The sequence below is a fragment of the Ruegeria sp. N10 genome, from assembly GCF_056531545.1.
In genome coordinates this window covers 170565-226444 of the sequence record NZ_JBQFLY010000004.1, presented here as the reverse complement: position 1 = coordinate 226444, position 55880 = coordinate 170565, and the positions used below count along the sequence as shown (strand labels likewise).

The following is a 55880-nucleotide window of genomic DNA, read 5'->3' as shown; positions in this document are numbered from 1 at the left end:
CTGATCTCTTCAGCCTCATTATGGCTCAACCCATCAACACAGGGGCACATGACCATGGCGGTCGGGGCCACACGGTTGATCCAGCAGGCATCATGCCCCGCGCCCGAGATGATGTTGGTATGCGAATAGCCCAACCTTTCAGCCGCATCGCGCACGGCGGACACGCAATCGTCGTCGAATTTAACCGGATCAAAACCGCCGACTTTCTCGAATTCGATCTGCAGGCCCATTTCTTCGACAATATCTTCCGCCGCCACCCGCAGACGGTTTTCCATGTCGGTGATCACCTCCAGCTCAGGCGAGCGGAAATCGACCGTGAAAACGACTTTTCCGGGGATCACGTTTCGCGAGTTCGGGAAAACGTCAATATGACCCGCCGCACCAACCGCATGCGGCGCATGAGACCAGGCGATTTCGTCCACTTTCTCAAGAATGCGCGCCATCGCCAGCCCGGCATTCTTGCGCATCGGCATCGGGGTCGAACCGGTATGGGCATCCTTTCCGGTCACCGTGATCTGTGTCCAGCTCAGACCCTGACCGTGGGTAACGACGCCGATATCCTTGCCTTCGGCTTCAAGGATCGGGCCCTGTTCGATATGCAACTCAAAGAAAGCGCGCATCTTGCGCGCGCCGACTTCTTCTTCGCCGCGCCAACCGATCCGGTTCAGTTCATCCCCGAATTTCTTACCCTCGGCATCTTCACGGTCATACGCCCAGTCCTGCGTGTGCATTCCTGCAAAGACACCGGACGACAGCATGGCAGGCGCATATCGCGTCCCTTCCTCGTTGGTCCAGTTGGTCGCCACGATGGGATGTCTTGTCTTGATCCCGAGATCGTTGAGCGTTCGGATAATTTCCAACCCGCCCAGAACGCCCAGCACACCGTCATATTTTCCACCGGTCGGCTGCGTATCCAGATGCGATCCCACATAGACCGGCAAAGCGTCCGGATCGGTGCCCTCACGATGCGCAAACATGTTGCCCATCTGGTCCAGACCCATGGTGCATCCAGCCTCTTCACACCACTTCTGGAACAAGGCGCGGCCTTCGGCATCTTCGTCAGTCAGAGTTTGCCGGTTATTCCCCCCCGCAACACCGGGACCGATCTTAGCCATCTCCATCAGGCTGTCCCACAACCTGTCGCCATTGATCCTGAGATTCTGCGCCGGAGCTGCCATTGTCTTATTCCCTGTTTGCTTGCGATTTTGCTCGCTATTGGTGTCTTGATTTGACCAACTGGTCAAACTCACGCTATCACGGGTTCGGTATCAGTCAAGAAATTGCGCGGCAAAGCCTGAAATTTCAGTGTAATCCGTGCCTATCCGACGAAAAAAGAGACACACTGAAATCATGCCGAAAGACCGCGCACCGACTCGTATCCAGAAGAAGAACCGAGCCGCGATTCTCGAGGCTGCCCTGAATGTGTTTTCCGCACACGGGTTTCGTGGGGCGACCGTCGATCAGATTGCCGCCGAGGCGGGGTTGAGCAAACCCAATCTCCTCTACTATTTCGCGTCCAAAGAGGCGATCCACACCGAATTGCTTTCGGGCTTGCTGGAAACCTGGCTGGCGCCCTTGCACGATCTGGATGAGACCGGTGATCCGATGGAGGAAATGCTGGCCTATATTCGCCGGAAACTGCAGATGAGTCAGGAGCTACCACGGGAAAGCCGCCTTTTTGCCAATGAGCTTGTGCAAGGCGCGCCCCGCATTCACGATGCTTTGTCCAATGATCTCAAACAACTGGTTGACGAAAAGGTCACCATTCTCACTAACTGGATGGATCAGGGCAAAATCACGCGGCTGCACCCTTATCATCTGATGTTTTCGATCTGGGCGCTGACGCAGCATTATGCCGATTTCGACGTTCAGGTGCGGGCAATTCTGGGCGACGAAAACCCGTTTGAGGGTGCAGAACCCTTTGTTGATACGCTGTACCGAAAACTCCTGACACCATGAATTCAGGGGCCGCGTCAGCGGCCCCTGAGGGATATTCCCTGTCTCGATCATTCCGCTGCTTTGGCCATCGGATTGTTCGGGTGCGTGGTCCAGTTCGCGTAGGTCGGCTGAACCTCTTTCCCGGTGCGCGGATCGATTTCACCCGCCGCCATCGGCACCATCGAAATACAGCCTTCCACCGGGCAGACATCAACGCAGAGGTTACAGGCGACGCATTCGTCATCCTTTACCTCGAACACACGGTCATCCGACATTGAAATCGCTTGATGGCTGGTATCTTCACAGGCGGCATAGCACCGGCCGCATTTGATGCACTGGTCCTGATCGATCTTGGCTTTGGCGATGTAGTTCAGGTTCAGGTATTGCCAATCGGTGACATTGGGCACCGCGCGTCCGATCACCTCATCAATGCTGGTATACCCCTTTTCATCCATCCATTCCGACAGACCTGCCGTCAATTCATCAATGATCTTGAACCCATAGGTCATCGCAGCGGTACAGACCTGCACCGTACCACAACCCAGCGAAATAAACTCGGCCGCATCACGCCATGTGGTGACACCCCCGATGCCCGAAATCGGCATGCCATGCGTCGCCTCGGCACGTGCGATTTCGGACACCATCGACAGGGCGATCGGTTTCACGGCAGGGCCACAATACCCTCCGTGGCTGCCCCTGCCATCGATCGAGGGTTCCGGGCTGAACGTGTCCAGATTGACGCTGGTGATCGAATTGATCGTGTTGATCAGCGACACCGCGTCCGCGCCACCATTTCTGGCCGCCGCCGCGGGTTTCCGGATGTCGGTGATGTTCGGCGTCAGCTTCACGATGACCGGACGGTCATAGTATTGCTTGCACCAACGCGTGACCATCTCGATATATTCCGGCACCTGCCCCACGGCGGACCCCATGCCGCGCTCACTCATCCCGTGCGGGCAACCGAAGTTCAATTCGATTCCGTCCGCGCCGGTTTCGGCCACGCGCGGCAGAATGGCTTTCCAGGCTTCTTCCTCGCAGGGCACCATGATCGAAGCGATCAGGGCGCGATCCGGATAGTCGGACTTGACCCGCGCCATTTCCTCGAGGTTCACCTCAAGCGGGCGGTCGGTGATCAGTTCGATATTGTTCAGTCCCAGCAAACGGCGGTCGGCACCGTAGATCGCGCCATACCGCGGGCCGTTCACATTTACGACCGGCGGTCCCTCGGACCCCAGCGTCTTCCACACAACACCGCCCCATCCGGCCTCAAACGCGCGACGAACATTGTATTCCTTGTCCGTCGGCGGCGCAGAGGCCAGCCAGTAAGGGTTGGGGCTGGAAATGCCCAGAAAGTTAGTCGTCAGATCGGCCATGGCTTCTCCCTTCCCGGCTCAGCCGGATTTTTTGAATATCATTTCGGTCGGGCGTATGCGCCCGGCCTTGAGGTTTTTGACGTAGTTCTGGAACTTTTCGGGCGCCGTCTCGCCCATCATCAGATGAATGCCCAGTGGTGCCGGGCCGGATTCGGCAATCTTTGCAAAGACGTCCTCAAAGAACTGTATCGCGAATTCGGTGCGATCCGTTTCTGTCACCAATTCAAAACCCGCGGCGCTTGCCGCAGACTTATAAACATCCGGCGCATCCACGAACGAGGTCTCGGCAACAGTGGACCACGGCAGAGGGAAAGCCAGCGGCTCGTCCACGTCTCCGGCCATCACATCGAAAAGGGCAAAAGTACCGCCCTTGGCAAGCGCCCGCGACACTTCGGCGAACAGCCCGGCCTTGTCCTTTATGTTCATGCCGACATGCATCATGACGGCCAGGTCGAACCCAGCATCCGGCACCGGCATCTCCAAAGCGCTGCCCACATGAAAGCTGGTTTTCGAGGAATGCCCGACCATATCGCTGAGAACCCTGGCGGTTTCAACGAATTCCGGTGTCAGATCGACACCTGTTACTGTCGAATCATAGCGATCCACGACATAGCGAGAGGTTCCTCCGATACCGCATCCGACATCCAGAACACGGGTCGCATGGGTCGGCGACAACTGCGCAAACAGGTTGTTGGTCGCCAGAACGCCGCCCGTGTGGAACTCGTCCCCCGCTTTCAGGTCTGCGGCCGTGGCCGCATCCGGATCGATACCGCTGGCCTCAAGCGCCGCGCGAACGCGGTCGGCCAGTGCTCCGGTGGTGTAGTGTTGCGCTACGGCTTGTTCGATCTGGGACATGGGAATACCTCAGCAGCGAAAGAAATGGGGCGAATACCCCATCCTATCACGAAACCAGCGTCGCGTGGATGTCCATCGCAGCATCCCGGCCTTCAGCAACAGCCGTAACGGTGAGGTCTTCGCCGCCCGCCGCGCAATCTCCACCTGCCCAGACACCAGCCACGGAAGTGCGGCCTGCACCGCTGACAGCGATCTTGTTGCCGTCCAGCTTCAGCCCTTCCGGCGCACCTTCCAGCGTCTGACCGATGGCTTTGAGAACCTGATCTGCCCGCAGCCGGACCGTCTCTCCGGTTCCGGTAAGCTGACCGTTCTGGCTCGAGGTATATTCCAACTCAATCTCGGTAGCGGCTCCATTGCCGTGTACTGCCACCGGCTGCACGTTGGTCAAAATCTGAACCCCGTGCGAGGCTGCCAGATCCTGCTCGTACCGGCTGGCACCCATGGCGTCGCGTCTCCGGCGATAGGCAATGGTGACGTTCTCGGCACCTAACAACTTGGACTTTACCGCCGCGTCCACGGCAGTCATGCCTCCGCCAATAACGACGACGTTCCGCCCGACAGGAAGCTTTGCAAGATCACCAGCCTGCCGCACGTCCGCGATGAAATCGACGGCATCCCGCACGCCGTCCTTGTCAACACCATCCGCGCGCAGGGCATTGACCCCGGCAAGCCCGATGGACAGGAACACCGCGTCGTAGTTTTCGACCAGACCATCCAGTGAGATGCCTTCACCCAGAACCGACCCGGTTTCAATCGTGATACCACCGATTTTCAGCAGCCAGTCGACCTCGGCCTGCGCAAAGTTGTTGGTCGATTTATAGGCGGCAATCCCATATTCGTTCAGACCGCCCGGTTTGGGCTTGCCTTCGTGGATCACCACGTCATGGCCCAGCATGGCAAGACGATGCGCACAGGCCAGACCAGCAGGCCCTGCCCCCACGACAGCAACCGTTTTCCCGGTCGATGCCGCACGTTCAAACGGATGCGCGCCCGAAGACATAAGATCATCTGTCGCAAAGCGCTGTAGCCGTCCGATCTCGACCGGTTTTCCCTCGGCCGCCTCACGAACACAGGCCTCCTCGCACAGTGTTTCCGTCGGACAGACACGGGCGCACATTCCGCCCAGAATGTTTTGCTGAAAGATCGTTCGCCCGGCAGCCTGGGGCTGTCCGGCCTGAATCTGCCGGATGAATAGCGGAATATCGATGTCTGTCGGACACGCTGTCACGCAAGGTGCGTCATAGCAGAAATAACAACGGTCTGCTGCAACTGCGGCCTCATGCGGGGCCAATGGCGGATGCAGATCGGTGAAATTCGAGGTCAGCTCATCGCTTGAAAGCCGCCCCGCGACGATGCCGGGTGCCATCTGGCCCTGTGCCATCACTCTACTCCCTGTAGATATGTTTGTTATGACCTCAGCTTGCCACAAATAAATTTTTTATCAATTGGTAAAATTTGCCAAATGGTCAAAAAATCGAAAATCCGGGCCGTTAAACCCGGATTTATTGGCATTTTAGCTGATTTCAGGGCCGAAAAGCTTTCAGACCATTTCACCAAGGTGGCAGGACTTGATCCAGACTCGGGCCCCATCAGGCCCTGCAACAGCCCGTGAGTGCGTTCCGGGAGGCAGGCGCAACCAGTCCCATTTCGAAAATTCTTCCCCCGATTCAGAGAAACTGCCCCTTATGACAAACACTTCCATGCCGTCGCACGCGTCCAGTTCGACCACGCCCCCAGCAGCCCATGTCCGCACAAAAACGTCCTCATGATCATCTTTGAACAGCTGTACGTCAGAATCGCCATTTATCGAGCGGCGAACCTCGGTCCGGTCCTGCGGGTCAAACTGGTGCAACTTGACCAGAATGGTTGCGCCCTCGGCAGTGGACGGAGTGTGCGAGGAAGTTGGAGGGTTGCGAACATAGCTGCCGACGGGAAAATCTCCGGTCTCGTCCTGAAATACACCGTCCAGCACCAGATATTCCTCGCCGCCGTCATGGGTATGGGCGGAAAAGGTGCTGCCGGGCGCAAAGCGGACAATGGTTGTTGCACGGGCCACCTCATCACCAATCCGGTCCAGCATTTTGCGCTCGACCCCTGCTGCGGGAGAAGCGACCCATTCACTTTCGTCAAAGTGTACTGCGACCCGTTTGGTGAAATCCGCATTGATCCGCATGTGTATCCCTTTCTGAAGCGACCCCTGAAAGAAATGGGATCGCGTGATGAAATTTCAAATTATCCGCTTTTGACGCCTTGGGCCGCTTGCTGTAATCCGAACTTCAAGGTGCATGGTCAAACACCTGTCGGGAAACGGGCATAGATGCAGGCAACGTCACAGAAATTCAACGTCGCGGTCGTCGGTCAAAACAACCGCCTGCAATACGAGGCCCTGCTGTTTGCGGCTTCACTGCGCCATTCTTCACCGAAATTCGGGGGCAAACTGTTTGTCGCCACGCCCAATCCGGGGCCACGCTGGAAACAGGATCCCCGCATTCAGGACGAAGATGTTCTGAAAGCCCTGAAACAACTGGATGCTGAAATTCTGCCCTTCGACTCGCATGTATTCGGTGAAAGCTATCCCTACGGCAACAAGATCGAAGCGCTGATGGCCCTGCCAGAAGAAGAGCCCTTTGTGTTCTTTGACACCGACACGCTGATCACTGGCGAGATCACATCCGTCCCATTTGACTTCGACCGCCCCAGCGCGTCACTGAAAGTTGAAGGGACATGGCCCAAACCAACGCTGTATGGTCCCGGTTTTGACGGTATCTGGCGCGCACTTTACGCCCGGTTCGGGTTGGATTTCGAAAGCACGCTGGACACCGATCAACCCCGGGACCACTGGCGGCGATATCTGTATTTCAATGCAGGCTATTTCTTCTACAAATGCCCCCGGAAATTTGGTGAGCGTTTTCTAGACTACGCCAGAACAATCCGCGACGAAAACATTCCTGAGCTGACTGGCCAAAGCCTTGACCCCTGGCTGGATCAGGCCGCCCTGCCCCTTGTCATTCACTCGTTCGGCGGTGGTCGTGATGTTTTGCCCTCTGGTTTGCTGGATGGATCCGTCAGTTGCCACTATCGCCTGTTTCCCTTGCTGTACGCCCGTGAAAGCGATCATGTGATAGACGTTTTGGAAACCATCGTCGCTCCAAACAAGGTCAAGAAAGTTCTCAAGCAATATGAGCCGCTGAAAAAGATGGTTCTGCAGGGTAAAGGCGCAAAAGTCCGCGCCTTGTTTGACCGGGATCATCTGCCACGACGTGAACAGGCCATCCGCAACACGATCAAAAGCAAGGGCCTCTGGCTGCGCTGACAGGATCGTTGTGCGCAAGCGGGCAATGGCCTACAGATTTCGCAAGACAAATTCCAACAGGAGATTTTCAAGATGTCTGACGGCCCTATCTACGGTTTCGACACGTTGCAAATTCACGCGGGCGCCCGCCCCGACCCGGCGACCGGAGCGCGCCAGACACCCATTTATCAGACCACGGCCTATGTGTTTCGCGATGCAGACCACGCAGCGGCCCTGTTCAACCTGCAAGAGGTGGGCTTTATCTATTCGCGCCTGACCAACCCAACTGTGGCTGTTCTTCAGGAACGCGTGGCTACACTTGAGGGCGGTGTTGGCGCCGTTTGCTGTTCGTCCGGGCACGCGGCCCAGATCATGGCGCTGTTCCCGCTGATGGGTCCGGGTTGCAACGTGGTCGCCTCAACCCGTCTGTACGGCGGCACGGTCACCCAGTTCAGCCAGACAATCAAACGCTTTGGGTGGTCTGCCAAGTTTGTCGACACCGATGATCTGGACGCGGTGAAGGGCGCAATCGATGAAAATACCCGTGCGATTTTCTGCGAGTCCATCGCTAATCCCGGCGGCTATGTGACGGACATCCGTGCACTGGCAGATGTGGCCGATGCGGCGGGCATTCCGCTGATTGTCGACAACACCTCGGCAACACCATATCTGTGCCGCCCGATCGAACATGGAGCGACCCTGGTCGTGCATTCGACCACCAAGTACCTGACCGGCAACGGTACGGTCACTGGCGGTTGCATCGTGGATTCGGGCAAGTTCGACTGGTCGGCAAATGACAAGTTCCCCTCGCTCAGCCAACCCGAACCGGCCTATCATGGACTGAAGTTCCACGAAACGTTCGGACCTTTGGCCTTTACCTTCCACGGCATCGCCATCGGTCTGCGCGATCTGGGCATGACCATGAACCCGCAGGCGGCCCACTACACGCTGATGGGGATCGAAACCCTGTCGCTGCGGATGGAGCGTCATGTTGAAAACGCGCAAAAAATCGCGGCCTGGCTGGAAGCGGATGATCGCGTGGACTACGTCACCTATGCCGGGCTGCCTTCGTCGCCCTATCAGGATCGGGTCAAAGCTCAGTATCCACGCGGTGCCGGCGCCCTGTTCACATTCGCCGTGAAAGGTGGCTATGACGCCTGTATCAAACTGGTCAATGCGCTAGAGATTTTCAGCCACGTAGCCAATCTGGGCGACGCGCGTTCGCTGATCATTCATTCGGCTTCGACCACACATCGTCAGTTGACCCCGGAACAGCAGGAAGCCGCGGGCGCAGGTCCGAGCGTGGTGCGCGTATCCATCGGGATCGAGGACGTGAACGATCTGATTGCCGACCTTGATCAGGCTCTGGCCAAAGCAACCGCCTGACCATGACCCAGCACGATACAAACAACCTTGGCCAGCCCATCGGTTTACCGGTTTCGGGTGACTTTCCACGCCCGACACCACCCTATACGCCGATGGTGGGCCGGTATTGTTCTGTCGTGCCCCTTGATGTGAACAGGCACGCGCCCGGACTGTTCCGGGCGTTTGCCAAGGACACGGATGGCCACAACTGGACCTACCTGCCCTACGGCCCGTTTGACAGCGAACCTGAGTTCGAAGACTGGGCGCGCGCCAACTGCGTGGACGCGGACCCGATGTTCCATACCGTTCTGGACGGTGATGAGGTACCGTTGGGCATGGCTTCTTACCTCAGGATAGCTCCCGCCGCCGGAGCGATTGAGGTCGGGCATATCCACTTTTCACCCCTGCTTCAGCGCAAGCCGCAATCAACCGAAGCCATGTATCTGATGATGCGGCGCGTGTTCGATGAACTGGGTTACCGGCGATACGAGTGGAAATGCGACGCGCTGAATGGTCCGTCGCGCAGTGCGGCAGAGCGGCTTGGGTTCACCTTCGAAGGCGTGTTTCGCCAAGCAACCCACTACAAAGGGCGCAACCGCGACACGGCCTGGTATTCAATCATAAATACCGAATGGCCACGCATCCGTGATGCTTTCGAGGCCTGGTTGTCACCCGATAATTTCGACGCTTCGGGCCAACAACGAAAACCGCTGATGGCCCGCGCGAGGGGTTGAATTCATTCGGAAATCTCGAACACCATCGAGACGCTGACAGACACCGAAACCTCACCACCTGCCACAGGAACACCCCCTGCGTCAGCCATGCTCATCATACGCATCTCGGGCATCGGGCGCACGCCCCCCGTTTGTTCCGAAATCGTTAGCACCGCGCCAAGGGTTACACCCGCCGCCTGTGCCAGCTGCTCGGCCTTGGCCATAGCTTCGCCCACAGCTTGCGCGCGCGCTTGGGCTTCGATTGGTTTGGTATCCTGCACCCCAAAGCTCAATCCACCAAAATCGTTGGCGCCATCCTGAATGACCGCATCCATGATACTTCCTAGTTTGGACAGATCATGCACACGCACAAACACGCGGTTCGAGGCAGCGAACCCTGAGATCTCCGGTGTTTCCCCATTCTGCCCGTGCCGCCCGGACCAAACAGGGGAAAGCGACAGATCGCGGGTCTGGATATCGCGGTCTTCAATCCCCATCCCGGTCAGGTGCACAAGCATCTTCGCAACTGCGTCCGAGGTGGCCTGCATCGCCGCCGAAGCCTCGGCGTTTTCATTTGTCACACCCAATGTGATCGTCGCCATATCGGGGGCAACCTCTATGGTTCCAGTCGCGTCAACGGTGATGCGACGTTCTTCCGCATGGGCAAGTCCAGCGGTCGTTGCGGCCATCATCGCGGCCAGAAAAGCGAATGTCTTCAATGTTATCACTCCGATTTGCTTGGGTTAAAGATGGGTCGGCGATGCATTGCCATACAAGAGGAGAGTTTGCCTTTTTCTTTCCCTCGGCAAGTTCCTGCTTTAATGTCGGTCTGCGAACGCCAAGGTGTTTGCATTGACGTTGATAATTATGGTTCCTGCGGATTATGAAACCTGCCTTTGCGCTGTCTTTTTCTGCGACCGGAATATCATTGCATCATCACTCGGATGACGAATGGTTCGTTATCGGCTCGATTCCCTTGGATTCGCCGGACCTGTCTGGTCAGATGCAGGTTTTGCGGGAAAACGCTTTTGCGTTGGAAAACGACCTGAGCTGCAAGCTTGTTTTGCCTTCCGAACAGGTTCGATACCTTCAGGTTGCAACCGATGGCTTACCCCCCCAAGACACAGTGGAACGCATTGAGAGCGCACTTGCTGACGCAACGCCTTACGTTTTGTCCGAACTTAGCTACGACTATCAAACCGAAGGCGGCACCACCTATGTTGCGGCTGTTGCGCAAGAAACGCTGAGCGAGGCTCGGGCCTTTGCCTCGGACCATGGTTTCGTGCCGGTTTTATTTTGCGCCGAAGAAGACGCAGACGCATTCCCTCGAGAAGCATTGTTCGCAGAGCGTTCGGGCGCATCGGAAACCCGACCAGCAGAGCCACCGCTGTCGGCAAAAAACACAGACCAGCCCGAACCGGCAAAATCCGCCGGGAAACCAGCGCATCCCATTGCAGGCACAGCCGCACCAAACGTGTTTCTGACCCCCGAAACACCTGACAATAAGTTTGCGAATACGAAAGCGCAGGCACCGCGCATTGCGATCCCGGCATTTGCCGCGGCGGTTCTTCTTGGCGGCGTTTTCGGCGTTTGGCTGGCCTTGGACAGCGGTGGAGAAACAGATCAGGTCGCACTGAGCCCAACTCCAACCGAGATAGGTGTTTCCGAGCCGGATATCGACGCCCTGCCACCGATAGTGCCCGAAGTTGCGGCAATCACCCCCCCTGAAAATTTGCCGCCTGAGGCTCCACTGGACAGGGATGTGCCCCCCACGCCAGAACCTGCCGAGGCCGAAGCCGTAGAACAACCAGAGCTCACCCCTACCGACGCGGCAATCCTTGAGGCGCTCAAGGTGGCCCCTACTCTGGTTGACCCCATCGCTCAGGACCCCGAGGCAGACGAGGATATCAGCGCCGCCTCCGGTGTGAATGTAACGCCCCCGGCCGCTTTGGACGTGCCGGAAGCCCCGGAGCCGGACGAGTTGTATCTGACATCGATCGACAAATCCGACCTGTCCAGCGATGCGGTTGCCCTGCCCCCGGCTTCCAGTTTCGATACCGACGAACCCTTCGTTCGGGACGTGCAACATGGCATAGCAGGAGCGCGGTTCAATCTGGATGATCGCGGGCTTGTGGCACCTACACCGGAAGGAACGCTGAACCCGGATGGGATTGTCGTTTATCAAGGCCGACCGTCAAAGGTTCCGCCAGCAACGCCAGTGCGTTTCGAAGATGAACCCGTACTTGACGAGGTCGACGAAAGGCTGGCCGGTCTACGACCCAAACCTCGCCCTTCAGATCTGGTCGAGAGTTTCGAACGCGGGCAGTTGGGGGGGCGGTCGCTGGCAGAGCTTTCGGCCAAGCGCCCAAAAGCACGCCCGGACAGTCTGCAAGCGCGCACAGAAATCGACGAGACGCCAACCGCGTTGGCCGTTGTCCGTGTCCCGCGCCCCAGGGTGCGCCCGGCGGGTCTGGACACTGCAAAGGCACCCGCTTCTGGTAACTCCAATCTTGGATCAACGGCCGCGCTGGACCAGAGCTCTGACGAATCCGGATCGTTTCAGGCGAAATCTGTCGCCCCCAAGATTCCCACAACTGCGTCTGTTGCCCGGCAGGCCACGCTCGATAACGCGATCAATTTGCGTCGCCTGAATCTGATCGGTGTTTACGGCACACCCGCCAACCGGCGCGCCTTGGTCCGGCTTCCCAGTGGACGTTACAAGAAACTGAAAGTTGGGGACAGTATTGACGGCGGCAAGGTCATTGCCATCAGCGACAGCGAGCTGCGTTATCAGAAGAAGGGTCAAAACGTGACGCTGGCGATGCCGCGTGGCTGATTTCGGCACTCAAGGCCTTGACCCATTAACTGTAAACAGGCGCGTCGGAGGCGGCAGAACCGCCTCCGACATGTTGGTTTACTTTGATCAAGCTGCCGAAATCTCGCCGCTTTCGATCTGTTCACGCTCGATGGATTCAAACAGCGCCTGGAAGTTCCCTTCACCGAAACCATCATCACCCTTGCGTTGAATGAACTCGAAGAAGATCGGGCCAATCACCGTTTTCGAGAATATCTGCAACAGAATGCGCGTCTCGCCTCCGTCAACGACGCCTTCGCCGTCGATCAGGATGCCGTGTTTCATCATCCGGTCTAGCGGCTCTTCATGGCCGACCACGCGGGTCCTGGACTTCTCGTAATAAGCTTCGTTTGGACCCGGCATGAACTTCAGCCCGTTTTCAGCAATAGCATCGGTTGAAGCGTAGATGTCGTCGCTGCCAACAGCGATATGCTGAATGCCTTCGCCTTTGTATTTCTTCAGGTAAGACACGATCTGCCCGGTCTCGCCGCGGTCCTCGTTGATCGGAATACGGATACGGCCGCAGGGAGACGTCAGCGCTCGGCTGTAAAGGCCGGTAAACTTCCCCTGAATGTCAAAGAAACGGATTTCACGGAAGTTGAACAGGTCGCCATAAAACTTGAACCACTTGTCCATGTTGCCCTTGTAGACGTTGTGCGTCAGGTGATCGAGATAGAAGAACCCCTCGCCCCGAGGTTTTGATTCTTTGATCCAATAGAGTTCCTGATTATAGGGTGATGTGTCGTAGTACTGATCAATGAAATAAATCAGCGACCCGCCAATACCCTTGATCGCAGGCACATTCATTGTTCTGTCATCGTGGTCGTAAGGTTCCGCACCTTTTGACAGGGCATGCTCATACGCTTTTTGCGCGTCCACCACCCGCCAGCCCATCGATGGCGCGCAGGGCCCATGTTCGGCCACGAACTTAGCCGCGAAACTGTCCGGGTCAGCATTCAGGATGTATGTGACATCCCCTTGTTGCCAAAGCTCGACAGCAGGTTTTTCCTTGTGGCGGGCCACCAGATCAAACCCCATCTTTGCGAACAGATCACGCAGCTCCTGCGGTTCTGGATGGGCGAATTCGACGAATTCAAACCCATCTGTACCGGCAGGGTTTTCTTCGCTGATCACGGATTTCGGGGCATTGTGCGGGAAAGGACCCATGGCGCGTCTCCTACGAAAACAGGAATTTCTTTGCTGATTCAAAAATACGACTTTTCTGGCGCTGTTTCTGCGCATTGTTTTCGTATAAACTGCAAGATGACGCGTAAAACGCGCATATAAATTAATAAAATCAGGATTTTTCCGCACATGCTGGATGCAACCGACAAGCGACTGCTTTCCGCGCTGCAAAAAGATGCACATCTGACGGCGCATCAACTGGGTGAAATGCTGAACTTGTCGTCCAGTCAAGCGGGACGCCGCCGACAACGGCTTGAAGTCGAAGGGTACATCACCGGATACGCTGCCCGGCTGGACCCGCTGAAACTGGGCCTGCAGGTGCAGGGGTTTGTTCAGGTGCATCTGGGCACCCATGGCCCCGAGCAATCCGCAAGCTTTGCCCGCATGGTCGACACCCGCCCCGAAATTACCAGCGCATGGACGATGACGGGCGAGGCCGACTATCTGCTGCACATCTACTGTGACGACCTGTCCGCCCTCAACAGCTTGCTACATCACGTGATCCTGCCGCATCCTGCCGTTGCAAGAGTACAAAGCCAGATCGTAATGGATCAACTTAAACGCGACGCCCCCCTTCCCACCTGAAAAGGTTCCGAGGACACACATGGACGACTTTCTATATCAGGCTTCGATCTATCTGGCAGCGGCTGTCATTGCCGTTCCCCTGTCTGCCAGACTAGGGTTGGGGTCCGTGCTGGGCTATCTTGCCGCCGGGATCATTATCGGACCCGTACTGGGACTTGTCGGAGCGGAAACCGAAAATCTTCAGCATGTGGCCGAATTTGGCGTGGTGATGATGCTGTTTCTCATTGGCCTAGAACTGGAGCCACGCGCCCTATGGGACATGCGCGACAAGCTATTGGGTCTGGGCGGATTGCAGGTGTTGCTGTCAACAATCGCGATTGCTGCCGTGGCCATGTACGCCAACCATCCCTGGTCGGTTGCCCTGGCGGTAGGGTTGACCCTTTCGCTTTCATCGACCGCGATCGTTCTTCAAACCTTGTCAGAAAAAGGCCTGATGCAGACAAATGGCGGCCGTGCGACATTTTCGGTTCTGTTGACGCAGGACATTGCGGTGATCCCAATTCTGGCTTTGTTGCCACTGCTGGCCCTGCCCGCCATGCCGCGCTTCCAAGCCGATGGATCGATAGACAGGGGGGCCGGAGGTTCACATGGCGCGGGCGATCACAGCCTGTCACTGGTAGAGGGGTTGCCGGGCTGGGCCGTTACCCTGGTCACAATCGGCGCGGTGGTGTTTGTCATTCTGGCCGGTGTCTACCTGACAAGACCGTTGTTTCGCTTCATCCACGCAACCCGTCTGCGCGAGATGTACACCGCACTAGCACTGATGATCGTCGTGGGTATTTCGTTTCTGATGACACTGGTCGGCCTGTCACCTGCCTTGGGCGCGTTCCTGGCAGGTGTTGTTTTGGCCAGTTCTGAATTTAGACATGAAATGGAAAGTGACCTTGAACCGTTCAAAGGGTTGTTTCTGGGGCTGTTTTTCATCACGGTCGGGGCCGGAATAGACTTTGGTTATTTCTTCAACGACCCGCTGGACCTGATTGGACTGGCGCTGCTTGTGATACTTGCCAAGGGGATCATCCTTTATCTAGTGGGCAAGGCTTTCAAACTGCGGGGGCGTGATCACTGGTTGTTCACCCTTGGGTTAGCGCAGGCTGGTGAGTTCGGATTTGTCCTGCTGGCATTTTCGACGAAACAGAATGTTATTCCGCCCAACCTGTCGCAAAAGCTGCTGATGATCGTTGCTCTGACGATGTTGATCACACCTCTTCTTTTCATTGTCTACGACGCCTTGTCAAAGAAGATTGGCGATTCAGCGACCACCCCCGAACCGGACGTGATCGACGAAAAGGGCCCGGTCATCATCGCCGGCATTGGTCGCTTTGGTCAGATCGTCAACCGGCTGGTACGGGCCAGCGGTTTCAAGACAGTCGTTTTGGACCACAATATTGAAACCATTCAGCTGATGCGCCGATTTGGTGTCAAAGGCTTTCTGGGTGATCCCACTCGGCCGGAACTGTTGCGCGCGGCGGGATTGGACAAAGCATCCGTTCTTGTCGCCGTTATGGATGATCACAAGCAAGTCACGCGACTGGTCAGCTATGCCAGACGGCAGCGCCCTGACCTGCACATCATCGCCCGCGCCCGCGACCGGACCCATGTGTACGAGTTGTATCAGGCGGGTGCCAATGACATCGTGCGGGAAATGTTCGACAGCTCGCTGCGTGCAGGTCGCTATGTTCTGGAGAATATCGGGCTGAGTGAGTACGAAGCAGCCCAGGCCGAGCAGACGTTTTACCACCACGACCGGAAGTCATTGCGTGATCTGGCCGAGCTTTGGGTTCCCGGACTGCCAACCGCCGAAAACAAAAAATACATTGAGCGTTCGCAGGCGCTGGAAAAGGATCTGGAAACCGCGCTGCTGGAACTGGCCGAAGAGCACGCAAAAAAATCGGCCTGACCCAAGCCTTTGCCCGAGTCAGGCGCGGGTTTAGCCGTCAGAAACCCCAGCTTCGGCAAAGGTTGCCATGCCGGAATGACAGGCAACGGCACTTTTCAGAATGTTGATCGCCAATGCCCCGCCGGACCCTTCGCCCAACCGCAGGCCAAGGCTCAGCAATGGCTCTTTACCCAATTTCGCCAGCACGGCACCATGGGCCGCTTCGGCGCTTTGATGACCTGCCACAGCATGATCCAGCGCGCCATCGGACAGCTTACACAAACAGGCGGCGGCGGCCGAACAAATGAACCCGTCTAGGATCACCGGGATGCGCAACACCCGCGCAGCCGCAATTGCACCCGCCATTGCGGCAATCTCGCGTCCACCCAGACAGCGCAGGATGTCCAGACCATCATCTGACGCGTGTTTGGCGACACCCTCGGCCACGACACGGGTTTTGTTGACCAGACCTGCGTCATCCACACCAGTTCCGCGCCCTGTCCAATCGGACGCGTCGCCACCAAACAGAGCACAGGCAATAGCCGCAGCCGGGGTGGTGTTGCCAATCCCCATTTCGCCGACCACCAAAAGATCGGATTGCGGATCAACGGCCTGCCAGCCAGTGCGCAACGCGGCTAGCAATTCATCCTCTGTCATGGCTGGGGCTTGGGTGAAATCCGCAGTCGGCTTGTCCAGATCCAGCGCGTGTACATCCATCTTCGCGCCTGCGGCCCTGGCCAACTGATTTATCGCCGCCCCGCCATGTTCGAAATTCATCACCATCTGCACGGTCACTTCCGGCGGAAAGGCCGAAACACCCTGCGCGGTAACACCGTGATTTCCGGCAAAAACAATGACCTGAGGTGCGCTGATCTGTGGACGGGCGTCCCCCCGCCATCCTGCATACCAGACCGCAAGATCCTCAAGCCGACCAAGCGCGCCAGGGGGTTTGGTCAATTGTCCATTTCGCTCGGCCGCGCCCTGCACCGCAGCAGCATCCGGGCCCGGAGCCCCCGCCAGGACAGCACGGAACGTGTTCAAATCATTCAGTTCAGGCAGCATGAAAGCCTCATTGCATCAGAGTGGTCCTGCGTGTTTAACCGAAGGATCGAAACCAACAAGACCCCGAAAGGCACGGGTGTGCAAAAAAACGACACCAAACCGTTTTCCCTGTGGGATGTTCCGCTGGCTCTGGTGCTGTTGACCCGCCTGCCCCTGCCCCGTTTGCCTAAAGCCGTGTTTGCCCGGCAGGCACAATCGGCATGGGCGTTTCCACTGGTTGGGCTGGTCGTTGGCGGGCTGGCATGCCTGACCGGTTGGCTGGCGATGGGTCTACAACTGCCCCCGTTTGTCGCAGCCTCGTTGCTGGTCGCGGTACTGGTCTTGATGACGGGCGCTATGCACGAGGATGGTCTGGCCGACACGTTCGACGGGCTTTGGGGCGGTTTCACTCCTGAACGCCGGTTGGAGATCATGAAGGACAGCCAGATTGGAACGTACGGCGTGCTTGCCTTGATGATCTCGCAGATTTTACGAATCTCTGCGATTTCCACCATACTGGCCGTTGGTCCGATCTGGATGGTTGTTGCGGCTTGTGTATTTTCCCGCGCCCTGATGCCAGCACTAATGGTTCTTCTTCCAAACGCCAGAAAGTCGGGCCTGAGCCATTCTGTTGGCACCCCCGGCGCAGGATCAGCCTGTATCGCAGTGGGCATCGCGATTCTGGTCGCTTACAGCTTGTGCGGAAGTCTGGCGCTTACCGCGATACTCTGCGCGGCTTTGATCGTTGCTGTTTTGGGGCTCGTCGCGAAGACCAAGATCGGCGGTCAAACCGGAGACATTCTGGGCGCATCACAACAATTGGCGGAGATCACGTTTCTGCTTGCCATCAGCGCCCAGATCTAAGACGCGCCCCCGGTTTCAATTCGCAATGTATCGCCGCAATGTTTGCAGTGCACGGCGTCGGGGTCGTGCCGGTACAGCCCGCAGCTGGGGCATTTGTGACGGACCTTCTGTGGTGCGAAAATTGCCTGCGCCAGCCGGACGAACAAGGCCACGCCAACGACCATAATGAAGACGGAAAACAGCTTGCCGCCCGGTGTGACCAAAGTGATGTCGCCAAACCCGGTCGTGGTGAGCGTCGCCATGGTAAAATACAGCGCGTCTATGTAGGGCGTTTGCGCGTCCTCGGGGATAAAAAACACCAAAACGGCCGTCGAGGTGGCAAAGACAAAGACCAGCAGGTTGATCGCCGCAATAACTGCGTCCTCGTGCGTGCGGAAAAAACGGCTGTCGCGCCGCAGATCCCAGAGCAGATGATATGAATGGATCAGACGCAGGGCGCGTAAAATCCGCAGGAAAGCCAGGTTTCCTGTCAAAAACGGATCAAGCACCAGCGAGAGGACGACCACGATATCCGCCACTGTGTAGATCTGGCGCAAAAATCTCCAGCGGTCTTTTGAAATCCAAAGACGCGCAGAGAAATCCAGAAAGATCAGCACACCGACCAGTTGGCTTGCAACGGTCAAGCCCGGCCCGTGCGGGATGTGGGCCGTCGCGACAAAGAAAATGATTGTCGCCACGTCAAACAGGATCAGCGCATACCTAAACCAGACCGAAACAGGGTCGTGTCCGATGTACAGGTATTTCACAGTCTGCTTCATGTGCGTCCGGTAATCTGCTGCATACACAGTGAAATTAGCGCCACTTGAACAATTCACCAAGCCACGAAAAAGGCCGCCCCAAATTTGGAGCGGCCCGTTTTGTCAAAGTACCTTCGATCAGGCAGCGCGTGAGGTCAGAACCTCGTCAACCTGCTTGGCAGCTGACACCTCGCCAGCGCCCGAAACAGCCGCGACCTCACGGGTCAGACGCTCCAAGGCAGCTTCGTACAGCTGGCGCTCGGAATAGCTCTGCTCGCGCTGATCATCGGTGCGGTGCAGGTCACGGACCACTTCGGCGATCGAGATCAGATCACCCGAGTTGATCTTCTGCTCATATTCCTGCGCACGGCGGGACCACATAGCGCGTTTCACCTTGGCCTTGCCTTTCAGCGTTTTCATCGCCTGGCTGATCACATCGGGCGAGCTAAGCGACCGCAAACCGGATTCGGTTACCTTGTTGGTCGGCACGCGCAGCGTCATCTTGTCTTTCTCAAATGAGATGACGAACAGCTCAAGCGAGAATCCCGCGACATCCTGTTCCTCGATCGAGATAATCTGACCCACGCCATGGGCGGGGTAGACAACATAGTCGTTCGGGCGGAACTCGAGCTTTTTCGACTTTGTCATTCAGTTTTTTCCTTGCTAGCGGACGGGACACGGACAACAAAAGCACCACATGCGGGGACTGTCTCAGCCCCGTCAGGCGGCAATATTGTCACAAATTCAGAACTCCAAAGTGAGCATACTTACGGAGCGCATCCCAATCTCGGTCATCATGTAGATATAGTATATCACAAATTTACGACGCCCGAAAGTTTACCTTACGGGAATTTATCATATTCAACCTGCATTCAACAGGTTGTGCCGCGGTCTTTATGCCAAAACAGGCCGCTTGGAACGAATCACTCAGCCGCCTTCGCCGGGCGCTTCCGAGAAATACTTCTCCATCTTGCCCTCTTCACCGTCACGCTCCTCCGCATCTGGCAGTGGGTCTTTCTTGGTGACGATCACCGGCCATTGTTCGGAATACTTGCGATTGAACTCGACCCACTCCTCCATGCCCGGCTCGGTATCGGGGCGGATCGCGTCGGCGGGGCACTCGGGCTCGCACACGCCGCAGTCAATGCATTCGTCAGGATGGATGACCAGCGTATTTTCACCTTCGTAGAAACAGTCCACCGGGCACACTTCGACACAGTCGGTGTATTTGCAGGCGATACAGTTTTCGGTGACTACATAGGTCATGGTCGGATTCCTGTTTGCGGTTTGAGCGACTAGCTAATTCAGTCTGGCCCGCTCTTCAAGACAGGATCAGTGATCTTCCGGGCGAGAAAGATCAATAGCACGTCGATCTTTCTTGGTTGGCCGACCTTTTCCCTCGAAACCCGGATTTACAAGAGGCGCTTCCTGCTTTTCGGTCATATCAAAGTACAGCGTTTGCGCCTCGGGCGCCGGACCGCGGCGTTCCCCCAGTTTTTCCACACGTATGACGCGGACAATGCGGCCCTGCGAGAAGGTCAAAACATCACCGGGGGCCACGGCTTGGGCCGGTTTCAGCACCCGGTTTCCATTCAGCCGGACATGGCCGCCACTGACCTGTTTGGCGGCAAGGCTGCGGGTCTTGAAGAACCGCGCCTGCCACAACCATTTGTCAATTCGCAGTTTGGCCTCGGCCATCTTGCGTCAATTGCCGTCCTTCAGACCCATAAGCGCTGCGGCGAACGGGTTGTCGGGATCAATGGCCTTTTCCTTTTTCGGTGGCCGTGACGAGAAGGTCTTGGCACCCTGCGGCTTGCCGCCCTTCTTGCCGTGCGGTTTGCCACGGCCGTCCTGCGGTTTGCCCCGTGGTTTCCCCTTGCCCTGCCCCGGCTCGCGGCGCGGGCCACGGTTCGGCTGACGCTGACGGCCCCAGGTGAAGGTGTAAAACACTTCAACTTCGGGTTCATCCGACGCAGGTTCCGCAACCTGACCCTCTGCGACAGCCTCGGCTGCCGTCTCGGTGCTTTCGGTGGCCTCGGCTGCCTCCTCGGCGGTCGCGGCGACCTCTTCTGATGCCGCGTCAGGTGCTGGCGTCTCGTCGATAACGGCTTGTTCAGCCGCCTCTGTCACAGGCTGCTCAACCGGTGCCGGTTTGACCTTGCCACGCTCGCCGCGTTCGGCTTTGTAACCCAGCCCTTGCATCAGGTCAGCAAACTGTTCAAGCGTCATACCAGTGATCGACAGCATATCCGGCTTGGCTTCGAACCCGCCACGGCTGTCTTCCGCACGAAGCATATCGGCCAGACGTTCCAGCATGTCGATACGGATCGATCGGTCGCCCGCATCGCGGTAGCCGCACATGGTGTCGTAACCCTGCGGTGCATCCTTGGCGACCGGCACAGTCACCAACCCCGGAGGCGGTGCTTCGGGGAATTCCTGCAAACCGCCATACAGCGCCCACAGCACCAGACGCAGACGCGTCGGTGCGGGCTTCAGCAAGAGCGGCATGAAGATGGTGAACTGGCCAAAGCGGATGCCATGCTTGCGCAAGGCGCCACGCGCGTCCTGATCCAGATCCTTGACCTCTTGCGCGACGCCGGCGCGCGGCAGTACGCCCAGCGCCTCGAGCATGCGGAAGGCAAACCCTTTCGCCAGCCCGTTGAGCTCCTCGTCGCGCGACAGATTCAGCAGCGGCTCGAACAGTGCAGCGATCTTGCGGTCGATGAAATGCTGCAACCGGCGCCGCACCTTCTGTTCGACATCCGGACCTGCGGCCTCGTCCACAAAAACCTCGACCACGGGCTTGAGAGGTTCGGCCCCGGCAACCAGTTTGCCAACGGCATATTCGCCCCACATCAGGCCGCCCTGATCGGTGAAATCAATTTCGGTATCGGGCGCATTGTAGAAGCGATCGGCACGCAGATGGAATTGCGGCGCGAGTGCTTGCAAAGATGCCGATTTGAGCGCTTTCGCTTCGGTTCCTTGCGCGCTTTTGTCCGGGCTGAACCGGAACCCTTCCAAACGACCGACGAATTCGCCTTCGACGGTCACTTCACCCTTGTCATTTACTTCGGCCAAAAGGGCCTCCTTCTGTTTGAGCCGCCGCAACAAAACCGATGTACGCCGGTCCACAAATCTTTGAGTCAGTCGCTCATGTAGTGCGTCAGACAGCCTGTCTTCTACAGTGCGCGTTTCGTCACGCCAATGTGATTCGTCACGCACCCAACCGTTTCGTTGCGCAACATATGTCCAGGTGCGAATATATGCCAACCTTTTGGATAACGCATCGATATCCCCATGGGTTTGGTCAATCCGCCGTATCTGCCGGGCCATGAAATCGTCGGGAATACTGCCGCGTTCGTGCAGGTGGCCATAGATCACTTCCAGCAGACTGGCGTGCTCTGCATGGCTGATGCCGCGAAAATCAGGGATTCTGCACACATCCCACAGCAATCGGATGGATGGACCGTCACTTGCACGGGCGGCAATCTCGGCCTGTTGTGACAGCGATTTCAACACATTCAGGTCATCAGCAGGGCGGGCTTTGATCAGGTGTTCGTCACTCGGACTGACCTCAAGCGAGCTGATCAGCGCATCAATCGAACCAAACCGGAGAGCGGCATTCCGCCAGTTCAGCTTTTTCATCGGCGTAAACCGGCTGTCCATGATTGCCTGGGCGACACCTTCGTCCAGCGGCGGCGCCTCTCCGGTCACGCCAAAGGTGCCGTCCGACATGCCACGCCCGGCACGGCCTGCGATCTGGGCCAGTTCATTCGGGGCCAGCGGGCGCATCCGCCGCCCGTCGAATTTGGTCAGGGATGAAAATGCAACGTGGTTTACATCCAGGTTCAAGCCCATGCCGATGGCATCTGTGGCAACCAGATAATCAACCTCGCCATTTTGATAAAGTTCCACCTGGGCATTCCGCGTCCGTGGGCTCAGGGCCCCCATGACCACCGCCGCGCCACCTTTCAGGCGGCGCAGAAGCTCCGCGATGGCATACACATTCTCAACCGAAAACCCGACAATAGCGCTGCGGGCCGGCATCCGGCTGAGTTTCTTCGAACCGGAATAGACCAGCTGCGACATCCGCTCGCGTCGGACAAACTGCGCCTCGGGCACCAGCGCCGCAATCGGGCCGCGCATCGTGTCAGAGCCAAGAAAAAGCGTCTCGTTTGTTCCGCGCGACCGAAGCAGGCGATCTGTAAAGACATGGCCGCGCTCGGGATCGGCACACAACTGGATTTCATCAATCGCCACGATATCCGCACCCATACCTTCGGGCATCGCCTCGACAGTACAGACCCAATACTGGGTCCGGGGGGGTACGATCCGCTCTTCACCGGTGACAAGCGCAACAACCGACGGCCCGCGGATGGCGACGATCTTATCGTAGACCTCGCGCGCAAGCAGACGCAGCGGCAGACCGATGACACCTGTGCGGTATCCCAGCATCCGTTCGATTGCGTAATGGGTTTTACCTGTGTTCGTAGGGCCCAAAACGGCCACTATTCGGGATGACCCGCTCACCTTTGCCCCCTGCCCGGACCTTACAGCGCTGCGCCGTCAATCTGCGGCTTCAGTCGATTCACCGCATTGGTTACTTCTTCGTGGTGGGGATGTATAGCCAATGCCCGTGAATAGGCCTCGTAAGCTTTGTCAGGTTGTCCGATAATCTCAAAGATCAGGCCCAGACCGTAGATTGCCTCGTAATTGTTGGGGTTCAGGGTCAGGGCATGTTCCAGATCGGCAGCGGCCATGCCAAACCGTTCGATCCCGAAAAAGGCCGAAGCGCGCAGGTGCCAGCCTTCAGCAAAATCGGGCGCATGGTCCGTCAGGGCGGTCAGATGTTCCAGTGCCGCACTTACGTCTCCGTCATCCAACGCTTCGCGGCCACGTTCCAGCAGCAGATCGGCCGATGCTGAACCGGACTGGGCCCACAGAGCTTGCAACTGCCGATCCAGAGCAATGGCCTGATCGGGCGTCGATTGGGCAAGTTGTTGCAGCAATTCGCCCTCGTCCCGTGAATCCGCCTGTTGCGCAAGGCAAGTGGAGGAAATCGTGACTAGGACAAAAAGTGCCGCGACGATACCTTTGAGATTGTGGATTGCAATGCTCATAACAATAGTCAGTGTAGCGTTGCGACCGGGGATGTCCATTCACGGCGCACTAACAATATGAGGAAAAACATGAGCGAGACACTTGAAAAGGCAGCCGCCGCTTTGAATGAAAAACTGGAAGGCGGCGCGTTTGATGCCTCGGCCAAGTTTGATATCGCCGATCTGGGTGCCATTGTCCTGGATTCCAACGGCGCGCGGGTCAGCGACGATGATGCTGATGTCACCCTAAGCGCGGATGCCGACACGTTTGAACAGATCCTCAGCGGTGAATTGAACCCGACAGGTGCGTTCATGTCCGGCAAGCTGAGCATTGATGGCGACATGGGTGTTGCCATGAAACTTGCATCGGTACTGGCCTGATGGAGTTCTCGCCGGCCCCTTTGTTTGAAGACGTGGCCGGCGGCCCCGCCGGTGGAAAGGCCCACTGGTTGATAACGTCGGATCAAAAACGCATTCGCGTTGCTCACTGGCTTCCGGACGGAAAGGTACATGGCACTGTCATGATGTTTCCTGGACGCACGGAATACATTGAGAAATACGGCACTACTGCCAGCGAATTCGTAGAGCGTGGGTTCGCCATGCTGGCCGTCGACTGGCGCGGTCAGGGTCTTGCAGATCGATTGCTGGACGATGCTCGGGTCGGACATGTCGATCAGTTCACCGATTACCAGCAGGACGTTCAGGTCACTCTGAAACTTGCAAGCGCGCTGGATCTGCCAAAACCATGGTACGTGGTCGGGCATTCGATGGGCGGTGCAATCGGGTTGCGTGCCGTCATCGAGAAAGGATGTTTTGCCGCTTGCGCTTTCACGGGCCCAATGTGGGGAATTTTCTTCACTCCGGTCATGAAACCCCTAAGCCGCGTTACGGCCTATTGGGGCACAGCGCTTGGCCTGGGCGAACGAACGCCCCCCACCACAACACTCAAAAGCTATGTCCTGTCGCAACCTTTCGAGGGAAACATGCTGACCCGCGACCCGGACATGTACCGGATGATGCAGGATCAGTTGAATGCACACCCAGAACTCGCGCTTGGTGCCCCTTCAAATCTGTGGCTGCGCGAGTCGCTGGATGAATGTGCTTGGTTAATGGAGCAGACCGCCCCTCAGACACCCTGCCTGACATTTCTGGGCAGCCATGAGCAAATCGTTGACCGCAAGGAAATTCGTGCGCGCATGGCCAATTGGCCCAACGGAACGCTGATCGAAATTCCGGATGGTGAACACGAGGTACTAATGGAAGCACCCGAGGTTCGGGGGCCGGTGCTGGACAAGATTGCGGCGCATTTTCTGGCCAATCAGGCCAATGGCGCACCCGAGCTGGTTTCCTCGTAAACCCTTTCACCTTTGGGATTGGCCGCTTGTGATCCGGGCGCGCCAGCCCTAGATGTTTGCAAAAGCAGTCTACTAAAGGTGATCCATGCGCGACCTTCCCTTCCCTGTCCGTGACGCGAACGCAATCGGTGGCTCCGGCAATCTGGGCAATCTTCCGGAATGGGATCTGAGCGATCTCTACACCTCGGAAAACGCACCCGAATTAGCGCGCGATCTGGATTGGCTGGAAGGCGAATGTGCCGCATTTGCTGCTGATTACGAAGGCAAGCTGGCCGATCTGGAGGCCGCAGACCTGCTGACCTGTGTGCATCGCAACGAAAAGATCAACGCCATCGCCGGGCGTGTCATGTCCTTTGCAGGTCTGCGCTATTACCAACTGACCACAGACGCAGAGCGCGCCAAATTCCTGTCGGATATGCAGGAAAAGATCACGATCTTCACCACTCCGCTTGTGTTCTTCACGCTCGAGATCAACCGGATCGAAGACGATGTTCTGAAAGCGCATTTTGCGGCCAACACGGATCTAGCCCGCTACGAACCTGTGTTCCGTCGCATCCGTGCAATGAAGCCCTACCAACTGTCTGACGAGCTGGAAAAGTTCCTTCATGATCTGGGGGTTGTCGGCGACGCGTGGGAACGTCTGTTCGACGAAACGATTGCCGGACTGGCATTTCATGTCGACGGTGAAGAACTGAACATCGAAGGCACCCTGAATCTGCTGACGGAACAGGACCGCGCGAAACGTGAGGCCGCGGCGCGTGAACTGGCATCGGTTTTTCAGGACAACATCAAAACCTTCGCCCGCGTTCACAACACGCAGGCCAAAGAGAAAGAAATCGTTGATCGCTGGCGCAAGATGCCGACCGCTCAGACCGGGCGTCACCTGTCGAACGACGTCGAACCCGAAGTGGTCGAGGCCCTGCGCGAGGCGGTCGTGGCCGCCTACCCCAAGCTGAGCCATCGCTATTATGAGCTGAAGCGCAAGTGGCTTGGACTGGACGTCATGCAGGTCTGGGACCGCAACGCGCCCCTGCCCATGGAAGACACGCGTATCGTGAATTGGGAAGAGGCCCAAAAGACGGTGATGAACGCGTATGATGCCTTTGATCCCCGCATGGGCGAAATCGCGGCGCCTTTCTTCTCAAAAGGATGGATCGACGCGGCGGTGAAACCGGGCAAAGCGCCGGGGGCCTTCGCCCATCCGACAGTTACGGATGTCCACCCCTATGTGATGCTCAACTATCTGGGCAAACCGCGCGATGTGATGACGCTTGCTCATGAACTGGGACACGGCGTCCATCAGGTGCTGGCCGCAGGCCAGGGCGAGATGTTGTCATCCACCCCGCTGACGCTGGCGGAAACTGCCTCGGTCTTTGGTGAGATGCTGACCTTCCGCAAGATGCTGGAACAGGCGGAAACCCCGGAACAGCGCAAGGTTCTGCTGGCTGGCAAGGTCGAAGATATGATCAACACGGTGGTCCGACAGATCGCCTTCTACGACTTTGAATGCAAGCTGCACGCTGCCCGACGTGAGGGCGAGCTGACCCCGGATGACATCAACGCCCTTTGGATGAGTGTACAGGCCGAAAGCCTTGGCCCCGCATTTGAATTCATGGACGGGTACGAGACCTTCTGGGCATACATCCCACACTTCGTTCACTCGCCCTTTTACGTCTATGCCTATGCCTTCGGCGACGGCCTCGTGAATGCGCTTTATTCTGTTTACGAAAGCGGCGCGGATGGGTTTGAGGACAAGTATTTCGACATGCTGCGCGCTGGTGGTTCGATGCACCACAAGGAACTGCTGGCCCCGTTCGGTCTGGACGCCAGCGACCCCAAGTTCTGGGACAAGGGCCTGTCGATGATCTCAGGCTTTATCGACGAGTTGGAGGCGATGGAGGGCTGAGACGCCCTCGACAGAGGGCGGCGACATCTGCCTTGCGGAAAAAACCTGCCATGCCCGGCAATTTTGGATCAGGCTTTATGAAAAAGCTATATCTCAGTGAAGAAACGTAGCCTTGAATGCGGGATGGCCATTGAAACTTCTTACTCAATTTATAGTTGTCGCCTCAATTCTATTTGCACAATCAAGCTGTGCAGAAGGCACTCGGTTTGGTCGCCTTGAAGGGTCATACCTTATCGCCAACATGGAAAGAGAGGGAATCTGGTCAGCCGAGTTCAATGAGGCATTTATCAAGTACACCTGCTTAGAGTGCGCTTCTCCGGTCACAGCTCTCTTGGAAACCATCAAGCCTTACACGTCTGAACACTATGGAAGTTTGACCGAAAGGTATCTTTCAGAACGCAAGATTTATTGCGCGGAATTGGTAGGAAGCGGCGCCGGTCAATGCCTGAAAACACGTCCAGCACGTATGCGTGGAGGTTCTTTGTCAGGATTTGCCTCTGAGCAAGACATTGCAAGTCAGCGAGAAATCGAAATCGTGTTCTTTTACCATGAACGAGAGTTTGGCCCTGAACTAATCCGAACCAAGATTTTGCTCGAAGATGGTGCAATCTTACCAATTGATGCCCTGGGAATGTTTCGAGAGCATATGGCAAAGCTTACAATATTCTGGTGATCGAACAGTTTGCGTAGCTTATAAGTCAGGGCTCTTAGAAGCCAAACCCGAACTCACTTCAGCTGACTGTCCTTCGACCCCCGCCGATTGACGCCGCCGCGCGCTTTGAACGCGCCATCGCGTTCCTGCTGGCACTCAAGGCACAGCTTCACGCCCGGCAAAGCAACGCGGCGTTTTTCAGGGATCGGCTCTTCGCATTCGGCGCAATGAGTCAGGCTTTCACCTACAGGCCGCTTTTGCGCCTGCATCCGCGCCAGCTCATCCGAAATCGACGCTTCGATCTGTTCGTTTACTGCGCCGTCGCGCGCCCAGCCTCCGGCCATGGGTCATCTCCTGCTAAACGTACGCAAAAGGATAGCCGAGCCCGCGCGCAAAGGGCAAGTTACAGCGAAACTGCACCCGCGAACACACGATCAATCATCTCTTGCGTCCCCCGAGAAAACTCCAGCGGACAGGGATACTCCACCCCTTCCCGGACCGAGCGGCAGAAGGCCTCAACCTGAAGCTTGTAATGGTCTGCGCCGGGGAACCGGGTGACCAGCACCTCAAGCCCCGGGCGATGCAACTCGACCCGGGCTTCACCAAACACACGCGCATTAAACGGTGTTGTCAGGCGGATCAGGCCGTTTTCCCCGTGAAACACCATTTCCTGATGGGGATGCATCCGAATGGACACGTAGCTTGAGTAGGTAAAACCGGGGAACTGCGCGCGAATTTCGGTGAAGATGTCGATTTCATCCTGCCAACGGATGGCTGACTGTATCGCCACAGGTTCCTGCCCCGTAGCAAACCGGGCGCCGCCGATCACGTAAACACCGATGTCACGCAATCCGCCGCCGCCCGTTTCAGCACGGTTTCGAATATTCTGGGTATCTGCCCGATTGTCGAAGCTGAACGCCCCGGTTACATGCACCAGATTTCCGATTGCGCCATCCGCAATCAGTTTGCGTGCCAACTGCCATTGGGGGTGGTGCACGATCATATACGCCTCGGCAGCAAGCAGGCCGCTTTCGTCGCGCTTTTGGATCAATGCGTCAAACTCATCCGCCTTCATTGTCATCGGCTTTTCGCAGAGCACATGTTTGCCGGCATCCAGCGCTTTCAGGCTCCACTCCAAATGAAGGTGGTTCGGCAGTGGAATGTAGACCGCGTCGATACCGGGGTCTGCCAACAGCGCATCATAGCTGTCGAACATGTTCAGGTCGGGACAGAAAGACAAAAAAGGTTCAGCCTTTACCGCATCCGACGTCGCCAGCGCAGCCAATCGCGCCCCGTTGGAGGCATGTATCGCCGGTGCCATGTATTCCCGCGCGAATTTCGCGGCTCCCAACACGCCAAACTGAACCGGTTTTTGCATAACGCTCTCCATAGATGTTCGAACCCCAAAGGGTTCGTTCCCCTGCGAGGTCCGCAGGATCGACCTGTCACACCGTCATCGAAATGAAACGCGTCTTTGCCCTACCATAGCTTTGACCCTGCGGCCATTCTTTTGGCTTCACAGTCAGGATAGCGGCCTCAGACGATCAACTGGTAATGAGTCGTCGGGATGCGCCGGGCATGTGCGCGAAGAGGAGGTTTCTTCGCACAAATGCAAAAAACCAGCCCGCAGCTATTGCAGCAGGCTGGTATCGTGGTCAGCTGACACCCAGCATCCCTTTTTCACGCGCAAGATCCCGCATTTTCCTTTGCAGTTTCTCGAACGCGCGAACTTCGATCTGTCGGATCCGCTCGCGGCTGACATTATATTGGGCGCTGAGGTCCTCCAGCGTCACCGGCTGATCCAGCAACCTGCGCTGAGTCAGGATATCCTTTTCACGGTCGTTCAACACGTCAAGCGCCGCAGCCAGCAACTCGCGACGCGCTTCCAGCTCATCGCGCGCCTCATAATCTCCGGCCTGGTCGGCATCTTCATCCTCAAGCCAATCCTGCCATTGCATCGTGCCTTCGCCTTCGGACCCGACCGTGGCGTTCAGAGACGCGTCCCCGCCGGACATGCGGCGGTTCATGCTGATCACTTCCTCTTCGGTCACACCCAGATCATTGGCGATTTGCGCGACATTTTCCGGACGCAAGTCGCCCTCTTCCAGGGCGCCGATGCGCGCTTTGGCTTTGCGCAGGTTAAAGAACAGCTTTTTCTGCGCCGAGGTTGTGCCCAGTTTAACCAGCGACCACGACCGCAGGATATATTCCTGAATCGAGGCGCGAATCCACCACATGGCATATGTGGCCAGACGGAAGCCTTTTTCAGGGTCAAAACGTTTGACCGCCTGCATCAGGCCCACATTGGCTTCGGAAATCACTTCGGCTTGCGGCAAACCGTAGCCGCGATATCCCATGGCAATCTTGGCCGCCAGCCGCAGGTGCGATGTCACCATCTTATGCGCGGCTTCTGTGTCCTGCTCTTCGACCCAGCGCTTGGCCAGCATATATTCTTCTTCCGGCTCAAGCAGGGGAAACTTGCGAATCTCCTGCATATAGCGGTTCAGGCCGCCCTCGGGCGTCGGCGCGGGGAGGTTTGCGTAATTTGCCATTATGATGTCCCTCCGACAAATGTTTAAGTCTTTAACATAGGATATGGGTAAAGAACCCATCCTGTTCAAGAGGTGCTGCTAACAGTCTGAAATTAATCTTTCATGAAGGAAAGATAAGAAACTCTTACTCACAGGACTTTGCTTATTGTGTCAGCGGCGCGCGAAGCGCGGCAATCAGGTTCTCCATGTCTTGCGGCAGTTCGGCCTCAAACCGCAGGTGTTCGCCCGTCACCGGGTGCTCGAACCCCAATACGGCGGCGTGAAGCGCCTGCCGGGGAAAGTCGTACACGCATTCGGCAGCGGCGAGCGTAAACGCCCTGGTGGCCAGTTTCCGCTTGCCACCATAGATCGGATCCCCGACAAGCCCATGCCCGGCATGGGTCATATGAACACGGATCTGGTGCGTTCGCCCGGTCTCGAGCCAGCATTCGATCAGAGCAAGACCAGCAGGCGTGCCAAATGTTTCAACTACCCGCGTGCGTGTCACCGCGTGACGCCCGCCATGAAACAACACCGCCTGCCTTTGACGGTCGGTCTTGTGCCGCGCAAGCTGGGTGGTCACACGCATGATGTTTCCCGGCTCAAAGCTCACCCCTTTGACGCCTCGCAGACGGGGATCACTTGCATCCGGAACCCCGTAACACACAGCGCGGTAATAGCGTTCGACACTATGTGCTGCGAATTGTTCGGCCAGCCCGTGATGTGCGGCGTCTGATTTGGCGACCACCAGAAGACCGCTGGTTTCCTTGTCGATCCGGTGAACGATACCGGGGCGTTTCACCCCCCCAACACCTGACAAAGCCTCACCGCAATGGTGTAGCAAAGCGTTGACCAGCGTACCCCCGGGCGAGCCCGGCGCGGGGTGCACCACCATGCCTGCTGGCTTGTTGACGACGATCACGTCTGCGTCTTCGAAAACAACTTCAAGCGGGATGTCTTCTGCGCCGATGTGGCTGTCTTCAGCCTCGGCCACAGTTATGACGACCTGCGCCCCTTCGGACACTTTGGCCTTTGGGTCCTGCATCCGGGTTCCGTCGATCCAAACTGCGCCATCCTCGATCAGGCGCGCCAGCCGCGTGCGCGACAGGTTTTCACCGTCTGGCACATCCCGCGAAAGCGCCTTATCAAGGCGAGGCGGCGGATCGACCGCGATCTGAAACTCAATCTGGCGGGTGCCCATGACTGTCCCTTCCGAACCCCAAGAACCGCAGGAAACCCCGCAGCTGCGATTGCTGCGGCGGATGGTCATGCTGCTGACCGCGGTGATGATTGGCGGGGTTCTAGTGACATTCGCCCTGATTGTCATCCGCCTATCGGACCGCACACCCACCTTGCCGGATCAGATCGACTTACCCGATGGTGCGCGGGCACAGGCCCTGACCATCGGGTCCAACTGGTATGCGGTCGTGACCGACGACAACCGCGTCCTGATCTTTGACAAGACGACAGGAAAGCTGCGTCAGGAAATCGCCGTCGAGTAACCGGATCAGTTCGGGAACAGACGGGTACCGACCCAGGCCTCACCCATCTGCACATCCAGTTCGGGCGTACGCATCTTGCGTTTTCCGCCAAACGGGCAGAGCGTGATTTCGCCCAGATAAATCTTGTCGCCAATTACATAGAGGTCCACCCGCGCAAATTCGACACGTTGCCCGACGGCTTCGGCGATTGCGACCATATCGTCAAACACCTTTGGCTTGGGCTCGGTGTCATCGCTTGTCTGGAAATACAGCTCTTTCGGGATGAAGTTGAAATCCCGGTCGTGGATCATCTGCACATGTCCCCGAGAGCGGTCCCGGTCGACCTGAACAATCTGGACCTTTCCGGCGACAACCCAGAATTTCCAATCGATGATGTCCTGACCTTCAGCCGCCAGATCCTCTTCGAGGAAATAGCGCGTGTCGATCGTGGAATACCACCATTCTGCCGCCCAAAACCCGTGGGGAATGGGTTTATTGCTCCAGTTGGCAATCTTTTCCTGGGCCAGGTTGCGGTCTTCCGTGTTCATGGGCCAGGTGACCCTGTGGTTTTGCCCCTGCCCGTTATTGCATTTGAGCCAATAGCTGCCCGGCTCGAGATCGAGGTCTTCCGGCAACTCAGGCGACGATGAAACCCAATAGCGTTTCACCGGTGTAACAAGGTTCCTGGCTGGTTCTGGGATATAACTTTCCGCTGTCAACTTATCCGCCGCCGACACTTCAGGCATCTCGGCAAACAGCTTCATGACCAGCATCTTCTCAGTCACGGTCTTGGGGTTGCTCAAATCGGGTAAATAGCGCTGGTTGTTGGCAAATCTCGACAATGACATAGACATGGCATTCAACCGCAATGCGTCATTGGCATAGTGATCCCAACCTCGCTGATGACCCGATTGGGGTTTGTCATTCACCCCATAAAGCCCTTTGTCTTTTATCTTATCCAATTCAACCTGGGCCAATTTGAAGAACTGCTCAGAATTTGCGACCTGAGCTACGGACATCACGCCGTTAGTGGCTTCACTGATTTCCTCTTTGCTGATCCGCAAGTCCGGAAGCGAGTCGGGAAACTCGATGTTCTGCGGCGCGCCCCGCCCTCTGCGCGGCAAAGGTGCATTGGCAGGACTGATCCCCAAACCGCGCAGCCTTCGATCCAGAAATGAATGACGTTTTACACCCTTGGCAAGCCACCAACGCATCCGACGGCCCCAAAGATGGACGGCCTGCGTCTGATCCGTAAGGTACTTTTTTCGAAACTCCCGCGCTGGAATGTCGTTCGCCTGCCCCGTTTGCCGAAACGGCAAAGGATAAAACACCGGGGGTGGGCTAGCGTGTTCGATCTCGCCATGATGTCGCAGAAACCACGTCATGACACCGGGTCCGTAAACACTGTGAGCCTGATCCGAGGCATGAGGCAACTCACCGGCCTTTTTCTGGCGTTCCAGATTCTCGCGTTCTTCACCTTCTACCCAAGGACGGATTGGGAATGGATCAAGACTGTATTCCGTATACGCTTTCAGCGCGGGGCTGTCGGACGGCAACCGCATGATCGCATTGCAGATCGTATTGCGATTGAAGAAACCGAAAATATGATCCGCCTTCGGGATCGGCTTCAAAGAAATCACATCCGTATCGCACCAGAGAAAATCAGTTTTTTGCATCAGTTGCAGCCTGAAAATATCAGATTGCGGAACCGGTGTTTTGAACTGGTTGTTCATAATGAACCGCTGCGGTTCGTGAATTTCGTTCGCCGAAACCAGTTCGATACCTTCGGGTACATTCTCGACTTCGTCATAGTGGAACAGCACGACCCTGTGTCCGTTCGCGACAAAAGACAAAAGGCACATCTGTTCCAGAAAACTGAGAGGACCTTCCAACCAGAGCATTCCGATTGTGGGAAGAGTATTTTCCGCGGCCATATGCAGTTTCTCCGAGGGCGAGTTTGTCAGGATTCAGGCTGTTTTACGCTGGAAGACGGTTGCTTGTCTGACGAAAGACGCGCGTGCAATCCGCGGTCTTTTGCAACAAATTCTACAGCCGGCTTATTAACAAGCGTCTGGTAAAGCGCGTTGTATTCTGGCTGTTTGAGAAGGTCCTCGATCAACGCCTTGTGCCACAGGAATGCTTTTCGGTGCAGCCGTGCAAGCCGTTCGTCGGACTGAAATTCTGCCATCACCGCGTCAACGTCCTCCTTATACCTGAGGATTGTCTCATCCGTCGCGCCACCCCTGTTCCAGCGGTCCCAGTATTCCGTTCCCAGCGTCTGCGAGGAGTGGTTGGCCCGCCCACGGCTGCGCTTGGCCAAATAGGCTTGTGTGGAGCGGACCGCGTAATGATTGATCTGTGCAATCTCAAATCCAAAAGGCGGTGCAACATGGTTCCCAAAGGGTGCGGGTTCTTTCGCGTGCCCCCCGGGAACAGACCGGAATACACCTGCCTGAAACTCGGACTTGGGATGCGGGTTGTGCATACCATAGCGGAGATAGACTTCACCCTGCCGGAAAAGCGATTTGACGAACCGGCGCCCCGCCCCGCCCTGCTCATACTTCAACTCACCATCGAAAAACTGCTGCGTCACTGGCGCGTCGCGCAACACATGGCGACCGCTGTTCGAGAATATCTTCCATGGAATGGAAATGACATCCACGCCCGGTGTGGCCTCGATCAGGTCGTCCACCTTATGGTTTCCGACATGAATATTCAGAAACTCATCCGCATCGCAGACATAGACCCATTTGGCTTCTTTCACGACGGGCAAACGGCGGGCCTGCCTCAGAGCTGATCTGTGAATCCCGCCCGTTCCAACGCGGTTCCTGTGAAACTCAACATGACCCAGGGCCTCAAGACGGCGCAAAATTCTGTTCGTACCGTCCGTGCAATCGTTGGTGTAAACAATGATCCTGTCGAAACCCACAACTTTATGATGAGCCACCCATTCCAGAATGTACGGGCCCTCATTTTTCATCGCAGAGATGAGGATTTTTTCAGGCTTGTTCATCACTGCCATTCACCCCAGACGCTTAGTCGCCCTGTTTCTTGCTGTCATCTTGCGGGGTGATTTTTTCAATAGCGATCTGCGCACCAGCAATTGCCCGGATACGCAATTCACGGGGGTGTTTGCCCAGAAACTCGTTGACGGCCCGGATCACTCCGTCGCCCCACCACCCCCGGCGGTGGTAATCATCAAACGCCATGATCCCACCCGATTTGATCTTGGGAAACAACGCCTCCAGGTCCGCAGTTACTCCTTCGTAAGAATGGTCACCGTCGACATAGGCAAAAGAGATGCTCTCATCGTCAAAGAGCTTTAATGCCGGCACCGAGAAATCGCGAATGATGCCAACCTTGCCTTCCTCGATCTCTTTTTCGAAGGACGCGACGACCTTCTGGAAGATGGCTTCCATCTTTTCGTCTTCGGTCCTGCCAACAAACGCCGTTGTATGCGATTCCTCGCCAATATGTTTCCAGGGGTCGATCAGAAACAACTGACTGGGTTCAAGCAACTTCAGGATTGTCGGAGAAAACTCGCCCTGCCAGACACCGATCTCAACAGCCACCCCACCCTTGGGAAGGCGCGTCAGGAACGTACGTCGGATCGCATCTTTTGTATTCTTGCGTTTGGTTGCTTTGTCTGCGTTCGGTTTATTCTGGCTGCCGGGAAGAGCACCGATCACTCTGGGTTCGTTTGACATCTCGACCTCACTTGCAGACGGGTATTGATTTCTCGCGAAACCCGTTTTGTTTATTGGGCAATGGCTAACATGTCGTTGCTTCAAGAACCAGAAGCTATGTGTCGTTTTTGGAAAGTGGTGGCAACTTGTCGATACCAAGCCACGGAGGCTCGAGGCTTGTAACCCGATAGTCACTCGCTTTGCTCGCGAGAAAACGGTTAATCGCCGAAGACATACCGGAATAAGACCCTTTGCCCCGCCTGTAGGATGTAAAGGCGATGCTCCCGCCCGGAGCCAGAACCCTGTCGATCCGGTTCAACAGCTGCAACATGACACGCTCGGCCCGAACCCCGCGTATGATCACGACACCAACGCTTTGATCTTCAAACAGCTTCAGCATCAAAGGCGGCAGCGCCCGGTAGACCCTCAGACGCCCAGCGACGATCGGTTCTCGGAAGTACTCCAGCAATGCATAGAAGGTGCGATCCAGGGCCTGAAGTTTAGGATCTTGCGTTGTATCCTTGCAGGCGAACGTATCCCACGACAGCCCCCATGGCCCGATGATCGTCAATTGCGCAACTGCATCCAATGCAAGTATTTCTTCTACGATTTCGGTCTCGACATGCCCGATCAAAACCCAGTTCTTCTTGCCACTGATTGACCGCAAGAACCGCTGTCGCTGCTCTTTCGTTCTTTCAACCTCCGGAGACACTGGCGGCAGGAAAGATGAGTCCTTCGGATCGAACGGCAAGTCCACCTGTTTTGCATCAGTGATTAATGCATGCTGCGCCGCCGCTTCTTCGTACTCCATGGCCGTTCCCAGGGAATCCAGCCGGGTAAACCAGGGGTAGTTATTGGGTCTTGAGTTTTCAGACTTGGACATCTTGCCCAAACGCGTCCATTTCGCAACTTGCGCGAAAGAAACTTCGGGGTCTTTGTAGGTCTCCGCATCAAAGGAAAGATCGCCTTCTTCCATCACGCCCAGATCCAGCGCCTTTATATATCGCCCCCCGGCAAAATTCTTGTACCGAGTTATGAATCCCTGTGCGGCCTCTGTTTCACGTATCTCCGAGATACGGCGCTTGTGATAAGCAACAGCTTTTTCGTGCAAGTCTCCCAGAACACGATCCGCACGTAGTTCATCATACGATTTCCCAAGGCGGTCCAATTTGGAAAGGATCGATAATTCTTCAACTTTGTTGAAGCAATGCATGTGCCAATAGGCTTGTCCCGTTGCCTCCATCTTGGGATGAAACGCGGTTGTGTTTACATCCCCCCGCAGCCGCTTCATCAGATAACTCTCGATGGATCGGACGGCATAGTGGTTCATCCTGAAAAACTGCTGCCCAAAGGCCGCGCCAGTAGTGGAATGGGACCAACCATTTCGCCGCATTGCAGGTGGCAAGGGATCTCCGTCACCATCAATCCATGCAAAGCTTTCGGCCTTACCGGCGATTGGGCCACGCGGACGGTGTGTGTTGATTGCCCGATAAGACCCGTTGTTTCTGACAAGCGATTTGAAGGCACGCACATTCTGCGGCGTCACCACCCCCAACTCTGCTGCAGATGTGAATTGTTCGATCACAAACTTGTCTTCAAACTCGACAATCCCATTGTGTCCGAACATCTGCCATATCGCGGCAAAGCCATCTGCATGTGGAAAGGTGCGAAACAGATCGTCCAGCGTACCGTCCCCAACACGGATATCGAGAAATTCGTCGACATCACAAACCAGAATCCACTCGGCTTCAGCGTACCAGGGATGTTCCATAGCGTTCGCATAGGCCGACGCCTGCGGCCCATGCTTCCAGGGACCGGGGTTATCGATATGCGCCAGAAAACCCAGTTCCTCGCATCTTTTCAAAATCGCGTCAGTGCCGTCGGAGCAGTCATTCGAGTTAACGATGAAATGCGTAAACCCGATCGAAAGGTAATACGCGATCCATTCAAGGATGAACGGCCCCTCGTCTTTCATCGTTGATATGACAAGTCTCATCGCACCTACCCGCAACTACGGCCCGCAAATTCAGGACGAAGGGAAAAAACGCATCATTGCAGAGGCATGGCGCGCTTCCCGACACCTGGCTTAGTTACGGGCCACGGATATGCAATGCAAGAGAACAGACCAGAACGGCAAAGCCTGCTTCGCGTAAGCCAATTTGAATATCTCAAGATACGAGAAGATTTGGTGCGGTCGAGAAGACTCGAACTTCCACGGGAGTTACCCCACAGCGACCTCAACGCTGCGCGTCTACCAATTCCGCCACGACCGCACTGCCAGTGACTTGGTAGAGCGGCGTATAGACGTTGGCGCACGCGATGTGAAGAGGCAAAAACACACTGGTTTAAAAACCTTCGCAGCAGTCTTATCTAAGCCGATGAGCAACGCAGTTTCGATCTAGCAGGAGCCTCAGATGACCTCGACCGACACCCGCCCCATCATACAGATCGATATCGTGTCGGACGTTGTGTGCCCATGGTGTATAGTCGGGTTTCGCCAGCTTGATGTGGCATTGAAACAGCAGGGCATCCAGGCCCAAATTCGCTGGCACCCGTTCGAATTGAACCCGAACATGCCACCTGAAGGGCAGAACCTGCGGGAACACATCACTGAGAAATATGGCTCGACCCCCGAACAGAGCCAGCAGGCACGTGACAGGCTAACGGCGATCGGCGCAGAACTGGGGTTCACCTTCAACTTTCACGAAGACAGTCGGATCGTGAATACATTCAAGGCGCATCAGTTGCTGGATTGGGCCGAAAGTCAGGGCCAGCAACACCAATTGAAGCTTGCGCTTTTCGACGCATATTTCACACGGCAACAGAATGTGTCCGACGTTGAGGCTCTGCTGCAGGCCGTCACGTCTGCCGGGCTGAACCCTGATGCCGCACGTCAGGTGCTTGAGACCGGCGAACGCATCGCCTTGGTTCGAGAGAAACAGCAATTCTGGACCAGCAGGGGTATCTCAGGTGTGCCGTCCATGGTGTTTGGCGGAAAATACCTGCTGACCGGCGCGCAAGGGGCCGACACCTATTCTCGGGTGCTGCAACAGTGTTTGGCCGAAGCGGCCTGACCCCTCTTCCCCTGCCCGCTTTGGGCGGATATGAGGCCGCCATGGAATGGAAAATCACCGATGGTCTGACCAGTTATGACGAAGCGACCGCCTTTATGGAGGCGCGCGTCGCCGGGATTGCACGCGGCGACGCGGAGGAGTGCATCTGGTTACTGGAACACCCGCCGCTTTATACGGCAGGCACGTCGGCAAAGATCGAAGACCTGACCGATCCTGACCGCTTTCCGGTTTATGCAAGCAAACGCGGCGGCGAGTACACCTATCACGGGCCCGGTCAGCGTGTGGCCTATGTCATGCTGGACCTGAACAAGCGCGGGCGCGACGTGCGCCAATTCGTGAAGCAGTTGGAAAACTGGGTGATATCGGCGCTGGCTGAATTCAACGTACACGGCGAAATACGCGACGGGCGCGTTGGTGTCTGGGTGCGACGCGACGACAAACCGCTGACGGTGACCGGCAAACCGGCAGAGGACAAGATCGCGGCAATTGGCTTGCGTTTGCGAAAATGGGTCAGTTTTCACGGCATTTCAATCAATGTCGAACCGGATCTGGAGCATTTCTCGGGCATTGTTCCCTGCGGGATCAGCGAATATGGCGTGACTTCATTGGTGGATCTGGGGCTTCCGGTCACCATGAATGATCTCGATGCGGCCTTGAAGAAAACCTTCGAGGGCGTGTTTGGTGCCTCTGATTTCTGATTCTGCCTTGGCAGAGAATCAGCTTCCGCTGCGCTTGGATACAACAATATGCATGTGCGGAAGGCTCTGTTTCCGAAACACGTCGCAATTTACCAAGAACCATTCAGTTTTACGTTATTCTTTAGGCAAGTTTTAATTCTCTAGGATACACCGGTGTTGTTAACGAGTAATATGAAACTGCCAATCAAGAGTGAGTGGTATGTTAAACCGGTGATCAAGGGCTCGCCCTCGAAATCCGAGAAGTGTTTGGTTACGAGTCTGCCGTTCCGACCCCAAATCGGAACGGCAATTCATCCCCCCTTCACGCTGAAACCCGTGCTCAAGCCGCAATGGTCGGGGGCAGGCGATTTCTGCGTTGTCCAGCTATGGATCCACATGGCCTGTCCCAAGGAGGGGTTTCGGGTTTTCTTGTCTCCGGTCGCGGCGACATGCACGGGCGGATGCGGGTAATTGTCCAGATTGTCATCTCACAAAAAGACCTGAAGATATTGATTACAAAGAGATTTTTATCCTTTCCGCATGTTTGGCAATCAGGTCGAAATCACCCATTTTACCAGGTGGGCGCATCGACACCCCGTCATGACGCGGCAGGACGTGAAAATGCAGGTGGAAAACCTCCTGCCCGCCTGCGGTTTCGTTGAATTGTTGAATGGTTACACCGTCCGCGTTGAAGGCTTTCATCACTGCACGGGCCATCTTTTGAACGGTGTTCATGACCGCCGCCAGTTGGTCGGGCGTGGCATCCAGCACATTGCGGCAGGGCGTTTTGGGGATCACCAGCAAATGCCCATCGGCACGAGGCATGATGTCCATGAAGGCCAGTGTGTCGGCGTCTTCGTAAACTTTTGACGAAGGTATCTCGCCGCGCAGAATTTTGGCGAAGATGTTGTCGGGATCATAAACCATGGTTGCCATCCGTTCCTTGAGGGGCTTTTGCCCGAGTTGTGGTCCACCCGCCCCGCCGGGTCAAGCCGGGGGATTGAGCCCTGAAATGTACAAAATGTACCGGGTTTTCAGAGGGCGCTGTACGTTTTGTACACTTGGATTTGGCATGAGATCACATCATCAGAGACAGATGCGGCACGTTCCCGACAGGTGATGTCTGCCCGCGCAGCAGAGTACCGATTTCGCAACTCTTAATCGGACGTAAACTGGTTAAGTTTTTGAATACTTCATCAAGCTCAAGTCGAAGGTGCACTGTGCGGACAAATTGAGCTTTCGCTACAATTGCGCCAATGACAAATTTGCCGGCGAGTAGTTCATTTCAAGAACTGCCCAGCCGCCAACTGTTCTTCCAACTCTGGGAGCAAGTATACCTTTGCGTGTTGCTCCTCTCCTCGGCATGCACCGATCCATTCCCCACAGTATTTTGCGAGAGCTTCTTTCAGAAAAGCTATCGCGTCCTCTTGCTGCTCGATTGAGATAAAATGTTCGTCAAGAGCCACAGGCTCAAAGCGGTGGGATGGGTTATGGACGCGGCGTGACGTATGCGTTTTTGCCAATGTATCAAAATAGAGTGGCATACCAAGAGAGCCTATTACCCAAGTCGTTTCTCGCTTGGGCCCCTGATAAACGCTGGGCGGGAACGGTCTGCCTCCCTTTTGACCGATCTGAATACTCAGACCGTCCAATTTTAAAAACAAATACATTACCGCTTCCATTCCGCCAGTTCTGACAAAATTCAACGATACGTCAGGGTTTGACGTAGCGATCCGCCTGCTTTCGTGTTCATACCAGAACTCCAGACCTCCAGTTGTTCGGTAGTTCTGGGGGGTACATACGAGTTTCTTGGGTTGAGGTACGATGCGTCTATTTTGCTGAGCCATAACGCTGTTCCGATTCTCCCGTACACTGCAATTCCAGAGTTGCCTTCGAGCCCAAGTTGGCGCACTCGTTGCACCTCCGAACATATAGCGGACATTTAATCGTTATGCAGCATTCGGTAAATTGGCCTCAACACCCCCCTTCCCTGTCCTCGATCCTGCGGAGTGGGCCGACGGCAGGCGTTCACGCCTGCCGGGTCGGCTTAGGGAGGCGGTCCCATTGCGTGCGGCATGACGACAGGTACCAGATCCGCTGTATCACCAGCCCCCCCCGAACGCTCAGATCCCGGCTTCTCGAACACCCGTTTTCAAGGGGGGTGCGGCCATTTATCTTGATCCAGATCAAACTCGGCCATTGAAGGTCGCCCCTACGCATTCTAAAACCAGCAGGAATCCCGCGCGTTGGAGAGGTCCGGCTGCGCGGTGTAGTTGCAACAGGAGGCACCTATAATGGCAGACGCAGCCATTCATGGTCACGACCATGAAGACCAGCGCAGCTTTTTCCAGCGCTGGTTCATGTCGACCAACCACAAGGACATCGGGATTCTGTACCTGATCGTTTCGGCTCTGGCCGGTCTGATCTCGGTTCTGATGACCGTTTACATGCGGCTTGAACTGATGCACCCCGGTGTTCAGTACATGTGCCTGGAAGGCTTCATGGCCGACCCGTGTACGCCCAACGGGCATCTGTGGAACGTGATGATCACCTATCACGGTGTTCTGATGATGTTCTTTGTTGTCATCCCTGCCCTGTTCGGCGGATTTGGCAACTATTTCATGCCGTTGCAGATCGGCGCGCCGGATATGGCGTTCCCGCGGATGAACAACCTGTCCTTCTGGCTTTATGTTGCCGGTACCTCGCTGGGCGTCGCCTCGCTGCTGAGCCCGGGTGGTAACGATCAGATGGGTTCGGGCGTGGGCTGGGTTCTGTACCCGCCGCTGTCCACGACCGAGGGCGGCATGTCCATGGACCTTGCGATCTTTGCCGTGCACGTATCGGGCGCCTCCTCGATCCTCGGCGCGATCAACATGATCACCACCTTCCTGAACATGCGTGCCCCCGGCATGACCCTGTTCAAGGTGCCGCTGTTCAGCTGGTCGATCTTCGTCACCTCGTGGCTGATTCTGCTGTCGCTGCCGGTTCTGGCGGGCGCAATCACCATGTTGCTGATGGACCGCAACTTTGGCTTTACCTTCTTTGATCCGGCCGGTGGCGGTGACCCGATCCTGTATCAGCACATCCTGTGGTTCTTTGGCCACCCGGAAGTGTATATCGTGATCCTGCCCGGTTTCGGCATCATCAGCCATGTCATCGCGACCTTCTCGCGCAAGCCGATCTTTGGCTATCTGCCGATGGTCTGGGCGATTATCGCAATCGGTGTGCTGGGCTTTGTCGTGTGGGCGCACCACATGTACACCGTTGGCATGTCGCTGCGTCAGCAGGCCTATTTCATGCTGGCCACGATGGTCATCGCGGTTCCGACGGGCGTTAAGGTCTTCTCGTGGATCGCGACCATGTGGGGCGGTTCCATCGAGTTCAAGACACCCATGCTGTTTGCCTTCGGCTTCCTGTTCCTGTTCACCGTTGGCGGTGTGACCGGTGTGGTGCTGTCGCAGGCTGGCGTGGACCGTGCCTATCACGACACCTACTATGTGGTGGCACACTTCCACTATGTGATGAGCTTGGGTGCTGTCTTTGCGATCTTTGCGGGGATGTATTTCTACTTCGCAAAAATGACCGGTCGCCAGTATTCCGAGTTCTGGGGCAAGGTTCACTTCTGGATGTTCTTCATCGGCGCCAACCTGACCTTCTTCCCGCAGCACTTCCTGGGTCGTCAGGGCATGCCGCGCCGCTACATCGACTATCCCGAAGCGTTCGCGCAGTGGAACTATGTTTCGTCGATTGGTGCGTTCATCTCGTTCGCCTCGTTCCTGCTGTTCTTCGGCATCGTGATCTACGCCCTGCTGCGTGGCGCACGCGAGACCCGGCCCAACTACTGGAACGAGTATGCCGATACGCTGGAATGGACCCTGCCCACCCCGCCGCCCGAGCACACGTTCGAGCAACTGCCCAAGCAGGAAGACTGGGACAAGGGCCACGCGCACTGATCCCGATCTGAACCAAGAAAACCCCGCCCACGTGGCGGGGTTTTTCTTTGCCCTCACCCCGCGTTCGCCAACTGCCCCGAAATCGGCTATGATGTGCGGACGGAACAGTCGGAGGGTCGGCAATGCCCGAGATCGACTTTTGGTATTCCATTGGCAGCACGTACAGCTTCCTGACCGTGATGCGTCTGGACGAATGGTGTGCCCAGCACGACGCCACGGTGAACTGGCGCCCGTTCAATGTGCGCACGGTGATGTCGGCCCAGCAGAACATCCCTTTTGCCGGAAAGCCTGTGAAATCGGCTTACATGTGGCGCGATATCGAACGCCGCTGTGCCAAGTACCACATCCACGCCAACCTGCCCGCGCCCTATCCGATTTCCAATCTGGCATTGGCCAATCAGGTTGCGGTGCTTGGGATGAAGGATGGCTGGGGCGTGACGTTCACCCAAACGCTCTATCGCATCTGGTTCGAGGAAGGGGTGGAAGCCGGTCGCGAAAGTGCGCTGTCCGAGGCGCTTTTGCGGTGTCAGCAGGACCCCCGACTGACCCTGGCGCGCGCGCAAGGCGACGACATTGTCGCAGCCCTTGAGGCGGAAACCGAAACCGCCGTCAAACTGGGTGTTTTCGGCGCCCCCAGCTTTGTTGTCCGGCAGGAGGTGTTCTGGGGTGACGATCGTCTGGATGACGCCCTATCCTGGTCTCGGGTCGGCCACGTCGTCTGATCAAAACCCGTCGACATGAGGCCGCGCTGCGCTATGTTCGCGGTATGCCCTACACGTGGAATCAGACCTCGGAAACCGAACAGGAACTGCGGCTTTGGCCGCATAACTCGCTGCCTCCGCGAGGGGCGATGATCACGATATTGTCGGTGTTCCTGTTTGGCCTGATCCCATTGCTGGCCACGCTTGGTTCCGTGATCCTGTGGGGGCTGCTGCCGTTTCTGCTGATCACTGTGCTGGGGCTGTGGCTGGCCATCAAGACCAACTACCGCGCCCGCAGTGTTTTCGAGGTTCTGACCCTGTCGGGCACACATGCGCGGCTGGTGCACCACACCCCCGGCAAAGAGCAGCACGAATGGTCTTGCAACCGCTATTGGGCGCGACCGGCGATGCACGAGAAAGGCGGCCCGGTGCCGCATTATGTCACCCTTGTCGGAGACGGGCGCGAGGTCGAAATCGGGGCGTTTCTGTCCGAAGATGAACGGATCACGCTTTATGACGAGCTGGTCCTAAGACTGCGCGAGCCGGTCGCGCAGTAGCAATTCACAGGGCCTAGTGCCTCAGCAATCGCCGTTTGAGGCTGCGCACAGGTGATCCTTGACCATCGGGCCGACCTTGCCGAAATCCATCCGGCCGGTATAGCGCGTCTTCAACTCGCCCATCACCTTGCCCATATCGCGGATCGAACCCGCGCCGGTTGCCGTGATGGCGGTTTGAATGGCCCTGCTGACCTCATCGTCATCCAGCTGTTTGGGTAGAAATTCCTCGATCACCTCGACTTCGCGAATCTCGCGTTCGGCCAGATCCAGGCGACCGCCCTCTTCGTAGGCGCGTGCGCTTTCCTTGCGCTGCTTGGTCATTTTTCCAAGGATTTCAAGAACCTCTGCGTCGCTGCATCCCTTTGCTTCTTCATTGTCGGACGCACGTGCCGCGATGTCGCGGTCTTTGATGGCGGCGTTGATCAACCGCAGCGTTGACAGACGCTCGGCTGCTTTGTCTTTCATTGCTTGCTTCAGGGCTGCATTCACCCGTGATCGCATATCCATTTGGCTTGTCCATCCCCATGACAAAGGAACCCCGACCATATCGAAACAAAAAGCCTGACACAACCGCGGGTGAATACAGTTAACCCATTGAAAAACAACAATAGCCTAAAAATTGAACAGACTTGACCCAGACGCGCAACCCCCTTAGGTATGCGCCGATTTACCCTACAGGAGAGTCGCGCCATGGCCCCGAATGCCCCGTCCAAGCCCACCGCATGTCTGGCTTTGGCCGATGGAACCCTGTTTTACGGCGCAGGCTTCGGTGCGACCGGGCAAACTGTGGCCGAGCTGTGCTTTAACACGGCGATGACCGGATATCAGGAGATCATGACCGACCCGTCTTATGCCGGGCAGATCGTGACCTTTACATTCCCTCATATCGGCAATGTCGGTGTGAACCCCGAGGATGACGAAACCGGTGATCCGGTCGCGGCAGGCATGGTTGTGAAATGGGATCCGACCGAGCCATCAAACTGGCGCTCGACCGAGGAACTCAAGGGCTGGCTGGCGCGCCGGGGGCGCATCGCCATCGGTGGTGTCGATACCCGCCGCCTGACCCGTGCCATCCGGCAGCAGGGCGCCCCGCATGTGGCGCTGGCCCATGATCCCGAGGGAAACTTCGACATTGGGGCGCTGGTGGCTGCCGCGCGCGGCTTTGCCGGGCTGGAGGGCATGGACCTGGCCAAGGATGTCACCTGCGCACAAAGCTATCGCTGGGATGAGATGCGGTGGGCCTGGCCGGATGGGTACCAGCGTCAGAAGGCCCCCGCCCACAAGGTTGTTGCCATTGACTATGGCGCCAAGCGCAACATCCTGCGCTGCCTCGCATCTGCTGGATGTGACGTTACCGTTCTGCCCGCGACTGCGACCGCAGCCGACGTGCTGGCACATCAGCCTGACGGTGTGTTCCTGTCGAACGGTCCCGGCGATCCGGCAGCAACAGGCGAATACGCTGTTCCAATGATCAAAGAGATTCTGGAGACGACAGACCTGCCTGTGTTCGGCATCTGCCTTGGACACCAGATGCTGGCGCTGGCGCTGGGTGGTCAGACGGTCAAGATGAACCACGGCCACCATGGCGCGAACCACCCGGTCAAGGATCTGGACACCGGCAGGGTCGAGATCACCTCGATGAACCACGGTTTTGCCGTCGATGCGCAATCCCTGCCTGATGGCGTCGTGGAAACTCACCGGTCGCTGTTTGACGGCTCGAACTGCGGTATCCGCATGGCGGACCGGCCGGTCTATTCGGTGCAGTACCACCCCGAGGCATCGCCCGGACCGCAGGACAGTTTCTATCTGTTCGAGCGCTTCGCCGAGGCGATGGAAAAGAAGAAAATACAGGCATAACTGCCTGTCTGTGCAGCGTTAACCGGGCGTTAACCTTGATCGAACAACCCTGAGCGCAGGTAACTGCGCCAGGGTTTTGTTATGGCTGAGCTTGATCTTCTGGATTTCACGTCCGCCGCACCGATCCCCGCGCCCGGGTATCGGAAACCACTGGGCACCTGCCTGCTGGAAACCGGAGCCATCACCCGATCCCAGCTGGACCATGCGCTGAGCCAGCAAACCAGACAGAACGCACCGCTGGGAGAGATACTGGTCGGCGAAGGCTATGCCACCCGGAAGGACGTGTTGAGCGCGCTGTCCGCGCAATCCGGCTGGCAGATTGCAGATCTTGAACAAATCCCGCCGATGCCGGAACTGAGCGGGCTGATGCCGGTCGACTTCTGGCTGCAACACAATGTCATCCCCTGGATGCGGATTGGCCCCCTTGTTCTGGTGGCCACGGCCCGGCCCGACCGGTTCGCAACCGTGACCGCCGAAATGCGCGAATGCGATTATGCCGTGATCCCGGTGCTGGCGGCATCCGATCAGATCGACCGCACGATTGCACGGCAATTCTCGGGGTCTTTGGCCAGATCGGCGGAAACGCGGGTTGATCCCGCGCAAAGCTGCCGCAACTGGACCCTCAGGTCGCGCGTAGGGCCGTCGGTGGCCCTGTTGTGTGTGCTGGGGCTGTTTGCCTTGTTCCCGGCGTTTGGCCTGCTGGCGGTGCTGGGCATGGCTGTGGGAACTCTGGTGCTTTTTGCAGTCTTTCGGACGGCTGGCACGCTGGCTTATCTTTGGCATCGTCTGAGAACGCAGCCGGACCACACCGAAGCTGCCATCACATTGCGGCAGCCCTGCGTGTCGATCATGGTGCCATTGTACAAGGAGCGCGAGATTGCAAACGCTCTGGTGCACAGGCTACAGCGGCTGACCTATCCCAAAGCGTTGCTGGATGTCATCCTTGTGCTTGAGGAAAAGGATGACGTGACGCGCAATGCCCTTGCGCAGGTGAGCCTGCCCAGTTGGATGCGCATCGTCGAGGTGCCCGAGCTGAACGGGCTGACCACCAAGCCGCGCGCCATGAATTACGCGCTGGATTTCTGCCGGGGCGACTTCGTCGGCGTCTGGGACGCGGAAGACGCCCCACAACCGGATCAGATTGAGCGCGTGGTGGCGCATTTCACCCAGGCCGCGCCGGATGTTGTGTGCCTGCAAGGGGTTCTGGATTACTACAACCCGCGCAGCAACTGGCGGTCGCGCTGCTTTACCATCGAATACAACAGCTGGTTCCGCGTGATCCTGCCGGGGATCGCCCGCATGGGCCTGGTGGTGCCGCTTGGGGGCACCACGTTCTTTTTCCGTCGCGACAAGCTGTTGGAACTGGGCGGCTGGGATGCCCATAACGTCACCGAGGATGCTGATCTGGGCGTAAGGCTGTGCCGGGCCGGGTACCGGACCGAAATGGTGGATACCACAACATATGAGGAGGCGAATTTCCGGGCGTGGCCCTGGGTCAAACAGCGCTCGCGCTGGCTCAAGGGGTTCATGGTCACGTATCTGGTGCATATGCGCAGCCCGCGAAAACTGTGGCGTGACCTTGGTGCCGCTAAATTTCTGGGCCTTCAGGCGTTCTTTTTGGGCACGTTGGGGCAATTTCTGCTGGCGCCCGTTCTCTGGGTATTCTGGCTGTCAAGCCTGGGGCTGGCCAATCCGATGGATGATATCGTGCCGCATTCAACCTCTACCGCGCTGATCGTGCTGTTTTTGATGGCAGAGGGACTGAGTATCGGTGTTGGCCTGATCGCCGTATCCGCGCGCGAGCGGCGGTTTCTTTTGCCTTGGGTTCCGACGATGTTTCTGTATTTCCCGCTAGGCGTGATTGCCGGTTACAAGGCGTTGTGGGAATTGGCGACCAACCCGTTTTTCTGGGACAAGACCCAGCACGGACAGGCCAGCGAAGACGAGCCGCTGACCTGATAATCACTTGTCGCGGCGACTTGCGTCCTGTTTCAGGCGCGTCATGAACGCGATCGAGATATGATCCTTGAGCGCCCGCCCCGCCGCCTCTTCATCGCGCGCGGCAATGGCTTCGACGATGCCTTTATGTTCGCTCTGGGCAATCTCTCCGCGCCCCTGCACGGCCAGCGATGTGGTCGCCATCAAGGCCATAGTCCGGTGCACCAGATCAAGCTGCTGGACAAGGTAGCGGTTGTGCGAGGCCAGATGGATCTGTTCGTGAAAGCGCCGGTTGGCACGTGACAGCGCCATCGGATCGCCCACCAGCTTGTCATCTTCGAGGACCATGTCGTGAAGAACCCTGATCTCTTCCTCGGTGGCGTGTTTGGCGGCCAGCCGCGCGGCGAGCCCTTCCAGTTCGCGTCGCACGATATAAAGCTCGGCCATCTGGTTGTGGTCCAGCGACGCCACGATCAGCGACCGCCCGTCCCGTTCCAGTAGAGACTGGGTTTCCAGGCGTTGCAGCGCTTCGCGGATCGGGGTGCGCGACACCCCGAACCGTTCTGCCAGCTCGCTTTCCACCAGACGATCGCCGGGCTTGTAGACGCCGACATCAATGGCTTCGAGTATCAGGCTATAGGCATCCTTGGTGGGGGATCGGGTCTGGCTCATGGGGTATTCTGTCTCCTCGTTCGGACATGTCTATCCGTCTCTGGGGGCAGCAATCAAGTACGGCATTGAAATCACCCGGCCCGCGCCCTAAACCCAAGCCATGGTCAAACCGTCCTTCAGTCATGTCACGCAATGGGTGTTCGATCTGGACAACACCCTCTATCCGCCGCATATGCAGCTGTTCGATCAGATCGAAGTTTTGATGACGGATTACGTGGTGCAGGCCATCGGCGTCGACCGGGCCGAGGCCGACAGGCTGCGCGGGCAGTACTGGCGCCAATACGGCACCACGCTGGCCGGGTTGATGGCCGAACATGATCTGGACCCCGAGCCTTATCTGCACGCGGTGCATCAGGTGGATATGAGCCATATGGACCCGGATGCAGAGCTGGCCGATCACATTCGCGCCCTGCCCGGACGGCGCATCGTCTACACCAATGGCAGCGCGCCCTACGCCGAGCGGGTCTTGCAGGCGCGCGGGCTTTCGGGGCTGTTTGATGCAATCTATGGCGTCGAACATGCCGGGTATCGGCCAAAGCCCGAGAAAGCCGCCTTTGAAGCCATCTTTGCACAGGATGGCATTCAGGCTGACAAGGCCGCGATGTTCGAGGACGACCCGCGTAATCTGGCCGCCCCGCATGAGATGGGAATGCGCACGGTTCATGTCGCCCCGGACCCGCATGAGGCCGATCACATCCACCATCACACGGACGATCTGACCGCATTTCTGGCCCGCCTGCGGTAGCCTGTCACACTGCGACGATCCGTACGTTCTGCACCCGCATGCGCAGCCCTATATGCGCTGGAGCGACGAACAGAACGGAGAGCCCCATGAGCGCGATCGATATGCCCGGACGCCTGCCGGTTTGGCAGCGCCTTTTCTTTGCAATTCCGGTTTTCGGGTGGCTGGCCCGCGACGCGGCCAACGGCAAGGCGGAGGACCTGTATTACACCGTCGGCGCGGTCCTCAGCATGTGGGGCTGTTCCGCCATGGTGTTTGGCCTTCCTGGCCTTTACATCCCTGCCCTGATGATAGTGCCGGTGATGTTCCTGGTCCTGATCCTGATCTCACGCGGCTGAGATACGGGACAGGATGTCACTTGGCGCAGGGGGTGGAACCGAACTAGGGTCTGCCCGAGATGATGAGAGGCGCCATGACTGACAGTTGTGACATCCTGATTTCCGGCGGTGGAATCGCCGGTCTGACCGCAGCGGCGGCGTTTGGAACCGCCGGGTTTGACGTGGTGTGCGTAGATCCCGCGCCACCGATCACCGAACGGGATGTGGACGGGTCCGACCTGCGCACCACCGCCTTTCTGCAACCTGCGCGCGGCCTGCTGGAGCAATGCGGCCTGTGGGCGCGGCTGGATGCCCATGCGGCCCCCTTGCAGATCATGCGTATTGTCGATGCCGGGGGGGACGTGCCCGAACCCCGCGTCGTACGCGATTTCAACGCCGCTGACATTTCCGAGCAACCGTTTGGCTGGAACCTGCCCAACTGGCTGTTGCGCCGGGAAATGGTCGCGCGGCTGGCAGAGCTGCCGAATGTCGATTTCCGCCCCGGCACCGGCACCGTCAGCCTGTTCACCCGCACTGCCGAAGCCCGCGTTGGCCTGAGCGACGGCAGCCGCATCCGCTGCAAGCTGGTGCTGGCCGCAGATGGGCGCAACTCTCCCATGCGCGCGGCCGCCGGTATCAAAGTGCATACAACGCGGTATGGGCAGAAAGCGCTGGCGTTCGCGGTGACGCATCCCGTACCGCACGAGAATGTCTCGACCGAGATACACAGGTCTGGCGGGCCGTTCACATTGGTTCCGCTGCCCGATTGGCAGGGGCAGCCCTCGTCCGCCATTGTCTGGATGGAACGCGGGCCAAATGCCGTTGACCTTTTGACCCTTGATGCCGAAGCGTTTGAGACTGCGATGACAGAACGGTCCTGTGGCCTGTTTGGCCACTTGAAGCTGGCATCGCGCCGGACCATCTGGCCGATCATCAGCCAGTCCGCGGAACGGCTGGCGGGTGAGCGCATTGCCCTGATGGCCGAGGCCGCGCATGTGGTGCCGCCGATCGGCGCGCAGGGGCTGAACATGTCATTGGGCGATCTGCGCTGCCTGCTGGATCTGGCGCAATCCCAGCCCGAAGGTCTGGGCGACGCGCAGATGCTGGACGCATATCACAAGGCGCGCCACACCGAGATCGAGATGCGGGTCAAAGGGATCGACCTGCTGAACCGCGCCTCGATGATCGAGGCGCGCCCGCTGCGGGATGCGCGCGCAATGGGGCTGAGCGCGCTTTATTCTCTGCCCCCTGTGCGCAAGACGCTGATGCAGATGGGCCTTGGCGTTCGCTAAGGCCCGGCCTGTTTACAGAACCTGATCCAGCACGCGTTTCAGGCGCGCGATGGTGGCGTCTACATCATAAAGCTTGTCCAATCCGAACAGGCCCAGACGGAAGGTGCTGAAGCCTTCGGGTTCGTCACATTGCAGCGGCACCCCGGCGGCAATCTGCATCCCCAGAGCGGCAAATTTCTTGCCGTTCTGGATTTCGGGGTCCGAGGTGTAGCTGACCACAACGCCGGGTGCGCCGAAACCGTCAGCCGCCACCGAGACAATGCCATACTCCTTCAACATCGCCCGCACGCCGTCGCCCAATGCCCATTGCGCCTTGCGCAGCTTTTCGAACCCGTATCCCCTGGTTTCTGCCATGGTGTCGCGGAAAGCCAGCAGCGCATCGGTGGGCATCGTGGCGTGATAGGCGTGACCGCCATTTTCATAGGCCTGCATGATCTGGCGCCACTTTTTCAGGTCGATGGCGAAACTGTCCGAGCTTGTCTGTTCCAGACGCGCCTCGCCCCGTTCGGACAGCATGACCAGACCGGCACAAGGCGATGCGCTCCAGCCCTTTTGCGGGGCCGAGATCAGGACGTCGACGCCGGTGGCTTTCATATCCACCCAGGCACACCCGGATGCGATGCAATCCAGCACCATCAATGCACCCACTTCATGCGCCGCGCTGGCCAGGGCGGTCACATAGTCATCCGGCAGGATGACACCTGCCGCCGTTTCAACATGCGGTGCGAACACAACACCGGGTTTCTGTTCGCGAATCGTTGCGACGACCTCGTCAATCGGTGCGGGCGCAAAGGGGGACGGGCTGGTATTGCCGGTCTCGCGCGCCTTCATCACGGTGGTCGAGCTGGTCAGGGCGCCGCTTTCGATGATCTGGCTCCAGCGGTATGAAAACCAACCGTTCCGAACCACAAGGACATCCGCCCCGCGCGCGAATTGCCGGGCGACCGCTTCCATCGCATAGGTGCCACCGCCCGGAATGACGGCCACCCCGTCTGCCTTGTACACCTCTTTCAGCATGGCCGAGATGTCGCGCATTACCCCCTGAAACTTTTGGGACATGTGGTTCAGCGAGCGATCGGTGAATACGACCGAGAATTCTTCGAGCCCGTTCGGGTCAACGTTTTTCAGCAAGGCAGGCATATGGCGTCCTTTCAATATCGTCAGTGCAGTCTTGGTCTCTTTACCTTGGCCAGTAAAGCCATTTCGCGACAAAAAGTGACGCCACGGAATGCGGGTAAAATCGGCCTGTTTGGTGCTGTAGGACGCTGGGAACACAAGAAAATGACGCCAACCAGTGTCACTTCCCCTTTACACTTCTGCTTGCTTCTGAACAGATGCGCACACTTTTTACTTGAAGGGATATTTTTCCTGTGACGATTCATAAGCGTATTAACTTCCAGTCCGTTCGAGATGAAGTAAAACGACGTATTGAAAGCCGCGTGTGGCCTCAGGGATCTTTGCTGCCGACCGAAACGCAACTGGCGGAAGAATTCAATTGCGCCCGCGCGACGGTGAACCGCGCCCTCAGGGAACTGGCCGATCAGGGTTTTATCGAACGCAAGCGCAAAAGCGGTACGCGGGTCAAGAAAGAACCCAGCAAACACGCCAAGCTGGAATTCTCGCTGGCGCGACAGATGGTCGAAAGCCAGAATGCCGCCTATCGCTATGCGCTGGTGGAACGGACTGTCGAGGCCTGCCCCCGCTGGCTGTCCTCTCAGCTTGACGTCCCCGCCGAGACGCGGGTTCTGCATGTCGTCTGTATGCATTACGCAGACAACCGCCCGTTCCAGCTTGAAGAGCGCTGGATCAATATCGGAACCGTCCCCGATGTGGAAAAGGCCGACCTGACCCAGCAAGGACCGCATGAGTGGCTGTTGAATGCCGCTCCATTCAACGATGCCGAGGTTGCGTTCTGCGCGATTTCCGCTGATGCAAGGCTGGCGGAATTCATGGGAACCACGGCGGGCGCGCCGATGATCCAGATGGAGCGCACCACATGGAAAGAAGACAAACCGATTACGTTTGCCCGCCTGACCCATCATCCCGGATATTACATCCGCACCAGATACTAAGGCAGGTCACCCAATCGGTCCCGGCAGCCGTTCCTCGCTCAGCAGAACATTCGCTTCGACATCGCCTGCGCCGGGCAGCGTCATGATCCGGCGCCGCAACACGCGTTCAAAATCGGACAGGTCCCGCGCCACGACGCGCAAACGGTAGTCGTACAGACCCAGAACATGCTCGACAGTCTGAACTTCAGGGATGGCGCTGACGGCGCGTTCGAAATCCTCAAGGCTGATCTGGCCCTTGCGCGCCAGCTTGACCCCCAGAAACACGGTCACGCCAAAGCCGAGCGCCTCGGCGTTCAGGCGCAACCTTCGGCCCTTGATGATCCCGGCGTCCTCCAACCTGCGGATACGCCGCCAGGTGGCGGGTTGAGACAGATTGAACCTCCGACCCAGGGCACCTGCGCTTTGGGTGGCGTCCTGTTGCAACGCACGCAGCAGACGGCGGTCAATCTCGTCCAACTCGATCATACCGGCAACACCTCGTCCCGTTTGACCCGCGCGATATGCATCAGCGCTTCGATATCGGCGATATGCGGCAGGGTCAGGATCCGGTCTCGATAAAGCTGCTGATAGTGCTTCATATCCCGCGCTATGACCGACAGGCGGACATCCACCCGGCCCAGAAAGGTCTGGATTTCGATCACCTCGGCCACGTTGCGGGCCTCTTCCATGAACTCGTCAAAGGCGCGGGCCTGTGTCTTGTCCAAGGTGATCCGAAGCGAGACTTCGACAGCATAGCCCATCGCGGCCCAGTCGATCACCGCCTCCTGCCCTTCGATGATCCCGGCCGCCTGCATCTTTTCCAGCCTGCGCCAACAGACACCAGCGCTGATCCGGCACAGATCGGCAAGTTCCGCGGTGGTCAGGCTTGGGTTGGCCTGAAAATGGCGCAAAATGCGCCGGTCGATATCGTCAAGCATGATTTTTTCAGTTTTTTTCGCTTTCAAGAATTATTCTTCATCTTTTTCACAAATACTCAAGCCCAACCCTATCGCCAATCGGACGCCCGGCAGGTAGAACCGCCCCAACCAAACCAGAAAGGACCGGCAAAATGCGCGTCTATTACGATCGCGATTGCGACATCAACCTGATCAAAGACAAGAAAGTGGCTATCCTGGGCTATGGCAGCCAGGGTCACGCCCACGCGCTGAACCTGCGCGACTCGGGCGCCAAGAACCTGGTCATCGCCCTGCGCGAAGGCTCGCCCTCGGCCAAGAAAGCCGAAGCAGAAGGTCTGGAAGTGATGGGCATTGCCGAAGCGGCTGCCTGGTGCGACGTCATCATGTTCACCATGCCCGACGAATTGCAGGCCGAAACCTACAAGAAATACGTTCATGACAACATCAAGCCGGGCGCGGCCATCGCCTTTGCCCACGGCCTGAACGTCCACTTCGGCCTGATCGAGCCGAAGGACGGCGTTGACGTCATCATGATGGCCCCCAAAGGCCCCGGCCACACCGTGCGCGGCGAATACACCAAAGGCGGCGGCGTGCCCTGCCTGGTCGCGGTTCACAACGATGCAACCGGCAAGGCGCTGGAAATCGGCCTGTCCTACTGTTCGGCCATCGGTGGCGGCCGTTCGGGCATCATCGAGACCAACTTCCGCGAAGAATGTGAAACCGACCTGTTCGGCGAACAGGCCGTTCTGTGCGGTGGTCTGGTCGAACTGATCCGCTGCGGCTTTGAAACTCTGGTCGAGGCCGGTTACGCACCCGAGATGGCCTATTTCGAGTGTCTGCACGAAGTGAAGCTGATCGTTGACCTGATCTATGAAGGCGGCATTGCCAACATGGATTACTCGATCTCGAACACGGCTGAGTATGGCCAGTATGTCACCGGTCCGCGCATCCTGAAATACGACGAGACCAAAGCCCGCATGAAAGCGGTTCTGGACGACATCCAGCAGGGCAAATTCGTCCGTGACTTCATGCTGGAAAACGCCGTTGGCCAGCCGACCATCAAAGCGTCGCGCCGCGCCAATGACGAGCATATGATCGAAGAGACCGGCGCCAAGCTGCGCGGCATGATGCCGTGGATCTCGGCCGGCAAGATGGTCGACAAAGAAAAGAACTAAGTCTGACCGATGTCAGGCAAAGGGCGGCCCAGGCGGTCGCCCTTTTTCATTTTAAGACCGCTTTGGCAAAGCGTTCACCCAGAACGATATCCCATCCCGTATCGTAGCCGCCGCGCTTTTCGGGCGCTTCCCCTGCCCAGACGTCCCAGCCGGAATGCGTCAGGGTGACTTTGGCCTGCCCCGAACCGCAATCCTCAAAACGCACATCGACGCGCGTAGGAGAACCGCTGTTGGTGCCCGGATGCCAGGTGAATGCCACGGATTGGCCGGGATCAATTGCCAGCACCTGACCCCAGTCAGCACGGGTTCCGTCGAACATGACCTCATAGACCGCGCCACCGATCCGGGGTTCAATAACCACGTCCCTTGCCGGTTGCCCCTGCGATGCGGAAACCGCGTGGCTGTCCAGCGGCCACCATGTCCCGATGCGGTTGACGAAGATGTCGAAAGCACGCTCAGCAGAGGCGCTTACGACAATTGTCTTGACTATCGGGTCTGTCATGGCCTCTCTCCCGCTCTGTTCACCTCATCTGCAAAGCTGTTCATCACGTCGCTCCAGTAACGGT

General features: G+C 57.4%; 56 protein-coding genes and 1 tRNA gene (2 of these 57 cut by a window edge). 25 read left to right on the top strand and 32 right to left on the bottom strand.

The window, feature by feature from the left end; all coding sequences use genetic code 11:
- Positions 1–1178, bottom strand: the 5' portion of a protein-coding gene (locus ACR0JI_RS08450; RefSeq protein WP_480493380.1) for a Zn-dependent hydrolase. It extends 73 nt beyond the left edge of the window; 1178 of the gene's 1251 nt are visible here — the first part of the coding sequence; its start codon is at positions 1176–1178; the stop codon falls past the left edge of the window.
- Between the two features lie 172 nt (positions 1179–1350).
- Between ACR0JI_RS08450 and ACR0JI_RS08445 the strand changes: the two genes are divergently transcribed.
- On the top strand, positions 1351–1959 hold the full coding sequence (locus tag ACR0JI_RS08445) for a TetR family transcriptional regulator C-terminal domain-containing protein (RefSeq protein WP_480476640.1): 609 nt from the start codon (positions 1351–1353) through the stop codon (positions 1957–1959).
- A gap of 47 nt (positions 1960–2006) precedes the next feature.
- Here the strand turns inward: ACR0JI_RS08445 and preA are convergent, their stop codons facing one another.
- The 4 genes from preA to ACR0JI_RS08425 form a co-directional block, all read right to left on the bottom strand.
- Positions 2007–3311 carry an NAD-dependent dihydropyrimidine dehydrogenase subunit PreA gene (gene preA / locus ACR0JI_RS08440; protein WP_480493381.1) on the bottom strand — a complete coding sequence of 435 codons (1305 nt, stop codon included), beginning with the start codon at positions 3309–3311 and terminating at the stop codon, positions 2007–2009.
- Between the two features lie 18 nt (positions 3312–3329).
- Entirely contained in the window at positions 3330–4166 is an 837-nt protein-coding gene (locus ACR0JI_RS08435) for a class I SAM-dependent methyltransferase (RefSeq protein WP_480493383.1), read from the bottom strand.
- 46 nt (positions 4167–4212) lie between these two features.
- Positions 4213–5547 (bottom strand): NAD(P)-dependent oxidoreductase, encoded by a 1335-nt coding sequence (locus ACR0JI_RS08430; protein WP_480493385.1) that lies wholly within the window; start codon positions 5545–5547, stop codon positions 4213–4215.
- Positions 5548–5706: 159 nt separating this feature from the next.
- Positions 5707–6339 carry a cupin domain-containing protein gene (locus ACR0JI_RS08425; protein ID WP_480493387.1) on the bottom strand — a complete coding sequence of 211 codons (633 nt, stop codon included), beginning with the start codon at positions 6337–6339 and terminating at the stop codon, positions 5707–5709.
- Positions 6340–6483: 144 nt separating this feature from the next.
- Between ACR0JI_RS08425 and ACR0JI_RS08420 the strand changes: the two genes are divergently transcribed.
- The 3 genes from ACR0JI_RS08420 (at position 6484) to ACR0JI_RS08410 (ending at position 9557) form a co-directional block, all read left to right on the top strand.
- On the top strand, positions 6484–7479 hold the full coding sequence (locus ACR0JI_RS08420; RefSeq protein ID WP_480493389.1) for a hypothetical protein: 996 nt from the start codon (positions 6484–6486) through the stop codon (positions 7477–7479).
- A gap of 72 nt (positions 7480–7551) precedes the next feature.
- Positions 7552–8844: an O-acetylhomoserine aminocarboxypropyltransferase/cysteine synthase family protein gene (locus ACR0JI_RS08415; RefSeq protein WP_480476628.1), complete on the top strand. Its 1293-nt coding sequence runs from the start codon at positions 7552–7554 to the stop codon at positions 8842–8844.
- Between the two features lie 2 nt (positions 8845–8846).
- Positions 8847–9557 carry a GNAT family N-acetyltransferase gene (locus ACR0JI_RS08410; protein WP_480476626.1) on the top strand — a complete coding sequence of 237 codons (711 nt, stop codon included), beginning with the start codon at positions 8847–8849 and terminating at the stop codon, positions 9555–9557.
- 2 nt (positions 9558–9559) lie between these two features.
- Here the strand turns inward: ACR0JI_RS08410 and ACR0JI_RS08405 are convergent, their stop codons facing one another.
- A complete protein-coding gene (locus ACR0JI_RS08405; RefSeq protein WP_480879505.1) occupies positions 9560–10264 on the bottom strand; it encodes an SIMPL domain-containing protein in 705 nt (234 codons plus the stop codon).
- A 155-nt stretch (positions 10265–10419) separates the two neighbouring features.
- Here ACR0JI_RS08405 and ACR0JI_RS08400 point away from each other — a divergent pair, with 155 nt between their 5' ends.
- Positions 10420–12372, top strand: a complete 1953-nt coding sequence (locus ACR0JI_RS08400; RefSeq protein ID WP_480476622.1) for a hypothetical protein — start codon at positions 10420–10422, stop codon at positions 12370–12372.
- An 87-nt stretch (positions 12373–12459) separates the two neighbouring features.
- On the opposite strand, the gene hppD is transcribed toward ACR0JI_RS08400, so the two are convergent.
- Entirely contained in the window at positions 12460–13557 is a 1098-nt protein-coding gene (hppD, locus tag ACR0JI_RS08395; protein ID WP_480493392.1) for a 4-hydroxyphenylpyruvate dioxygenase, read from the bottom strand.
- Between the two features lie 147 nt (positions 13558–13704).
- Here hppD and ACR0JI_RS08390 point away from each other — a divergent pair, with 147 nt between their 5' ends.
- Both ACR0JI_RS08390 and ACR0JI_RS08385 read left to right on the top strand, forming a co-directional pair.
- Positions 13705–14160: an Lrp/AsnC family transcriptional regulator gene (locus ACR0JI_RS08390; protein WP_480476618.1), complete on the top strand. Its 456-nt coding sequence runs from the start codon at positions 13705–13707 to the stop codon at positions 14158–14160.
- 19 nt (positions 14161–14179) lie between these two features.
- Positions 14180–16060, top strand: a complete 1881-nt coding sequence (locus ACR0JI_RS08385) for a monovalent cation:proton antiporter-2 (CPA2) family protein (RefSeq protein WP_480493394.1) — start codon at positions 14180–14182, stop codon at positions 16058–16060.
- A 30-nt stretch (positions 16061–16090) separates the two neighbouring features.
- On the opposite strand, the gene cobT is transcribed toward ACR0JI_RS08385, so the two are convergent.
- Positions 16091–17101, bottom strand: a complete 1011-nt coding sequence (cobT, locus tag ACR0JI_RS08380; RefSeq protein WP_480493396.1) for a nicotinate-nucleotide--dimethylbenzimidazole phosphoribosyltransferase — start codon at positions 17099–17101, stop codon at positions 16091–16093.
- Positions 17102–17179: 78 nt separating this feature from the next.
- On the opposite strand from cobT, the gene cobS reads away from it, so the two are divergent.
- Positions 17180–17944 (top strand): adenosylcobinamide-GDP ribazoletransferase, encoded by a 765-nt coding sequence (cobS, locus tag ACR0JI_RS08375; protein ID WP_209595911.1) that lies wholly within the window; start codon positions 17180–17182, stop codon positions 17942–17944.
- Here the strand turns inward: cobS and ACR0JI_RS08370 are convergent.
- The 6 genes from ACR0JI_RS08370 to ACR0JI_RS08345 form a co-directional block, all read right to left on the bottom strand.
- Positions 17941–18702, bottom strand: a complete 762-nt coding sequence (locus ACR0JI_RS08370) for a potassium channel family protein (protein ID WP_480493398.1) — start codon at positions 18700–18702, stop codon at positions 17941–17943. The genes cobS and ACR0JI_RS08370 overlap by 4 nt on opposite strands.
- A gap of 117 nt (positions 18703–18819) precedes the next feature.
- Positions 18820–19329: a CarD family transcriptional regulator gene (locus tag ACR0JI_RS08365; protein WP_209504207.1), complete on the bottom strand. Its 510-nt coding sequence runs from the start codon at positions 19327–19329 to the stop codon at positions 18820–18822.
- Between the two features lie 279 nt (positions 19330–19608).
- Positions 19609–19947, bottom strand: coding sequence for a ferredoxin FdxA (fdxA, locus tag ACR0JI_RS08360; RefSeq protein ID WP_170616129.1), 339 nt, complete (start codon positions 19945–19947; stop codon positions 19609–19611).
- A gap of 66 nt (positions 19948–20013) precedes the next feature.
- On the bottom strand, positions 20014–20379 hold the full coding sequence (locus tag ACR0JI_RS08355; RefSeq protein WP_209504209.1) for an RNA-binding S4 domain-containing protein: 366 nt from the start codon (positions 20377–20379) through the stop codon (positions 20014–20016).
- 6 nt (positions 20380–20385) lie between these two features.
- A complete protein-coding gene (locus tag ACR0JI_RS08350; protein ID WP_480493399.1) occupies positions 20386–23211 on the bottom strand; it encodes a helicase-related protein in 2826 nt (941 codons plus the stop codon).
- Positions 23212–23231: 20 nt separating this feature from the next.
- Positions 23232–23801 carry a tetratricopeptide repeat protein gene (locus ACR0JI_RS08345; protein WP_480476608.1) on the bottom strand — a complete coding sequence of 190 codons (570 nt, stop codon included), beginning with the start codon at positions 23799–23801 and terminating at the stop codon, positions 23232–23234.
- 69 nt (positions 23802–23870) lie between these two features.
- On the opposite strand from ACR0JI_RS08345, the gene ACR0JI_RS08340 reads away from it, so the two are divergent.
- The 4 genes from ACR0JI_RS08340 to ACR0JI_RS08325 all read left to right on the top strand — a co-directional run bounded on the left by ACR0JI_RS08340 (position 23871) and on the right by ACR0JI_RS08325 (position 27714).
- The gene (locus ACR0JI_RS08340; protein ID WP_209504212.1) at positions 23871–24161 is read left to right on the top strand and encodes an SCP2 sterol-binding domain-containing protein; all 291 of its coding nucleotides are present in this window, start codon (positions 23871–23873) and stop codon (positions 24159–24161) included.
- Entirely contained in the window at positions 24161–25135 is a 975-nt protein-coding gene (locus ACR0JI_RS08335) for an alpha/beta hydrolase (RefSeq protein WP_480476606.1), read from the top strand. Before ACR0JI_RS08340 ends, ACR0JI_RS08335 begins: the two co-directional genes overlap by 1 nt.
- 85 nt (positions 25136–25220) lie before the next feature.
- On the top strand, positions 25221–27041 hold the full coding sequence (locus ACR0JI_RS08330) for a M3 family oligoendopeptidase (RefSeq protein WP_480476604.1): 1821 nt from the start codon (positions 25221–25223) through the stop codon (positions 27039–27041).
- A gap of 130 nt (positions 27042–27171) precedes the next feature.
- Positions 27172–27714 (top strand): hypothetical protein, encoded by a 543-nt coding sequence (locus ACR0JI_RS08325; protein ID WP_480476602.1) that lies wholly within the window; start codon positions 27172–27174, stop codon positions 27712–27714.
- 53 nt (positions 27715–27767) lie between these two features.
- Here the strand turns inward: ACR0JI_RS08325 and ACR0JI_RS08320 are convergent, their stop codons facing one another.
- From ACR0JI_RS08320 to ACR0JI_RS08305, 4 genes are all read right to left on the bottom strand, one after another.
- Positions 27768–28037 carry a DksA/TraR family C4-type zinc finger protein gene (locus ACR0JI_RS08320; RefSeq protein ID WP_480493401.1) on the bottom strand — a complete coding sequence of 90 codons (270 nt, stop codon included), beginning with the start codon at positions 28035–28037 and terminating at the stop codon, positions 27768–27770.
- 59 nt (positions 28038–28096) lie between these two features.
- Positions 28097–29071, bottom strand: a complete 975-nt coding sequence (locus tag ACR0JI_RS08315; RefSeq protein ID WP_480493403.1) for a Gfo/Idh/MocA family protein — start codon at positions 29069–29071, stop codon at positions 28097–28099.
- Between the two features lie 277 nt (positions 29072–29348).
- Positions 29349–30245 (bottom strand): RNA polymerase sigma factor RpoH, encoded by an 897-nt coding sequence (gene rpoH, locus ACR0JI_RS08310; protein ID WP_480476596.1) that lies wholly within the window; start codon positions 30243–30245, stop codon positions 29349–29351.
- A gap of 142 nt (positions 30246–30387) precedes the next feature.
- Positions 30388–31425 (bottom strand): RluA family pseudouridine synthase, encoded by a 1038-nt coding sequence (locus ACR0JI_RS08305; RefSeq protein ID WP_480493404.1) that lies wholly within the window; start codon positions 31423–31425, stop codon positions 30388–30390.
- On the opposite strand from ACR0JI_RS08305, the gene ACR0JI_RS08300 reads away from it, so the two are divergent.
- Complete coding sequence (locus ACR0JI_RS08300) at positions 31424–31726, top strand: DUF6476 family protein (RefSeq protein WP_480493405.1); 303 nt, start codon at positions 31424–31426, stop codon at positions 31724–31726. The two genes, ACR0JI_RS08305 and ACR0JI_RS08300, sit on opposite strands and share 2 nt — an antisense overlap.
- A gap of 5 nt (positions 31727–31731) precedes the next feature.
- Here the strand turns inward: ACR0JI_RS08300 and ACR0JI_RS08295 are convergent, their stop codons facing one another.
- The 5 genes from ACR0JI_RS08295 to ACR0JI_RS08275 form a co-directional block, all read right to left on the bottom strand.
- Entirely contained in the window at positions 31732–33639 is a 1908-nt protein-coding gene (locus tag ACR0JI_RS08295) for an ATP-grasp fold amidoligase family protein (RefSeq protein ID WP_480476590.1), read from the bottom strand.
- Positions 33640–33665: 26 nt separating this feature from the next.
- Positions 33666–34718, bottom strand: coding sequence for a glycosyltransferase family 2 protein (locus ACR0JI_RS08290; protein WP_480493407.1), 1053 nt, complete (start codon positions 34716–34718; stop codon positions 33666–33668).
- Between the two features lie 22 nt (positions 34719–34740).
- Positions 34741–35412, bottom strand: a complete 672-nt coding sequence (locus tag ACR0JI_RS08285; RefSeq protein WP_480493408.1) for a class I SAM-dependent methyltransferase — start codon at positions 35410–35412, stop codon at positions 34741–34743.
- A gap of 94 nt (positions 35413–35506) precedes the next feature.
- Entirely contained in the window at positions 35507–37387 is a 1881-nt protein-coding gene (locus tag ACR0JI_RS08280; RefSeq protein ID WP_480493410.1) for a glycosyltransferase family 2 protein, read from the bottom strand.
- A 190-nt stretch (positions 37388–37577) separates the two neighbouring features.
- Positions 37578–37664, bottom strand: a tRNA-Leu gene (locus ACR0JI_RS08275).
- Positions 37665–37805: 141 nt separating this feature from the next.
- On the opposite strand from ACR0JI_RS08275, the gene ACR0JI_RS08270 reads away from it, so the two are divergent.
- Both ACR0JI_RS08270 and lipB read left to right on the top strand, forming a co-directional pair.
- Entirely contained in the window at positions 37806–38465 is a 660-nt protein-coding gene (locus ACR0JI_RS08270) for a DsbA family oxidoreductase (protein WP_480493412.1), read from the top strand.
- A 41-nt stretch (positions 38466–38506) separates the two neighbouring features.
- Positions 38507–39163 (top strand): lipoyl(octanoyl) transferase LipB, encoded by a 657-nt coding sequence (lipB, locus tag ACR0JI_RS08265; protein WP_480476580.1) that lies wholly within the window; start codon positions 38507–38509, stop codon positions 39161–39163.
- A gap of 492 nt (positions 39164–39655) precedes the next feature.
- Here lipB and ACR0JI_RS08260 read toward each other — a convergent pair whose 3' ends face one another.
- Both ACR0JI_RS08260 and ACR0JI_RS08255 read right to left on the bottom strand, forming a co-directional pair.
- The gene (locus ACR0JI_RS08260) at positions 39656–40078 is read right to left on the bottom strand and encodes an HIT family protein (protein WP_480493413.1); all 423 of its coding nucleotides are present in this window, start codon (positions 40076–40078) and stop codon (positions 39656–39658) included.
- Between the two features lie 344 nt (positions 40079–40422).
- The gene (locus ACR0JI_RS08255) at positions 40423–40989 is read right to left on the bottom strand and encodes a hypothetical protein (RefSeq protein WP_480493415.1); all 567 of its coding nucleotides are present in this window, start codon (positions 40987–40989) and stop codon (positions 40423–40425) included.
- 447 nt (positions 40990–41436) lie between these two features.
- Here ACR0JI_RS08255 and ctaD point away from each other — a divergent pair, with 447 nt between their 5' ends.
- From ctaD to ACR0JI_RS08240, 3 genes are all read left to right on the top strand, one after another.
- Positions 41437–43095 carry a cytochrome c oxidase subunit I gene (ctaD, locus tag ACR0JI_RS08250; protein ID WP_267366169.1) on the top strand — a complete coding sequence of 553 codons (1659 nt, stop codon included), beginning with the start codon at positions 41437–41439 and terminating at the stop codon, positions 43093–43095.
- A gap of 122 nt (positions 43096–43217) precedes the next feature.
- Positions 43218–43817, top strand: coding sequence for a DsbA family protein (locus ACR0JI_RS08245; protein WP_480493417.1), 600 nt, complete (start codon positions 43218–43220; stop codon positions 43815–43817).
- Between the two features lie 44 nt (positions 43818–43861).
- Complete coding sequence (locus ACR0JI_RS08240; RefSeq protein ID WP_209504230.1) at positions 43862–44353, top strand: DUF2244 domain-containing protein; 492 nt, start codon at positions 43862–43864, stop codon at positions 44351–44353.
- Between the two features lie 21 nt (positions 44354–44374).
- Here ACR0JI_RS08240 and ACR0JI_RS08235 read toward each other — a convergent pair whose 3' ends face one another.
- Complete coding sequence (locus ACR0JI_RS08235) at positions 44375–44860, bottom strand: GatB/YqeY domain-containing protein (RefSeq protein ID WP_480493418.1); 486 nt, start codon at positions 44858–44860, stop codon at positions 44375–44377.
- Between the two features lie 183 nt (positions 44861–45043).
- On the opposite strand from ACR0JI_RS08235, the gene carA reads away from it, so the two are divergent.
- A complete protein-coding gene (carA, locus tag ACR0JI_RS08230; RefSeq protein ID WP_480476568.1) occupies positions 45044–46210 on the top strand; it encodes a glutamine-hydrolyzing carbamoyl-phosphate synthase small subunit in 1167 nt (388 codons plus the stop codon).
- 81 nt (positions 46211–46291) lie between these two features.
- Positions 46292–48169 carry a glycosyltransferase gene (locus tag ACR0JI_RS08225; protein WP_480493420.1) on the top strand — a complete coding sequence of 626 codons (1878 nt, stop codon included), beginning with the start codon at positions 46292–46294 and terminating at the stop codon, positions 48167–48169.
- Between the two features lie 3 nt (positions 48170–48172).
- Here ACR0JI_RS08225 and ACR0JI_RS08220 read toward each other — a convergent pair whose 3' ends face one another.
- Positions 48173–48820 (bottom strand): GntR family transcriptional regulator, encoded by a 648-nt coding sequence (locus ACR0JI_RS08220; protein ID WP_209504233.1) that lies wholly within the window; start codon positions 48818–48820, stop codon positions 48173–48175.
- Positions 48821–48920: 100 nt separating this feature from the next.
- Between ACR0JI_RS08220 and ACR0JI_RS08215 the strand changes: the two genes are divergently transcribed.
- From ACR0JI_RS08215 to ACR0JI_RS08205, 3 genes are all read left to right on the top strand, one after another.
- Positions 48921–49565, top strand: a complete 645-nt coding sequence (locus ACR0JI_RS08215) for a pyrimidine 5'-nucleotidase (protein ID WP_480476564.1) — start codon at positions 48921–48923, stop codon at positions 49563–49565.
- Positions 49566–49651: 86 nt separating this feature from the next.
- Positions 49652–49900, top strand: a complete 249-nt coding sequence (locus ACR0JI_RS08210; RefSeq protein WP_480493421.1) for a hypothetical protein — start codon at positions 49652–49654, stop codon at positions 49898–49900.
- Positions 49901–49974: 74 nt separating this feature from the next.
- Positions 49975–51171 (top strand): UbiH/UbiF family hydroxylase, encoded by a 1197-nt coding sequence (locus tag ACR0JI_RS08205; RefSeq protein WP_480476560.1) that lies wholly within the window; start codon positions 49975–49977, stop codon positions 51169–51171.
- A 12-nt stretch (positions 51172–51183) separates the two neighbouring features.
- On the opposite strand, the gene ACR0JI_RS08200 is transcribed toward ACR0JI_RS08205, so the two are convergent.
- Positions 51184–52311, bottom strand: a complete 1128-nt coding sequence (locus ACR0JI_RS08200; protein WP_480476558.1) for an aminotransferase class V-fold PLP-dependent enzyme — start codon at positions 52309–52311, stop codon at positions 51184–51186.
- Between the two features lie 230 nt (positions 52312–52541).
- Here ACR0JI_RS08200 and ACR0JI_RS08195 point away from each other — a divergent pair, with 230 nt between their 5' ends.
- On the top strand, positions 52542–53243 hold the full coding sequence (locus tag ACR0JI_RS08195; RefSeq protein ID WP_480493423.1) for a GntR family transcriptional regulator: 702 nt from the start codon (positions 52542–52544) through the stop codon (positions 53241–53243).
- Positions 53244–53249: 6 nt separating this feature from the next.
- On the opposite strand, the gene ACR0JI_RS08190 is transcribed toward ACR0JI_RS08195, so the two are convergent.
- Together ACR0JI_RS08190 and ACR0JI_RS08185 are read right to left on the bottom strand one after the other, a co-directional pair.
- On the bottom strand, positions 53250–53708 hold the full coding sequence (locus ACR0JI_RS08190; protein ID WP_209504239.1) for an Lrp/AsnC family transcriptional regulator: 459 nt from the start codon (positions 53706–53708) through the stop codon (positions 53250–53252).
- The gene (locus ACR0JI_RS08185; protein ID WP_480476554.1) at positions 53705–54160 is read right to left on the bottom strand and encodes an Lrp/AsnC family transcriptional regulator; all 456 of its coding nucleotides are present in this window, start codon (positions 54158–54160) and stop codon (positions 53705–53707) included. The genes ACR0JI_RS08190 and ACR0JI_RS08185 overlap by 4 nt, the downstream gene beginning before the upstream one ends.
- Positions 54161–54291: 131 nt before the next feature.
- Here ACR0JI_RS08185 and ilvC point away from each other — a divergent pair, with 131 nt between their 5' ends.
- Positions 54292–55314: a ketol-acid reductoisomerase gene (ilvC, locus tag ACR0JI_RS08180; RefSeq protein ID WP_480476552.1), complete on the top strand. Its 1023-nt coding sequence runs from the start codon at positions 54292–54294 to the stop codon at positions 55312–55314.
- 46 nt (positions 55315–55360) lie between these two features.
- On the opposite strand, the gene ACR0JI_RS08175 is transcribed toward ilvC, so the two are convergent.
- Both ACR0JI_RS08175 and ACR0JI_RS08170 read right to left on the bottom strand, forming a co-directional pair.
- A complete protein-coding gene (locus ACR0JI_RS08175) occupies positions 55361–55816 on the bottom strand; it encodes an SRPBCC domain-containing protein (protein ID WP_480493425.1) in 456 nt (151 codons plus the stop codon).
- Positions 55813–55880: the final stretch of an ArsR/SmtB family transcription factor gene (locus ACR0JI_RS08170; RefSeq protein WP_480493426.1), read on the bottom strand. Its footprint extends 232 nt past the window's final position; 68 of the gene's 300 nt are visible here — the last part of the coding sequence; its start codon lies off the right edge, out of view; the stop codon is at positions 55813–55815. Before ACR0JI_RS08170 ends, ACR0JI_RS08175 begins: the two co-directional genes overlap by 4 nt.

Excerpts from the sequence above, each read along its gene's own strand:
- ACR0JI_RS08340 (WP_209504212.1), top strand. The coding sequence starts at position 23,871 with ATGAGCGAGACACTTGAAAAGGCAGCCGCCGCTTTGAATGAAAAACTG.
- ACR0JI_RS08345 (WP_480476608.1), bottom strand. The coding sequence starts at position 23,801 with ATGAGCATTGCAATCCACAATCTCAAAGGTATCGTCGCGGCACTTTTT.
- ACR0JI_RS08445 (WP_480476640.1), top strand. The coding sequence starts at position 1,351 with ATGCCGAAAGACCGCGCACCGACTCGTATCCAGAAGAAGAACCGAGCC.
- ACR0JI_RS08190 (WP_209504239.1), bottom strand. The coding sequence starts at position 53,708 with ATGATCGAGTTGGACGAGATTGACCGCCGTCTGCTGCGTGCGTTGCAA.
- ACR0JI_RS08390 (WP_480476618.1), top strand. The coding sequence starts at position 13,705 with ATGCTGGATGCAACCGACAAGCGACTGCTTTCCGCGCTGCAAAAAGAT.
- ACR0JI_RS08315 (WP_480493403.1), bottom strand. The coding sequence starts at position 29,071 with ATGCAAAAACCGGTTCAGTTTGGCGTGTTGGGAGCCGCGAAATTCGCG.
- ACR0JI_RS08430 (WP_480493385.1), bottom strand. The coding sequence starts at position 5,547 with ATGGCACAGGGCCAGATGGCACCCGGCATCGTCGCGGGGCGGCTTTCA.
- ACR0JI_RS08415 (WP_480476628.1), top strand. The coding sequence starts at position 7,552 with ATGTCTGACGGCCCTATCTACGGTTTCGACACGTTGCAAATTCACGCG.
- ACR0JI_RS08185 (WP_480476554.1), bottom strand. The coding sequence starts at position 54,160 with ATGCTTGACGATATCGACCGGCGCATTTTGCGCCATTTTCAGGCCAAC.
- ACR0JI_RS08210 (WP_480493421.1), top strand. The coding sequence starts at position 49,652 with ATGAGCGCGATCGATATGCCCGGACGCCTGCCGGTTTGGCAGCGCCTT.
- ACR0JI_RS08425 (WP_480493387.1), bottom strand. The coding sequence starts at position 6,339 with ATGCGGATCAATGCGGATTTCACCAAACGGGTCGCAGTACACTTTGAC.
- lipB (WP_480476580.1), top strand. The coding sequence starts at position 38,507 with ATGGAATGGAAAATCACCGATGGTCTGACCAGTTATGACGAAGCGACC.
- ACR0JI_RS08385 (WP_480493394.1), top strand. The coding sequence starts at position 14,180 with ATGGACGACTTTCTATATCAGGCTTCGATCTATCTGGCAGCGGCTGTC.
- ACR0JI_RS08270 (WP_480493412.1), top strand. The coding sequence starts at position 37,806 with ATGACCTCGACCGACACCCGCCCCATCATACAGATCGATATCGTGTCG.
- ACR0JI_RS08175 (WP_480493425.1), bottom strand. The coding sequence starts at position 55,816 with ATGACAGACCCGATAGTCAAGACAATTGTCGTAAGCGCCTCTGCTGAG.
- hppD (WP_480493392.1), bottom strand. The coding sequence starts at position 13,557 with ATGGGTCCTTTCCCGCACAATGCCCCGAAATCCGTGATCAGCGAAGAA.
- ACR0JI_RS08400 (WP_480476622.1), top strand. The coding sequence starts at position 10,420 with ATGAAACCTGCCTTTGCGCTGTCTTTTTCTGCGACCGGAATATCATTG.
- ACR0JI_RS08245 (WP_480493417.1), top strand. The coding sequence starts at position 43,218 with ATGCCCGAGATCGACTTTTGGTATTCCATTGGCAGCACGTACAGCTTC.
- ACR0JI_RS08300 (WP_480493405.1), top strand. The coding sequence starts at position 31,424 with ATGACTGTCCCTTCCGAACCCCAAGAACCGCAGGAAACCCCGCAGCTG.
- ACR0JI_RS08365 (WP_209504207.1), bottom strand. The coding sequence starts at position 19,329 with ATGACAAAGTCGAAAAAGCTCGAGTTCCGCCCGAACGACTATGTTGTC.
- ACR0JI_RS08305 (WP_480493404.1), bottom strand. The coding sequence starts at position 31,425 with ATGGGCACCCGCCAGATTGAGTTTCAGATCGCGGTCGATCCGCCGCCT.
- ACR0JI_RS08215 (WP_480476564.1), top strand. The coding sequence starts at position 48,921 with ATGGTCAAACCGTCCTTCAGTCATGTCACGCAATGGGTGTTCGATCTG.
- preA (WP_480493381.1), bottom strand. The coding sequence starts at position 3,311 with ATGGCCGATCTGACGACTAACTTTCTGGGCATTTCCAGCCCCAACCCT.
- ACR0JI_RS08370 (WP_480493398.1), bottom strand. The coding sequence starts at position 18,702 with ATGAAGCAGACTGTGAAATACCTGTACATCGGACACGACCCTGTTTCG.
- ACR0JI_RS08260 (WP_480493413.1), bottom strand. The coding sequence starts at position 40,078 with ATGGCAACCATGGTTTATGATCCCGACAACATCTTCGCCAAAATTCTG.
- ACR0JI_RS08355 (WP_209504209.1), bottom strand. The coding sequence starts at position 20,379 with ATGGCCGAGGCCAAACTGCGAATTGACAAATGGTTGTGGCAGGCGCGG.
- rpoH (WP_480476596.1), bottom strand. The coding sequence starts at position 30,245 with ATGGCAAATTACGCAAACCTCCCCGCGCCGACGCCCGAGGGCGGCCTG.
- ACR0JI_RS08280 (WP_480493410.1), bottom strand. The coding sequence starts at position 37,387 with ATGAGACTTGTCATATCAACGATGAAAGACGAGGGGCCGTTCATCCTT.
- ACR0JI_RS08285 (WP_480493408.1), bottom strand. The coding sequence starts at position 35,412 with ATGTCAAACGAACCCAGAGTGATCGGTGCTCTTCCCGGCAGCCAGAAT.
- ACR0JI_RS08330 (WP_480476604.1), top strand. The coding sequence starts at position 25,221 with ATGCGCGACCTTCCCTTCCCTGTCCGTGACGCGAACGCAATCGGTGGC.
- ACR0JI_RS08320 (WP_480493401.1), bottom strand. The coding sequence starts at position 28,037 with ATGGCCGGAGGCTGGGCGCGCGACGGCGCAGTAAACGAACAGATCGAA.
- ctaD (WP_267366169.1), top strand. The coding sequence starts at position 41,437 with ATGGCAGACGCAGCCATTCATGGTCACGACCATGAAGACCAGCGCAGC.
- carA (WP_480476568.1), top strand. The coding sequence starts at position 45,044 with ATGGCCCCGAATGCCCCGTCCAAGCCCACCGCATGTCTGGCTTTGGCC.
- ACR0JI_RS08225 (WP_480493420.1), top strand. The coding sequence starts at position 46,292 with ATGGCTGAGCTTGATCTTCTGGATTTCACGTCCGCCGCACCGATCCCC.
- ACR0JI_RS08295 (WP_480476590.1), bottom strand. The coding sequence starts at position 33,639 with ATGGCCGCGGAAAATACTCTTCCCACAATCGGAATGCTCTGGTTGGAA.
- cobT (WP_480493396.1), bottom strand. The coding sequence starts at position 17,101 with ATGCTGCCTGAACTGAATGATTTGAACACGTTCCGTGCTGTCCTGGCG.
- ACR0JI_RS08335 (WP_480476606.1), top strand. The coding sequence starts at position 24,161 with ATGGAGTTCTCGCCGGCCCCTTTGTTTGAAGACGTGGCCGGCGGCCCC.
- ACR0JI_RS08220 (WP_209504233.1), bottom strand. The coding sequence starts at position 48,820 with ATGAGCCAGACCCGATCCCCCACCAAGGATGCCTATAGCCTGATACTC.
- ACR0JI_RS08420 (WP_480493389.1), top strand. The coding sequence starts at position 6,484 with ATGCAGGCAACGTCACAGAAATTCAACGTCGCGGTCGTCGGTCAAAAC.
- ACR0JI_RS08435 (WP_480493383.1), bottom strand. The coding sequence starts at position 4,166 with ATGTCCCAGATCGAACAAGCCGTAGCGCAACACTACACCACCGGAGCA.
- ACR0JI_RS08240 (WP_209504230.1), top strand. The coding sequence starts at position 43,862 with ATGCCCTACACGTGGAATCAGACCTCGGAAACCGAACAGGAACTGCGG.
- ACR0JI_RS08235 (WP_480493418.1), bottom strand. The coding sequence starts at position 44,860 with ATGGATATGCGATCACGGGTGAATGCAGCCCTGAAGCAAGCAATGAAA.
- ACR0JI_RS08205 (WP_480476560.1), top strand. The coding sequence starts at position 49,975 with ATGACTGACAGTTGTGACATCCTGATTTCCGGCGGTGGAATCGCCGGT.
- fdxA (WP_170616129.1), bottom strand. The coding sequence starts at position 19,947 with ATGACCTATGTAGTCACCGAAAACTGTATCGCCTGCAAATACACCGAC.
- ACR0JI_RS08255 (WP_480493415.1), bottom strand. The coding sequence starts at position 40,989 with ATGGCTCAGCAAAATAGACGCATCGTACCTCAACCCAAGAAACTCGTA.
- ACR0JI_RS08410 (WP_480476626.1), top strand. The coding sequence starts at position 8,847 with ATGACCCAGCACGATACAAACAACCTTGGCCAGCCCATCGGTTTACCG.
- ACR0JI_RS08290 (WP_480493407.1), bottom strand. The coding sequence starts at position 34,718 with ATGAACAAGCCTGAAAAAATCCTCATCTCTGCGATGAAAAATGAGGGC.
- ilvC (WP_480476552.1), top strand. The coding sequence starts at position 54,292 with ATGCGCGTCTATTACGATCGCGATTGCGACATCAACCTGATCAAAGAC.
- ACR0JI_RS08200 (WP_480476558.1), bottom strand. The coding sequence starts at position 52,311 with ATGCCTGCCTTGCTGAAAAACGTTGACCCGAACGGGCTCGAAGAATTC.